Source organism: Pseudorhodoplanes sp., assembly GCF_050250235.1.
Lineage (GTDB): Bacteria > Pseudomonadota > Alphaproteobacteria > Rhizobiales > Xanthobacteraceae > Pseudorhodoplanes.
Genome location: NZ_JBFWPA010000001.1, coordinates 112,679 through 169,726, shown reverse-complemented (window position 1 = coordinate 169,726; position 57,048 = coordinate 112,679). Strand labels below are relative to the sequence as shown.

54 protein-coding genes, 1 tRNA gene and 2 pseudogenes (2 of these 57 only partly in view) are annotated in these 57,048 nt (G+C 61.5%); 10 read left to right on the top strand and 47 right to left on the bottom strand.

What is annotated here, in order from left to right; genetic code table 11:
- Both AB7F49_RS00825 and AB7F49_RS00820 read right to left on the bottom strand, forming a co-directional pair.
- Positions 1–423, bottom strand: partial view of a D-2-hydroxyacid dehydrogenase gene (locus tag AB7F49_RS00825; protein ID WP_428519301.1) — the start only. The gene continues 513 nt to the left of window position 1, outside the view; the window shows 423 of its 936 coding nt (coding positions 1–423); its start codon is at positions 421–423; its stop codon lies beyond the left edge, outside the window.
- Between the two features lie 14 nt (positions 424–437).
- Entirely contained in the window at positions 438–1,616 is a 1,179-nt protein-coding gene (locus AB7F49_RS00820) for a thiolase family protein (protein ID WP_428519299.1), read from the bottom strand.
- A gap of 182 nt (positions 1,617–1,798) precedes the next feature.
- On the opposite strand from AB7F49_RS00820, the gene AB7F49_RS00815 reads away from it, so the two are divergent.
- Positions 1,799–2,500, top strand: coding sequence for a TetR/AcrR family transcriptional regulator (locus AB7F49_RS00815; RefSeq protein WP_428519297.1), 702 nt, complete (start codon positions 1,799–1,801; stop codon positions 2,498–2,500).
- Here AB7F49_RS00815 and AB7F49_RS00810 read toward each other — a convergent pair.
- The 4 genes from AB7F49_RS00810 to AB7F49_RS00795 are packed head-to-tail and all read right to left on the bottom strand — an operon-like array spanning position 2,497 to position 6,664.
- Positions 2,497–3,258, bottom strand: coding sequence for an enoyl-CoA hydratase/isomerase family protein (locus tag AB7F49_RS00810; RefSeq protein WP_428519462.1), 762 nt, complete (start codon positions 3,256–3,258; stop codon positions 2,497–2,499). The genes AB7F49_RS00815 and AB7F49_RS00810 overlap by 4 nt on opposite strands.
- A 19-nt stretch (positions 3,259–3,277) precedes the next feature.
- Positions 3,278–4,831 (bottom strand): AMP-binding protein, encoded by a 1,554-nt coding sequence (locus AB7F49_RS00805; RefSeq protein ID WP_428519295.1) that lies wholly within the window; start codon positions 4,829–4,831, stop codon positions 3,278–3,280.
- A 9-nt stretch (positions 4,832–4,840) separates the two neighbouring features.
- Positions 4,841–5,863, bottom strand: a complete 1,023-nt coding sequence (locus AB7F49_RS00800; protein ID WP_428519293.1) for an NAD(P)H-dependent flavin oxidoreductase — start codon at positions 5,861–5,863, stop codon at positions 4,841–4,843.
- A 12-nt stretch (positions 5,864–5,875) separates the two neighbouring features.
- Positions 5,876–6,664 carry an SDR family NAD(P)-dependent oxidoreductase gene (locus AB7F49_RS00795; RefSeq protein ID WP_428519291.1) on the bottom strand — a complete coding sequence of 263 codons (789 nt, stop codon included), beginning with the start codon at positions 6,662–6,664 and terminating at the stop codon, positions 5,876–5,878.
- A gap of 125 nt (positions 6,665–6,789) precedes the next feature.
- Between AB7F49_RS00795 and AB7F49_RS00790 the strand changes: the two genes are divergently transcribed.
- The gene (locus tag AB7F49_RS00790) at positions 6,790–7,563 is read left to right on the top strand and encodes an enoyl-CoA hydratase/isomerase family protein (RefSeq protein WP_428519289.1); all 774 of its coding nucleotides are present in this window, start codon (positions 6,790–6,792) and stop codon (positions 7,561–7,563) included.
- Positions 7,564–8,518: 955 nt separating this feature from the next.
- On the opposite strand, the gene AB7F49_RS00785 is transcribed toward AB7F49_RS00790, so the two are convergent.
- From AB7F49_RS00785 to AB7F49_RS00690, 20 genes and pseudogenes are all read right to left on the bottom strand, one after another.
- Entirely contained in the window at positions 8,519–9,202 is a 684-nt protein-coding gene (locus tag AB7F49_RS00785; protein ID WP_428519287.1) for an isochorismatase family protein, read from the bottom strand.
- A 45-nt stretch (positions 9,203–9,247) separates the two neighbouring features.
- On the bottom strand, positions 9,248–10,297 hold the full coding sequence (locus AB7F49_RS00780; RefSeq protein WP_428519285.1) for a leucyl aminopeptidase: 1,050 nt from the start codon (positions 10,295–10,297) through the stop codon (positions 9,248–9,250).
- A 145-nt stretch (positions 10,298–10,442) separates the two neighbouring features.
- Positions 10,443–10,952: a (2Fe-2S)-binding protein gene (locus tag AB7F49_RS00775; RefSeq protein WP_428519283.1), complete on the bottom strand. Its 510-nt coding sequence runs from the start codon at positions 10,950–10,952 to the stop codon at positions 10,443–10,445.
- The gene (locus AB7F49_RS00770; protein WP_428519281.1) at positions 10,921–11,823 is read right to left on the bottom strand and encodes an FAD binding domain-containing protein; all 903 of its coding nucleotides are present in this window, start codon (positions 11,821–11,823) and stop codon (positions 10,921–10,923) included. Before AB7F49_RS00770 ends, AB7F49_RS00775 begins: the two co-directional genes overlap by 32 nt.
- On the bottom strand, positions 11,820–14,129 hold the full coding sequence (locus AB7F49_RS00765; protein ID WP_428519279.1) for a xanthine dehydrogenase family protein molybdopterin-binding subunit: 2,310 nt from the start codon (positions 14,127–14,129) through the stop codon (positions 11,820–11,822). Before AB7F49_RS00765 ends, AB7F49_RS00770 begins: the two co-directional genes overlap by 4 nt.
- 33 nt (positions 14,130–14,162) lie before the next feature.
- Complete coding sequence (locus AB7F49_RS00760; protein WP_428519277.1) at positions 14,163–15,002, bottom strand: IclR family transcriptional regulator; 840 nt, start codon at positions 15,000–15,002, stop codon at positions 14,163–14,165.
- A 128-nt stretch (positions 15,003–15,130) separates the two neighbouring features.
- Positions 15,131–16,576 (bottom strand): TRAP transporter large permease, encoded by a 1,446-nt coding sequence (locus tag AB7F49_RS00755; protein ID WP_428519275.1) that lies wholly within the window; start codon positions 16,574–16,576, stop codon positions 15,131–15,133.
- A gap of 4 nt (positions 16,577–16,580) precedes the next feature.
- Positions 16,581–17,264, bottom strand: a complete 684-nt coding sequence (locus tag AB7F49_RS00750; protein ID WP_428519273.1) for a TRAP transporter small permease — start codon at positions 17,262–17,264, stop codon at positions 16,581–16,583.
- 43 nt (positions 17,265–17,307) lie between these two features.
- On the bottom strand, positions 17,308–18,363 hold the full coding sequence (locus AB7F49_RS00745; RefSeq protein WP_428519271.1) for a TRAP transporter substrate-binding protein: 1,056 nt from the start codon (positions 18,361–18,363) through the stop codon (positions 17,308–17,310).
- Positions 18,364–18,648: 285 nt separating this feature from the next.
- A complete protein-coding gene (locus AB7F49_RS00740; protein ID WP_428519269.1) occupies positions 18,649–19,458 on the bottom strand; it encodes an alpha/beta fold hydrolase in 810 nt (269 codons plus the stop codon).
- Between the two features lie 292 nt (positions 19,459–19,750).
- Positions 19,751–20,008, bottom strand: a complete 258-nt coding sequence (locus tag AB7F49_RS00735; RefSeq protein WP_428519267.1) for a hypothetical protein — start codon at positions 20,006–20,008, stop codon at positions 19,751–19,753.
- 85 nt (positions 20,009–20,093) lie between these two features.
- Positions 20,094–21,333 (bottom strand): annotated as a pseudogene (locus tag AB7F49_RS00730) (MFS transporter).
- A 20-nt stretch (positions 21,334–21,353) separates the two neighbouring features.
- Positions 21,354–21,635: pseudogene (locus tag AB7F49_RS00725) on the bottom strand (DUF3734 domain-containing protein); the annotation flags it as partial.
- 47 nt (positions 21,636–21,682) lie between these two features.
- Entirely contained in the window at positions 21,683–22,615 is a 933-nt protein-coding gene (locus tag AB7F49_RS00720; RefSeq protein WP_428519265.1) for a LysR substrate-binding domain-containing protein, read from the bottom strand.
- A gap of 111 nt (positions 22,616–22,726) precedes the next feature.
- On the bottom strand, positions 22,727–24,028 hold the full coding sequence (locus AB7F49_RS00715; protein WP_428519263.1) for a TRAP transporter large permease: 1,302 nt from the start codon (positions 24,026–24,028) through the stop codon (positions 22,727–22,729).
- Positions 24,025–24,393 carry a TRAP transporter small permease gene (locus AB7F49_RS00710; protein ID WP_428519460.1) on the bottom strand — a complete coding sequence of 123 codons (369 nt, stop codon included), beginning with the start codon at positions 24,391–24,393 and terminating at the stop codon, positions 24,025–24,027. Before AB7F49_RS00710 ends, AB7F49_RS00715 begins: the two co-directional genes overlap by 4 nt.
- Positions 24,394–24,570: 177 nt before the next feature.
- Positions 24,571–25,578, bottom strand: a complete 1,008-nt coding sequence (locus AB7F49_RS00705) for a TRAP transporter substrate-binding protein (protein ID WP_428519261.1) — start codon at positions 25,576–25,578, stop codon at positions 24,571–24,573.
- 189 nt (positions 25,579–25,767) lie between these two features.
- The gene (locus tag AB7F49_RS00700; protein WP_428519259.1) at positions 25,768–26,298 is read right to left on the bottom strand and encodes a flavin reductase; all 531 of its coding nucleotides are present in this window, start codon (positions 26,296–26,298) and stop codon (positions 25,768–25,770) included.
- On the bottom strand, positions 26,249–27,883 hold the full coding sequence (locus AB7F49_RS00695; protein ID WP_428519257.1) for a 4-hydroxyphenylacetate 3-hydroxylase N-terminal domain-containing protein: 1,635 nt from the start codon (positions 27,881–27,883) through the stop codon (positions 26,249–26,251). The genes AB7F49_RS00700 and AB7F49_RS00695 overlap by 50 nt, the downstream gene beginning before the upstream one ends.
- A gap of 402 nt (positions 27,884–28,285) precedes the next feature.
- Positions 28,286–28,687 (bottom strand): RidA family protein, encoded by a 402-nt coding sequence (locus AB7F49_RS00690; protein WP_428519255.1) that lies wholly within the window; start codon positions 28,685–28,687, stop codon positions 28,286–28,288.
- A gap of 499 nt (positions 28,688–29,186) precedes the next feature.
- Between AB7F49_RS00690 and AB7F49_RS00685 the strand changes: the two genes are divergently transcribed.
- The 3 genes from AB7F49_RS00685 to AB7F49_RS00675 all read left to right on the top strand — a co-directional run bounded on the left by AB7F49_RS00685 (position 29,187) and on the right by AB7F49_RS00675 (position 31,949).
- Positions 29,187–30,548: an amidohydrolase family protein gene (locus AB7F49_RS00685; RefSeq protein WP_428519253.1), complete on the top strand. Its 1,362-nt coding sequence runs from the start codon at positions 29,187–29,189 to the stop codon at positions 30,546–30,548.
- A 128-nt stretch (positions 30,549–30,676) separates the two neighbouring features.
- Positions 30,677–31,084, top strand: coding sequence for a RidA family protein (locus tag AB7F49_RS00680; RefSeq protein WP_428519251.1), 408 nt, complete (start codon positions 30,677–30,679; stop codon positions 31,082–31,084).
- A complete protein-coding gene (locus tag AB7F49_RS00675) occupies positions 31,047–31,949 on the top strand; it encodes an alpha/beta fold hydrolase (protein WP_428519249.1) in 903 nt (300 codons plus the stop codon). The genes AB7F49_RS00680 and AB7F49_RS00675 overlap by 38 nt, the downstream gene beginning before the upstream one ends.
- A 458-nt stretch (positions 31,950–32,407) precedes the next feature.
- On the opposite strand, the gene AB7F49_RS00670 is transcribed toward AB7F49_RS00675, so the two are convergent.
- From AB7F49_RS00670 to AB7F49_RS00655, 4 genes are all read right to left on the bottom strand, one after another.
- Positions 32,408–32,483 (bottom strand) — tRNA-Lys (locus AB7F49_RS00670).
- A gap of 159 nt (positions 32,484–32,642) precedes the next feature.
- A complete protein-coding gene (locus tag AB7F49_RS00665; protein WP_428519247.1) occupies positions 32,643–32,846 on the bottom strand; it encodes a hypothetical protein in 204 nt (67 codons plus the stop codon).
- A gap of 69 nt (positions 32,847–32,915) precedes the next feature.
- Positions 32,916–34,340: a caspase family protein gene (locus AB7F49_RS00660; protein ID WP_428519245.1), complete on the bottom strand. Its 1,425-nt coding sequence runs from the start codon at positions 34,338–34,340 to the stop codon at positions 32,916–32,918.
- A 201-nt stretch (positions 34,341–34,541) separates the two neighbouring features.
- Positions 34,542–35,030, bottom strand: a complete 489-nt coding sequence (locus tag AB7F49_RS00655; protein WP_428519243.1) for a Spy/CpxP family protein refolding chaperone — start codon at positions 35,028–35,030, stop codon at positions 34,542–34,544.
- A gap of 231 nt (positions 35,031–35,261) precedes the next feature.
- Here AB7F49_RS00655 and AB7F49_RS00650 point away from each other — a divergent pair, with 231 nt between their 5' ends.
- Both AB7F49_RS00650 and AB7F49_RS00645 read left to right on the top strand, forming a co-directional pair.
- The gene (locus tag AB7F49_RS00650; protein WP_428519241.1) at positions 35,262–36,308 is read left to right on the top strand and encodes a TAXI family TRAP transporter solute-binding subunit; all 1,047 of its coding nucleotides are present in this window, start codon (positions 35,262–35,264) and stop codon (positions 36,306–36,308) included.
- 158 nt (positions 36,309–36,466) lie between these two features.
- Entirely contained in the window at positions 36,467–38,479 is a 2,013-nt protein-coding gene (locus tag AB7F49_RS00645; protein WP_428519239.1) for a TRAP transporter permease, read from the top strand.
- A gap of 74 nt (positions 38,480–38,553) precedes the next feature.
- Here the strand turns inward: AB7F49_RS00645 and AB7F49_RS00640 are convergent, their stop codons facing one another.
- The 10 genes from AB7F49_RS00640 to AB7F49_RS00595 all read right to left on the bottom strand — a co-directional run bounded on the left by AB7F49_RS00640 (position 38,554) and on the right by AB7F49_RS00595 (position 48,370).
- The gene (locus AB7F49_RS00640) at positions 38,554–38,967 is read right to left on the bottom strand and encodes a Spy/CpxP family protein refolding chaperone (protein WP_428519237.1); all 414 of its coding nucleotides are present in this window, start codon (positions 38,965–38,967) and stop codon (positions 38,554–38,556) included.
- A 275-nt stretch (positions 38,968–39,242) separates the two neighbouring features.
- Positions 39,243–40,835, bottom strand: coding sequence for a 2-isopropylmalate synthase (locus AB7F49_RS00635; protein ID WP_428519235.1), 1,593 nt, complete (start codon positions 40,833–40,835; stop codon positions 39,243–39,245).
- Positions 40,836–41,207: 372 nt separating this feature from the next.
- Entirely contained in the window at positions 41,208–42,143 is a 936-nt protein-coding gene (locus AB7F49_RS00630) for a polyphosphate kinase 2 family protein (protein ID WP_428519233.1), read from the bottom strand.
- A 40-nt stretch (positions 42,144–42,183) separates the two neighbouring features.
- Entirely contained in the window at positions 42,184–42,900 is a 717-nt protein-coding gene (locus AB7F49_RS00625) for an NUDIX hydrolase (protein ID WP_428519231.1), read from the bottom strand.
- Positions 42,900–43,796, bottom strand: a complete 897-nt coding sequence (locus AB7F49_RS00620) for a PhzF family phenazine biosynthesis protein (protein ID WP_428519229.1) — start codon at positions 43,794–43,796, stop codon at positions 42,900–42,902. The genes AB7F49_RS00625 and AB7F49_RS00620 overlap by 1 nt, the downstream gene beginning before the upstream one ends.
- 206 nt (positions 43,797–44,002) lie before the next feature.
- Positions 44,003–44,851, bottom strand: coding sequence for a pyridoxal kinase PdxY (gene pdxY / locus AB7F49_RS00615; protein WP_428519227.1), 849 nt, complete (start codon positions 44,849–44,851; stop codon positions 44,003–44,005).
- A gap of 202 nt (positions 44,852–45,053) precedes the next feature.
- Positions 45,054–46,070 (bottom strand): ABC transporter substrate-binding protein, encoded by a 1,017-nt coding sequence (locus AB7F49_RS00610; RefSeq protein WP_428519225.1) that lies wholly within the window; start codon positions 46,068–46,070, stop codon positions 45,054–45,056.
- A 103-nt stretch (positions 46,071–46,173) separates the two neighbouring features.
- Complete coding sequence (locus AB7F49_RS00605; protein ID WP_428519223.1) at positions 46,174–46,965, bottom strand: ABC transporter permease; 792 nt, start codon at positions 46,963–46,965, stop codon at positions 46,174–46,176.
- Entirely contained in the window at positions 46,966–47,808 is an 843-nt protein-coding gene (locus AB7F49_RS00600) for an ABC transporter ATP-binding protein (protein WP_428519221.1), read from the bottom strand.
- A 64-nt stretch (positions 47,809–47,872) separates the two neighbouring features.
- Entirely contained in the window at positions 47,873–48,370 is a 498-nt protein-coding gene (locus AB7F49_RS00595) for a DUF2165 family protein (RefSeq protein ID WP_428519219.1), read from the bottom strand.
- 51 nt (positions 48,371–48,421) lie between these two features.
- On the opposite strand from AB7F49_RS00595, the gene AB7F49_RS00590 reads away from it, so the two are divergent.
- From AB7F49_RS00590 to AB7F49_RS00580, 3 genes are read left to right on the top strand one after another with little or no spacing between them, the layout of a single operon-like run.
- Positions 48,422–48,664, top strand: a complete 243-nt coding sequence (locus tag AB7F49_RS00590; RefSeq protein WP_428519217.1) for a hypothetical protein — start codon at positions 48,422–48,424, stop codon at positions 48,662–48,664.
- Positions 48,665–48,673: 9 nt separating this feature from the next.
- Entirely contained in the window at positions 48,674–49,465 is a 792-nt protein-coding gene (locus tag AB7F49_RS00585; RefSeq protein ID WP_428519215.1) for an ATP-binding cassette domain-containing protein, read from the top strand.
- The gene (locus tag AB7F49_RS00580) at positions 49,462–51,015 is read left to right on the top strand and encodes a glycine betaine ABC transporter substrate-binding protein (protein ID WP_428519213.1); all 1,554 of its coding nucleotides are present in this window, start codon (positions 49,462–49,464) and stop codon (positions 51,013–51,015) included. The genes AB7F49_RS00585 and AB7F49_RS00580 overlap by 4 nt, the downstream gene beginning before the upstream one ends.
- A gap of 9 nt (positions 51,016–51,024) precedes the next feature.
- On the opposite strand, the gene AB7F49_RS00575 is transcribed toward AB7F49_RS00580, so the two are convergent.
- The 7 genes from AB7F49_RS00575 to cysW form a co-directional block, all read right to left on the bottom strand.
- Positions 51,025–51,981 carry a tripartite tricarboxylate transporter substrate binding protein gene (locus AB7F49_RS00575; RefSeq protein WP_428519211.1) on the bottom strand — a complete coding sequence of 319 codons (957 nt, stop codon included), beginning with the start codon at positions 51,979–51,981 and terminating at the stop codon, positions 51,025–51,027.
- Positions 51,982–52,064: 83 nt separating this feature from the next.
- Positions 52,065–53,123 carry a guanitoxin biosynthesis MBL fold metallo-hydrolase GntH gene (gntH, locus tag AB7F49_RS00570; protein WP_428519209.1) on the bottom strand — a complete coding sequence of 353 codons (1,059 nt, stop codon included), beginning with the start codon at positions 53,121–53,123 and terminating at the stop codon, positions 52,065–52,067.
- A 20-nt stretch (positions 53,124–53,143) separates the two neighbouring features.
- The gene (locus AB7F49_RS00565; protein WP_428519207.1) at positions 53,144–53,644 is read right to left on the bottom strand and encodes a MarR family winged helix-turn-helix transcriptional regulator; all 501 of its coding nucleotides are present in this window, start codon (positions 53,642–53,644) and stop codon (positions 53,144–53,146) included.
- A 1-nt stretch (position 53,645) separates the two neighbouring features.
- Positions 53,646–54,593: a Bug family tripartite tricarboxylate transporter substrate binding protein gene (locus AB7F49_RS00560; RefSeq protein WP_428519205.1), complete on the bottom strand. Its 948-nt coding sequence runs from the start codon at positions 54,591–54,593 to the stop codon at positions 53,646–53,648.
- Positions 54,594–54,777: 184 nt separating this feature from the next.
- A complete protein-coding gene (gene ilvC / locus AB7F49_RS00555) occupies positions 54,778–55,797 on the bottom strand; it encodes a ketol-acid reductoisomerase (protein WP_428519458.1) in 1,020 nt (339 codons plus the stop codon).
- A gap of 196 nt (positions 55,798–55,993) precedes the next feature.
- The gene (locus tag AB7F49_RS00550) at positions 55,994–57,037 is read right to left on the bottom strand and encodes a sulfate/molybdate ABC transporter ATP-binding protein (RefSeq protein ID WP_428519203.1); all 1,044 of its coding nucleotides are present in this window, start codon (positions 57,035–57,037) and stop codon (positions 55,994–55,996) included.
- A gap of 1 nt (position 57,038) precedes the next feature.
- Positions 57,039–57,048, bottom strand: partial view of a sulfate ABC transporter permease subunit CysW gene (cysW, locus tag AB7F49_RS00545; protein ID WP_428519201.1) — the final stretch only. The gene runs 869 nt beyond the window's last position; the window shows 10 of its 879 coding nt (coding positions 870–879); its start codon lies off the right edge, out of view; the stop codon is at positions 57,039–57,041.

Genomic DNA, 57,048 nt, shown 5'->3' with positions numbered 1-57,048 from the left:
GGCGAGGCTCTGGCCGTTTAGTTCAGGATAGTCGAATGAATTTTTCTCAATCCAGCAGCCCTCAAGCTGCGCGCGCAGCAGAAGGCCCATCCGGCGATTGAAATGCAGCATCATCGCCAGCACATGTTCGGCAATGCTGGGCGACCCCACGCCACGCGCATTGGTGACCACAATTCCACGCTGCAGGGTGTTCTGGAAATCGACGATATCGGTGCCAGCCGCGAATAGCTGGATCCACTTGAGTGACGTTGCGGCCTGAACGAAATCGGGCTTGGGCCAGCCCAGGATGACATTCGCTTCGCTTGTCCTGAACGGCGCCTCGAGTCCCGGTCCCGCGAATCCGATCGCCGGAAATTGCTCACGCAATTGCGACACGAGCGCAGTAGGCAACCGGAACGTCAGACCGACCTTTGGAGCATCCATGTTCAGCGCCGCTCCTAGCTCGACAGGATGGTGACCACGGCCGCGGCCGATTCACGCCCGACTCGGCCGCCGCTATTCTCGGCCAGGCCGACGCGGGCACCTTGCTTCTGACGTTCGCCGGAACGGCCGCGAATCTGGTCGGCGAGCTCGCAGACCTGCGCGAGACCGCTGGCACCGACCGGATGGCCGCGACAGAGCATTCCACCGCTCGGATTGACCGGTACCCGCCCTCCGAGCGCGGTCGATCCCTTGCGGAAGAAGTCCGGCCCTTGGTCCGGGCCGCACAAGCCGAGCATTTCGTAAAGCCAAAGCTCCGCCGGAGTCGTGGCATCATGCAGTTCGACAACATCGACATCCTGCGGGCCGATGCCGGCCTGTTCGTAGGCCTTGATCGCTGCGCGTTCGACGATGCCTTCGGATTCGCGATCGGCGATCCCGGACGTCACCACGCAGGAGCGCACATAGACCTCGCCGTTGCCGCGTCTGCGCGCGAACTCTTCGCTGCATAGCACGACAGCGGCCGCCCCATCGGCATTGGGCGCGCACATCAGCATGGTCAAAGGCTCGCTGATCATGCGGCTGCTGAGAACCTCCTCGCGCGCAGCGGGGCTGCGGATGAAAGCATTGGGATTGGCGACGCCGGCCGCCCGAGTTTTGACCGCGACATTTGCAAAGTCCTCCGGCGTGGCACCCGTTCGGCTTGCATAGGCCCGCACGCGTTCTGCATAGAGATCCATGAAGATCGACGAGGCATGGCTGCCGAGACGCTGGCGCGTCTCGGCAAGCTCGTCCTGATCCACCGCGCTCGACAAGGCGAGCGAGGTCACGGATTTATCCGGGTGCAGGAATTTTTCGGCACCGACCACCAGCACGCAATCGAATTGGCCGGCCAGCACTGCCGACCAGGCGAGGAAGAAAGCCGAAGAACTCGACGCGCAGGCATTCTCGATGTTGAAGACCGGCTGACCGGAGAGCCCGAGCTTGCGCAGGGCGGCCTGGCCGCGAACCATTTCCTGTCCGGTCAGGAGCCCCGCTGCAGCATTCCCGAAATACACCGCGTCGATGTCGCGGACCCCGACGCCCGCGTCGCGCAAAGCGGCGGAGGCCGCCGCGACCGACATCGGCGCAATCGACTGCTCCGGATGTTTCCCGAAGGGAATAAGGCCGGTACCGGCGACCACCACCCTACTCACCGAATGCCTCCCAAAAGCCCGCCGACTTATTGTTACTGTCGAGTAATATCGAGTTACTTTCGAGTACGATAACAACTCCCGCGCGACCCGGCAAGGCCGCCGATTTGCGCGCTGCACAGGCTGGCGCCGGCGCAAAAGACCGGCTATCGGTCATGGAAAGACGGGGACAATCGGGGCGGCGAATGCGATCGGCGGCAAAATCAGTCAGCAAGAATATCGGCGGCAAGGCACACGCCGCCCGCTCGAAGACTCAGGCCTGGAATGCCACGGTCGTCGACCGCGCGGAGGAGGCGCGACGAAAGCGGCGGGCAGTGATCGCGGAGGCGGCCCGCGCCTTCGGGCATCGCGGGTTTCATAACGTGTCGCTCGACGAAGTTGCGATTGCCCTGAATGTCAGCAAGCCGACACTGTACAACTACGTCAAGAGCAAGCATGAGCTGCTCTACGAGTGCTACAATCTTGCGCTCGATTTCGGCGACGAATTGATGCGCGAAGTGCTTGCGAGCGACGGCAGCGGCCTGGACAAGCTCAGTATTTTCATCACCCGATACATCAGGATGCTGACCGAGCAACTCGGGACAGCCGCGGTATTTTATGAATTCTACTCGATGCGGCCGAGCGACCGCGAGAAAATCCAGCGGCGCCGACGCGGCTTCGACAAGATGTTCCGCAATCTCGTTTCCCAAGGAATTGCCGACGGCTCGATCGCACCATGCGATCCGAAGCTCGCCGTGTTCTGGTTCATGGGCGCGATTTCAGGAATTCCGCGCTGGTTCAATCCCGATGGCGAATTGTCCGGCGAGGAGATTGCCAACGCCTTCGTGACGTTCCTCAAGAACGGCGTTGCCGCGCCTGCCGCGAACAATTCCGGAAGGCGCGGCTAGCGCCCCTCGCCTTTTTTCATAAACGCCGCGACTCCATCCTTGAATTGCTCCGATTGAAGACAGAGTTGCTGCGCCTTCGCCTCGGCCACGAGAATTTCGGAGAGCGATTGGCCCTCGCCGCTCAGGATCGCCTTGGTCAGACCGAAAGCTTGCGGCGGATGACGCGCGAGTTTCGTTGCAAGCTCCACTGCCTCCTCCTGAACCCGGGCGTCATCGGTCACGAAATCGGCAAGGCCGATCCGTTCGGACCGCGCGCCGTCGACCCGCTGGTCGATGAACAGAAGCTGGCGCGCCATCGCAAGTCCGACACGGCGTGGCAGATGATGCAGAATGCCTGCATCCGGGATGAGACCGATCCGAAAAAAGGGAAACACGAAGGTCGCGCCGCGGCCCATCACGATGAAATCACAGGCAAGTGCAAATCCCGCGCCCCCGCCCGCCGCCACACCCTGGACCGCCGCGACCAGCGGCTTCGTACAATTGCCAAGCGCGACGATGAAGCGACGGAGACCCTTCATATAATCCGGGATATCGGCCTCGGTCAGTCCGCTGATCCGTTCGATGTCGCCGCCCCCGCTGAAATGTCCACCCGAACCAGTTAGGATGATGGCACGCACCGACGGATCGACCTCGCCTGCCTTCATGGCGTCGAGGATCTGCGCACGCAATTCCGGGGTCACCGCATGCCGCCGCTCCGGCCGGTTCATTACGATCCGCAGAATGTCGGGCCGCGGTCTTTCGATCAGGATCAGGTCCATCTGCAAGCCGTGGGTTTTCCTAAATCTTGCGCTCGTGCCCCTGCCAGAACTTGCCGCGAATCTCACGCTTCAGAACCTTGCCGACCGCGCTTTTCGGTAGATCTGGCCAGATTTCGACCGATTTCGGCGTTTTCACGCTGCCTAGCTGCGCCTTCACCGTCGCCAGCAATTCGTCCGTGTCGAGCGCGGTACCGGGCTTCAGTTGCACGATCGCCTTGAGCGCCTCGCCCCATTTATCGTCCGGCACGCCAATCACCGCGCAATCGAGCACTTCGGCCCGCATCAGGATCACACGCTCGACTTCGGACGGATAGATATTGAAGCCACCGGTGATGATCATGTCCTTCTTGCGGTCGACAAGGTAGACGAAACCATCCTCGTCCTTATAGCCGAGATCGGATGTGTGGTGCCATCCGAACAGCCGCGATTCCCGGGTGGCTTCGGGATCGTTGTAATATTCCATCATCACGATGTTGCTGCGAACCACGATCTCGCCAATCTCGTTCGGTCCGAGCAGGTTGCCGTTGTCGTCCATCACCTCCACCATGGTGTGCATGGTAGGACGACCGCAGCTCTCCAGCCGCTTCGACTTCTTGAGCGAGGAGACTGCCTCGGCATGATCCGCAGCCGACATGAAGGCCATGGACATCGCGGCTTCGGTCTGCCCGTAGAGCTGGCACATGACAGGTCCGAACACCTGCATGGCCTCACGCAGCTTCGAAGTCGACATGGGCGATGCGCCATAGATCAAGTATTTCAACGACGAATAATCGAAATCGCGAACCCTGGGATGGGCCAGGATCATATAGATCAGCGTCGGCGGCAGCAGCGTCGAGACGATCCGGTGCCGCTCGATGCATTCCATAACCGCCAGCGGATCGGGCTTCTTCATCATGAAGACGCTGCCGCCAAAGGCGAGAATAGTATAGCAGACGCCACCACCGGCGTGAGTCATCGGGGACGCACAGAGATAGCGTGGCGGCTCGTCATAGGGCATGTGGGCGGAAATGTTGGAGACGACCGTCTGCAGCGTCAGGTTGCTCTGCACCACGCCGCGCGGCGCACCGGTTGTGCCGCCGGTGCTGGCGATGCGGATCGGGGATAGATAGTTCGTCCCGGATGGGATCGGCGCGTCCGAATGAGGCTCGCACCATTGCAGGAGCGCGGGCGAATGCTCGGTCCGCCGGTCGACGCAGACATGCCCCTTCAGGGACGGCACCGCCGCCGCGATTGCCGGTAGATGCTGCTCGATATCGCTGTGGTAGAATAGCCATTCGGCTTCGTAGCGGTTGAGCAACGCAATGTTGTCGGCGACGGTGTTGCGCGCATTGATCACGATCCAGATGCAGTCGGATCGGTGAATCCCGAGCACCGCAACGAAACCCTCGACATCGTTGGGGCTGTAGACTGCCACTTTCTTTCCGGGCGTGAGGCCGTTCGCTCTGAGCGCATAGGCGATCTTATTGGTGAGCTTCACCGTTTCCCGATAGCTGTAGCCATGTGTGTCGTCGTGCAGGCAAAGTCCGTCTTGCGAGATTGCAGCGCCCCGGTCGAGGAAATCGATGATCTTCATCGCCGCGCCTCAGGCCAAACGCCGTGCGCGAGGGTTGCCGCTCGTCGCCGTCAGGCCTTGCACGCGGTCGCTCGCTGCTTTCGCATCGTCCAGCAGGTCGTCGAAAATCTGCTCGACGGTCTGTTGCTCGCGGACATAAGCCACCGCAGGACCGAGATCGATCAGCCCCTCCCGGAGATCGCCGCTCTCATAGGCATTGCGGGTGAGGGCGCCGCTCATCAGCGGCAGGTAACGCTCGATTTCGGCGATCCGCTCGGCCTCCATGTCGGCGACCATCTTCGCGGTATCGTTGGCGAGTACCCGATGATTGTTCTGGAAGCTTGCCAGCACCAGGCGAGTGTCGCGCTCGTCGAGCCTCAGCAATTGCTGCTTGTATTCCGGATGCGCCCAGATTTCGGCCGCAGCCAGCATGCGCGAACCGAGCAGCACGCCGTCGGCGCCCGCCGCCAGGGCGGCCAAGATCTGACGCCCGGTGCCAATTCCGCCCGCGATCGCGAACGGAATTTTCAGCCGCTCCGAGGCAAGCGGTGCCATCGCGAACGAGCTAGCGATGTCCATGCCCGGATGGCCGCCCCCGTCAATTCCGACCAGCGTGACCGCATCGACGCCGAGCTTCTCAGCACTTAGCGCGAAACGAACCGATGGCGCCTTGTGGATGACGGTGCAGCCTGCCGCTTTCAGCCGCGGGGCGATGATGTCGGGCGAATGGCCTGAGGTCTCGATGATCCGAACGCCTGCGTCGAGCAGCGTATCGACGAAACGCGGCAGCCTGTCGTTGGCTTCCTTGCGGCGGGAGACCGACAGGCAGACACCGAATGGCTTGCCGCTGGTGAGTTCCCGGCAGAGCCGCAATTCTTCGCGAAACTTCATCTGATCCGGGAACGACAGAGCGGTGATGAAACCCATGCCGCCGGCATTGACCACAGCCGCGACATACCGGGCGTCGGCAAGATGCATCAGGCCGCCGCACAGGATCGGATGCGAGATGCCGAGCAATCTGGTCAATCGTGTCGAAAACAGCGGATTGCGCATGAGTGGGGCTGCCTATGGCGCAATGGCGTAACCGCCATTCACCGCATAGGTCTGACCGGTGACCCAGCTTGCGGCATCGGAGGCGAGATAGAGGATCATGGCCGAGGCGTCACGCGGCTCACCGAGCCTTCGGATGACATATCGGCTCAGCTTCTTTTTCACCATGTCCGGATCGGCATTTCGATCCGAAAGGCCTGGCGTCGCTACGCCGGCGAGCGAAACGCAGTTCGCGGTGATCAGATGGCGGCCGAGCCCCTTCGCCAGCGCTCGCATGAAACCCGCGGCGCCCGCCTTCGCACCGGAATACACCGCATAATTCGCCTCACCGACGCGACCTGCTTCCGAGATCACGGTAACAATGCGCCCGTAGCCGTTCGCAATCATGCGCGGCACCACGGCATGGCAACAATTCAGCACGCCGTAGAGATTGGGACCGAGCCAGCGACTCCAATCCTCTGGACCGACTTCCCAGAAATTCGGCAGGTTCTTCTCGATTTGCGAGGTTCCGGCATTGCCGGCGTTGTTGACCAAAATGTCGATGCGGCCGAAACGCTCGATTGCCTTGTCGACCATCGCCGTCACCGCGGCGTAATCGGCGACGTCGGCCTGGACGGCGAACGCGCCGACGCCGCGCTCGCGCAAGAGCGCAGCAACCGCCTCGGCGCGATCGAGATGGAAGTCGTTGACCACGACGGCCTCGATGCCGTGATCGGCAAACAGCAGAGCGGTATCGCGCCCGATTCCCTGCCCTGCGCCGGTAATCAGGGCTACCCGTTCGTTCAGATCGAAGACGCCTGACAAGATCCCTCCCCGCCGCGGAAACTCTGCGTTTCCCGTCGACTGCATTTCAGGATGATCGTAGCGGGCGAATGATATACTGTAAAGTCAGTCCACTGACGTTGCCGTAAAGGCTGACCGGAGGGTGCATGATCGAGATTGAGAGACGAGGCGGCGGGCTTTGGATATTCATGAACCGGCCGGACGTGCTCAACGCACTGCATCCGGCCATGATCGCCGCGATCAATCAGGCGCTTGATGTCGCAGCCGAAGAGAGCGACCTTCGCGCCATCGTATTGTCCGGCCGTGGCCGCGCCTTCTGCGCAGGCGCCGACATGAAATACAACCAGTCTGTCAGCGGCCTGCCCGGCGGAAATACCGCATTCGTGCGCGCGGTGTCCGAACTCACGATCCGGCTTGAGACATTCCCCCTGCCCGTCCTTGCCACGATCAACGGCACCGCCGTTGCGGGTGGTCTGGAACTGGCGCTGGGATGCGACCTGATCATTGCCTCTTCAAGCGCCAAGCTCGGCGACATGCATTCCAATTATTCGCTGTTTCCGGGCGGCGGCGCCTCCGTGCGGCTCACCCGACGCATCGGCGCGCCGCAGGCCAAGCGGCTGATGTTCTGGGGTGAGACCGTTGCGGCATCGCGGGCGCAGGAAATCGGCCTGGTCGACATGGTTCTGGCTGACGAGCAATTACACGATCATGTCGACGATCTTGTCTCGAAGCTCGCTGACAAGAGTCCTCTGGTACTTCGGCGCCTGAAATCGGCGATCAATCGCGCGGGTGACATGGACGCGCGACTGGCGCTGGAATGGGAGCGCGATACCAACGAACTGCACAGCCATTCGCATGACCGTGCCGAAGGACTCCGCGCCTTCGTCGAAAAGCGCAGGCCTAATTTCCTGGGACGCTAATGATCGATTTTCTCCGCTTCTGCTCCAGTCGAGTTTGTCCGACCACATCTTGATCACGTCGGAGATGGCCGTCAGCGACAGCATCCAGAACAGGCGTCCGGTCAGCGCCACATGAGCGTCATACTGACATCGCCCGGCATGCCGTCCAGCCAGTCAGCGACCTGGAACTTGATGTGGTGGCCCGTCGCCTCCACGTACTACTTCCAGAATGCGGCGACGTACCAATCACCACCGCGACATTGTTCGTGTCGGGCAGAACTTGAAGAATATTCCTGACCGCGGCGTACAATCGATCGCAACCGCGACGACAGTGTCATTTGACACTGATCTCGACCCTCGTCGTGCGCATCATTCCGGTGAGCTGTCGGGACGCTCGCCCAGCCGACTCTGACCAGCGATCAACCCACCGACATTCGACTTCGAATCAGCCATGCCCGCGCGCCGGCGCGAACGCGGGGATCTAGCGGCGCACCGGTTGGGACAGGCTAGCTCACTCTGCGGGTGACCATGCCGAATGGCTCTGGCTGAAGCACTTGCATTCCATCGAATGCCCAATCCGGTTCTCGGCTCCTTTCAGGTTGCAGAGCCGAAATCCAATCTCCGCGAGGCTGGCCCGCGAATTCAAAGTCAGGTCTACCGTGTGGAGGAGATTCGGCGGAAACCGGTTCGCATATTCAATTTGATGCTGCGCAGGCCGGCCGATTGGTTTGCGCGCCCCATTGCCGAACCGGGTCTGCGCCCCGAAACGGTCGCAGCGCTCCGGCAACCCTCGACGTAATCGAGCTGGCGACGATGTCCGGTCCGAATGTTGATGCAAGCGATCCGGCTGCGGACGCTCTGTCGTCGGAGATCCTGCGGGCGCGCTGGCGGACGGTGTTTCGGAAGGAGCCGCCGCCTACCCCTACCGCAATCTAACCCGAGCATGATCGAGTGAACGAACGCAACCGATCCACGGTCAACTACAGTTGCTCTTCACCTGGCTGATAACTTCGCTAGTCGGAACTACGTCGGCGTATTTGCTGGCGAGGTCGAACAAGCTAATCGCGTGAGGAACCTGCCCTCTATCGTAAACGGCATCCTCCGGGATCACCACAGGATAATTGAGAGAGCAACCGTCAACTGCCGTAGCTCGCACACAGCCACTTGTCGCACATCCGACGATGACGAGCGAATCTGCGGAGAACGAAACAAGATAGCTCGCCAAAGCTGTTCCAAAAAACGCGCTCGCGTGAATTTTCGGCAAGATCAATTCCTTACCTCGTGGCGCGATCTCGGCGACAAATTCGTAACCTTTCGGAGGCACGTCGAGAATCCCCGGCGCCTTTGCACCGAAACCCTTGTCGTCGTGCTCCCCCTTTGGAGCAACGCAAGGATGCAGGATAGGAAGACCGCACGACCGAAACACCGCAATCAACTCCGCAATCTTCGGAATAGCACGCCAGGCATACTCGCCGCATGCCGTCGGATATTCCTTGATGGCTTCCATTATTGGCCTGCTCACGGAGCCGGCAGTCCGGTACTGGACGTCGATAACCAGCAAGGCGGGTCGCTTGCCAAAACCCGTCCGATGCCCGAATCCGGCGGCCTGATAGACGGCAAGATCGGCCTCTGAAATCAAGCCATCCCATGGGCGCCCCATTAGTCGATCCTCCTTACAAAACCTGACTTTTCTTCTGCCTTGGCCTTACGCCGCTACAAAGCGAAGCTCCGGATGAACCACATGCCCTTCGTGGAGCACCTGGACATCGTCGAGCCAGAGACTGCAGCCCCGCATGGGAAGATCCATGTGGCATGGCGTATCATTGTCGCCGCCGAATTCCGAATTCGGGCCCGTCGAGAACAAGACGTTCCCGTAAAAGGACAAGGCATTCATGACGTGCTCCTTTTCGAGACTTCGCGAAGACGCGAACTGATGCCAGCGAGCACGTTCATTCAGACCGAAGCCGATATGTGCAATGGCATATCCGCGCGGGTCATTGAAGCTCTCGATATAGTTGCGTATCAGCATGGCGTCGAGACCGCTGCCACCGATATCGGTTATGTACCCCTTCTTTATTGTGAAAGTTACCGGCGCTTCGACGTAGCGCTTGAAAGCGCAAATGATATCGCCTTGAGCGAGCACGACGGTGCCGTCTACTTCATGATCATTTCCTTGTGTAAAAACGAATCCTGATGGGAAATGATCCCAACGCCCGGCAATATCGGTATATCCGTATTCAGCAATCGCATCGTATTGAGAAAGACCATATTTCACGTCGGTGCCGTTGGGCGAAGTAATGTGCATCGTCCTGGATCGCAAGATAAGGTCGCGCCCGAACTCGCACCGCCGACGATGGTCTTCGGTCGGACCCATCTGCTTGAGAACGTGAAGCGGTTCCATGACGCGCAGAATGCGGGTACCGGCGGCCTGAATCTCCAGCTGCTCTGACGAGAACAAAAGTCCCATCAAGTCGACGACCATATCTGCGCGCTTGCATGTCTCCAATGCGAGCGCATGCCCTACGAGCGGATGCCTGCCCTGCACTCCTACTGCCAAAGTTCTGTCACGCGGTACGCTGACATGCATGGTATGTGCACCGAGACGCTGTATCGCCACCATCAAAGCATGAACGTGATCCACATGCTCGCCGGCGCAATTGAGCACAACAACCGTTTCTCCGGCTCGAACCTTGCATAGCCGCATCTGCTCCTCGAACACAGCCAGCGCGTCTGCATCTACAACAACCTGAGCCATAAGCTGGAATCTCCTTACGCGTCTCTCATACGTCGACCACGAACGCCCAGAAGCACGCGCGAGCCCTCGTTCGAACGAAACTCAACGTTCCGACACTTCCGCTTGCGGGCCGCCTGCAACCTTGCCGCGGGATGCGCCATATCACCTATCGGCGCGTCCCGGCATCGGATGCGACCTTCCCAGCGGCAGAAATATTTCTTGCCGCCTTCATCACCGCCTCGACGATGCTTACATATCCAGTGCAACGACAAAGATTGGAAGCGATTGCTTCGCGCACTTCCTCCTCGGTCGGACTGGGGTTCTCCTCCAGGAACGCAGTGACCGTCATCAACATGCCCGGCGTGCAAAAGCCACATTGCAGCGCATGCGCATCGGAAAAAGCTTGCTGGAGTGCGTTCAGTCGATCTCCATCGGCCAGCCCCTCAACCGTTCGCACGTCGCATCCATCGAGTTGCACTGCGAAGAGCAAACACGACCGCAGCGCCACGCCATCGACATGAATCGTACAGGCACCACATACGCCATGCTCACAACCAAGATGCGTTCCCGTGTAGCGCAATACATTGCGCAGGAAGTCGCCCGCGGTAACCCGCGGCTCAGCTTCGCCTTCCCGGAACTCGCCGTTAACGCGAAGTCGGATTGCGGCCTTGGCCATTATGTCCCTCGAAGCTATCGGAAAGCTGTGTCAGCGCTCGAACGATCAGTCCCTCGGCCACATCGCGGCGATATTCAGCGGAAGCGTGGATATCATCCGACGGCGAAAGGCCATGCGCTATCGCACGCGCGACTTGATGGAAGCGAACCTCGCCGAACCTGCAGCCCACCATCATCTGGGCGGTCGGACTCGCGTCGATGGGAATGGTATCGACACCGCCGAGTGCCAGCGCGACTTCGTCGACCTCACCAGACACCGAAAGACCAATCTGGATAGCGACGGAAACGAGAGCGAAATCCCCGTGCCGTCGGCTCACTTCCAGAAAGGCGGCCCGAGCACGTTTCCGGATCTTAGGAATCCGAATTTCAACCAGAATTTCGTCCGGCATAAGCGCCGTAGTCAGCAGAGATGTAAAGAAATCATGTGCCGGGACCGATCGGACTCCCCGTTCGCTGCGCAGCACCAGTTCCGCTCCGAGCGCCATCGCGACCGTCGGCCATTCCGCAGCCGGGTCGGCATGCGAAAGGCTTCCTCCTGCGGTACCGCGATTGCGAATCACTGGATGCGCAACGAGACGGATCGCTTGAGCGAGCAAGGGACAATGACGGCCAACCAGCTCCGACCGCTCGACATCGCGATGTCGCGTCAGCGCACCGATCGCCAGAGTTTCACCCTGTTCCCTGATATAGCTCAGACCATCGATACCGTTCAGATCAATCAGCGCAGTCGGCTGCGCCATGCGAAACGCCATCATGGGAATAAGAGTCTGGCCTCCAGCGAGCACCTTTGCGGATTCACCTGACTTCGCCAGAAGTTCAATCGCCTGCTCGATTGATGACGGCTTGAGATAATCGAATGCGGCCGCTTTCATTGTGGTTGTTTCTCCCGAATGAGAGAGCGCAGCCGATCATGCGACAGCGGTAGGGACGTGATCTCGACTCCAAGCGGCTTCAATGCGTCGGAAACGGCGTTTGACAAGACGGCCGCGGCCGGCACGATGCCGGCCTCGCCAGCCCCTTTTGCGCCCAAGGGGTTGGTCGGCGACTTTGACTCCTCTAGAATTTCGACGATTATCTCATCCGGCATCTCGATCGCGGTTGGCACCAGGTAATCGGCAAAGGTTGTCGTCAGCAGCTGTCCTTGCTCGTCGTACACAAGCTCCTCTAGCAATGCACCGCCGATTCCCTGCGCGGCCGCGCCAACGAGTTGGCCCTTCACAATCGTCGGGTTGATGACGGTTCCGACGTCCGAGACGATCACATATTTCAGAATGCGTACCGCTCCAGTGAGGATGTCGACCTCGACGAGCGCGGCGGCGCTGCCGAAGGGAAAAGTGGCATTGGATTGTTCGAACGTGAAAAATGCTTCGATCTCGCCTATATTGCTGTCGGGCGCATGCACCAACTTTGCGATGCCAGCGAAGTCGATTCGCATATCGGGCCTGTCGGTTACCCAAACCTCGCTATCAGCCGCGCTAAGGTCTTCGGCGCTTACGCCAAGACGCAAGGCAGCCACATCCAGCACCTTTTGTCTGAACGCATGGCCGGCGCCCAGCACTGCACTTCCGCCCATGACCGCGGCCCTGCTGGCCCAGGAGCCTACCCCAACGCCCAACAGATCAGTGTCGCCAGGCAAAACCGTCACAGAGTCGTAGGATGCGCCTGTGGCCTCGGCAGCGACCTGCGCCAGCGTCGTTTGCGTACCCTGGCCTATTGTCGCGACGCCGACCCGGACTTGCACGTTTCCTTCTCTGCCGAGTTGAATGTGAGCATGCTCACGCTCACCCATCCCGCTGGGTTCGACAAACGACGCCAGGCCAATACCGAAGTAGCGTCCCTGACTCCGCATCTCGCTCTGCAGCTTTCGAGCACCGTCATAATCCAGCTTTTCCAGCACGCGATCGAGCGCTCGCGCATAGTTGCCACCGTCGAAGATCACCTCGTGGCCGTATTCATGCGTTCCGGTCGCGTAAGGCATGTCTTCCGGCCGGACCATATTGGCTTTGCGCACCTGCACCGGATCAATTCCGAGCTTTCCCGCCACCAGATCGAGCATCCGTTCGCGTACAAACGATGACTCAAACTGTCCGGGCCCGCGGTACGACCCGTGTGGTGTCTTGTTCGTGATCACGCATTCCAGAGATATATCAAACGTCGGAATTCGATACGGACCGGAAAGACCAGTTATCGTGTGCGTGGGCGCAACCATGCCGTTCGGACGGATATACGCACCCATGTCCATGACCGCACGATCTCTAAACGCCAGAATGCGGCCTTGTTTGTCGAAGCCGATATCGACATCGTGCCACTGCTGGCGCGAATGGTTCATCGCCAGAAAATGCTCCTGCCGATCTTCGATCCACCGTACCGGTCGACGCAACTGCAGCACGGCCCAGGGTATGAGGAAATCCTCGGGAAAAAACTCTCCTCTGAATCCGAATGCGCCGCCGACATCGGGCTCAAGGCATCGAATGCGGTCCTCTGGAATTTCCAGCAGCCTGGCAAGAATCGCTCGGGTGCGATGAATGACTTTGGTAGGCCCCCAGACCGTCAATACGTCGGTCGACGGGTCCAGATAGGCAAGCAGCCCACGGGTCTCCATCGGAATTCCAGTATGCCGGTGCGTCGCGAAGGATCTGGACATCCGCGCGGGCGCACTCCGAAGCGCACCATCGATGTCACCGCGCGCCGCCTTAAGCGCTCCCGCCACGTTGCTGCCTGCAGCCTCGTGGACAAAGTTCTGATCCGACCTGCGGCTCTGCCGCGCATCGACCAACGCGTCGAGCGGTTCAATCTCGACGTCGATCAGTTCAAGCGCGTCCTCCGCGGCGTATCGGTCTTCTGCGATAATGATCGCCAGTGGCTCACCGACATAGCGCACCTTGTCCGCGGCGATCGGCCGCTGAAAATAACGCTCAAGTTCAGGCTTCGGCACGAAAGTGGTCGGCATGCTGCCGACCGGACCGATATCGCTCGCACAATAGACCGCGACGACGCCCTTCCCGCTCCTGGCGGCAGACAGATCCAGCCGCTTCACGCGTCCATGAGCCACTGGGCTTCGGAAGATCACTGCCTCGAGCGCATCGGCGACGTAAATGTCCGCCACGAAACGCCCCTCGCCTTTCAGAAGGCGCGTATCTTCCTTTCGAGCAACAGAGCGACCGATATAGGATGTCAAGACGCTTACCTCGACTTCAACGCTTTGTTCTTCTCACGTCCACGCGGCCTTCTCCGCCATGGCAGCGGCTTCCCGGGCAATGAGGGCACCAATCTTGTTTTCTCTCCCCGCAAGCCTCTGAGTCGGCCCGCCAACGCAGAAGAAATAACCTTCTCCGTCCATGCGCAATGCTGCGGCGACTGAAGTGATTTCCGGGCGGTTCTCGCCGATAGCAACGTGCCAACCGACCGACACGCCTTGCTCAACGGCACGATCGAGGTCCTTGACCGCTATCAGAGTACGCGGCGATATCTTGGGACGGCTTAGCTGTCCGATAACTTTTCGGCGCTCGTCCGAAGGCAGCAATCCCAACACCGCTCTTCCCGATGCGCTGCTGTGAATCATCTTTCGCTGACCGGTATGCGCCGCGAAACGGACCGCATGATCCGCCTCCTTGACATCCAGGTAAAGCACCTCTGCACCATCGAGCTTACCGAACATTACGGTCTCTCCCGTGGCGTCACGGAGAGATTGCAGATGCGGCTGCGCGAGAACAAGCACGGAATCTCCACGCAAGATGCCGTCGCCAAGGACGCGCAGGCGTGACGTTGGAAAGTAGCCGTTGCGCTTGCCGAGTGAATAAACGTAACCCTCGCGCCGAAGTGTCTCCATCAAGGCGAAGCAACTCGATTTGGGAAGATCTAGTCGCTCGGCCAAATCGGTTAGAGTTGCCGGCTTGCCGGTCGCAGCGAAGAACTCAAAAATTGCAAGTACGCGCAAAGCGCTTTTCACTCCGGCAACGCCATCAGAGCCAGCGCCGCTCGCCGATGACGGCTTGAGCCGCAAATTGCCTACCACACCCGGCCTCGATTCATATTTCACATATGTGAACATTCGTTCTTGGATGTGACAACTACTACGGAGGCCGGATCAGGTAGTCAAGGCTTGACGACAATCGGATCTCCCAACGCCGACGCAGTGGCGAATTTGGTATCTCGCTCCGAACCGGCGTCTGTACCCGCCTAGTTGAGTGCATGCACCATCCAAAGCGAAAGCGCGGGAAACGCAACCAAGATCACAAGACGGATTACGTCGGCGGCCACGAATGGCATGATGCCCCTGTAGGTCGTCGTGATCGGCACGCCGTCTGCGACCTTGTTGATCACAAACACGTTCATACCTATCGGCGGCGCGATCAAACCAACGCCACAGACCACTAGAACCAGAATGCCAAACCAGATGCCAACGTCATCTCGAGGCATGCCGAAATCCAGCGCCAGAATGATCGGCGCAAACAGCGGCAGGGTCAAAAGCAGCATGGCAAGCTCATCCATGACAGCGCCGAGGACCAGATAGATTGAAAGAATTGCGACCAACACCATGATCGGCGACAGATTTGCTTCGTTGATCGCCTGAGCCACAAGCATTGGCATTCGCGTCAGCGCGAGGAACGATCCGAACATTTCCGCCCCAAGCAGAATGAGAAAGATCATCCCCGTTGTGTGGCCGGTGCGAACTAACGCAATGGCGATGTCTTTCATTCCAAGCTTGCGTTGCAACAGGCCTGTCACCAGCATGGCGGCTGCGCCAACCGCCGCGCCCTCCGTCGGCGTAAACACCCCGCCATAAATGCCCCCCAAGACGATCACTCCTATGCCAAGGACGGGAATGAGAATCGGGGGAACGAAGATTGCGAACAGGGCGAGAATAATGAAGAAGGAAAGCAACCCCACACCGATCAGCGCCAACAACCATGCCGCAACGGCGGCACACACCACGAGTATACCTGCAATCCTTTGGAATCGGTGAGCGGCCTGCACCGGCATTGACGCCGATGACGGCTCGGACGGAATAAGAGACGGGTTCCGACGCACGAGAATTGAGATGGTGATGCAGTAAAAAAGCGTAGCCAGCAAACCGGGGATCAACGCGGCCTGAAACAGCTTGGCGATATTCTGCTCAACGATAATTCCGTATAGAACGAGAATGACCGATGGGGGGATCAGAATCCCCAAGGTTCCTCCCACCGCAATCGTTGCCGTCGCCAGCCCCGCGTCGCATCGCGCCCGCGCCAGTTCCGGGAGCACAGCGCGGCCGAACGTCGCCGTCGTCGCAACCGACGATCCGGAGATCGATCCAAAAGCGGTACATGCCACGATGACCGATATGGGCAGTCCGCCTTTGAATCGCTTCAAGCCCCGCTCGGCTGCTTCGAAGATAAGGCGCGCAATCCCGGACCGCTCCGCAAAGGCACCCATCAGAATGAAGAGCGGGATAACAGACAACGTGTAGTTCGCGAACTGATGATAGACATTGACCTTCATATGATTGAAAAGAACAATGACACTCGTGAGCTCCGCATATCCTGCAGCGCCAACAACGAGCATGGCCAGACCTATCGGCATTCGCAGCGCGATGAGGCCGAACATCGCCGCAAAGGCTACCAAGGCCAGCGTCAGTCCATCCACGTGCTTACGCAGCCCTGTTCCTGGCGAACGCGCTCGCAGCAGAGGCGATCGCACAGAACCCACACAAAGCGGAACAGATGCCGTAGATGGGCCAAATCGGCCAGTCGAACTCCGTCAACGTTTCTCCGAAGCGGCGCACCTCGAGCATTCCGATCCCGAGCCCGACGGCGAACAGCGCAAAAATCACGGCGAGCAGGATATCCCAGGTACCGTCAATGACCCTGTTGACCGGACCAGGCAGCCAGAGCGTGAAGGTATCTACTGCGACATGCTCGTATCGAATTTGCGTGTAAGGCAAAAACGAAAAGATGCTGACAGCCAGGCCCACCCGAACAAACTCGTAATCACCGGGTATCGGCGCATCAAACATTGCTCTACCGGCGATGCTGACAATCACGATGCCTGCGCAGGCGAGCAGAACGACGCCACCGAAGAACGCAATCGCGAGAGACAATTTCTCGATCAGGGGCAGCGATCGAGTGGGCACCCCGCTCGTGCCGAAGCCCTCCTGCTCCATGGATTCCACAGTCAGCATCCTTGGACTGGTGAAGTCGTATTGCCCTTCGATACGAAATAGCGCCATCGCATTGCAGCTCGAACTATGGATCGCGTGAGCGCCAATCGTCGCTGCGCAGTCATACCCTAGGCGTTCATCTTCCCGAACGGTGAACACCCCACCGGCCGCCATCAGGACAATTCCTGATAGCGACCAGCCTTATGGATCCTGAACTTCAGTTAGCGTCGTATTTCGCAACAAGCTTTCGCATAGCGCTGACCAATTCGTCGCCGTCAACGCCACGGGACTTCATTCCGGCAACCCATTTGGGGAGCACACCCGCAGTCGCCTCCATCCAGCGCGCTTTCTCATCGCCGGAAATCAGGAGAAGCTTGTTGCGCCCGGACGCCCCCACGCTCTTGATGAGCTGGGTAGCAGCATCGTCCCACATCTGGCCTGCGCGACGCGCAAAAGTCATGCCCGAATTCCTTTCGAGAATGGCCTTTAGATCGTCAGGCAAACGGTTGAAGCTGTCCTGATTCATGACGAGGCCAAGGCTCACGACATACAGGGTTGGTGAGCCGTCGATGCTGGTGTGGTTTGATACGAGCTCGTTGATGCGAAGAGACGGCACTGGCTCCCACGGAACGACCGCACCATCCAATGTCCGCTGCGCGAGGGCTTCAGGTATCTGCGGAATCGGCATTCCGATCGGGGTAGCCCCCAGGGCAGTAAGCGCTTCACCGGTCAATCGGGACGGAGACCGCAGCCGAAGACCTTTCATGTCCTTCATGCTCGTTACTGGCCGGTTGGAATGAATGACACCCTGGTCGTGCGCCCAGAACGAAAGCAGCTTCACGTCGGCAAAAGTGTTTCCCAGGTGCTTTTCGGCAAATTCCTGGCAGGCTTGCGCATTTACGATCCCCCTCCGCGCCGGGACGAATGGCAGCTCGATGACCTCCGTGGCCGGAAAGCGCCCCGGGGTGGCGCCAGGCACGATCGACACCATATCGACCACGCCCTGGCGAGCTTGGTCGTAGAGCTGAGGGAGCGTACCGCCCAGCTGCATGGCCGGGAAAATGTCGACCTTGAGACGACCGCCGCTATCTGCGCTGAGCTTCTCTGCCCACGGCACATACAACTTGGCATGCAAGTTGGAGGAAGGCGGCAGGTAGTGATGAAGCTTCAACGTGACCGGTGCTTGGGCACGCGCCCGGGAAATCCCAACGAGCGCAGGTGTCGCCACAGATGATGCGGCGAGAGCGATGAACTTACGTCTGGAATACTTCATTTGAGACGACCTCTCCGAACTCTTCATCGCACACATGTTCACATATGCGAACAATTATTCTTCGATATGACCACACTATGATCGCTCATTTTCCGAGTCAATAGTTCCGGCTGGCGATCAAGCATGGCTGGCCGCGCGTCGTTTCTAAAATGACGGTCCGAGTTGACGGCGTGGGGGCTCGTCTGAGGCCTTACTGGATGTGCCGATCGCCCGCGGCTCAGAATATGCACCGCATCACGCGATGCGGCGCGCCATGGAGCTGAAGAAAATCGTCAACCACAGCGGCTATAGCTTGATATCCAGCACTTCGCTGAGCGCCAAAAAGAGGCCATCAAAATCATCGACTTGCACCTGATGGCCAGCATTTGCAACGCGCTGGAACGTTATCTCCGGGTTGAGACCGAGAATCTCCCGCTCATCCTCATCAAGAACAACCCCTCCCTTGCCAGCCGCAATGATCGAGGTCGGAACAGCCATCTGCTGCAGATCGCAATGAATGTCATCCGAATGAAAACCATTATGCGTAACAGTAACGGCCCTCGGGTCACACGTATGCAGCCATTCCGCTCGCAGCCGCTGTAGCCTTTCCGGCCATTGCGCCAGTGGGGACTCGAGCAAAGCCTCCCATCCTTCGCCGCGACGGGCCGCTTCAATGCACTTCAACAATGGCTGCAGTGGTGACGGGTAAGGTCTGCGCCCGGGACCGCTGACCGGCGGGTCGATCAGGATAATGCGCGCGAACTGCGCGTCTTCACGTCGGGCTGCGCGGATCGCAATACGTGCGCCGTTTGAGTGACCAACTACGGTGGCATTTCGCAACTTGAGCGCGTCAGCAAACGCGCAAAGATCTGCCGCACAGGCGTCAAGACCATAGTCGAGGTGCTCCCCGCATTCCGAAAGCCCGCGCCCACGAACATCCAATATGAACGCATCAAGCTCGCGGCCCAAGCGTTCCCCAACATCCGTCCAGAGAATTGCCGGCGATATAATTCCGGGAATTACGATGAGCGGCGCGCCTTCTCCTCCGAAACGCAGATAGTGCTGTCGGATACCGTTCGCGTGGACATGGCCACCATAACTCAATGTCGCGCTCATCCAACTTTCTCAATTGCCAATTGTCGATAACTGATGACACCACCGTTTCGCGCTGATCGCCTCACCCGGCCGCACCTAAACCGAGACAACACGGAATCGTCCATTGGTAAAGCATACCAGCCTCGAGATCACCACAACGCCGTCTGCAAGAAAAATCAGGAACGTTACGAACAAATGTTTGGAGTCCGTGGTGGCTTGCGGGTCGGAAAGGTACCCAATCCTTTCTCCAAAGTCGTTGCAAGAATGTCAGGGCGCCTCGCAGCGAGCGCGGGCGCCCTGATCATGAACAAGCTTAGTTGTCAGAGCCGATCGCTTGCACCCCACCCGAGCGGACGGCACGGGTAAGAACAGAACGCTGACGCACCGGCGTTGCCCGCGCATACGACGAGTGCGCATTGTCGGCGCGGATCGCATTGGCGCCGCCGACGTTGATACTCTGGGTCAGTCCGGACTTCGGCCCGCCGATATAGGTCGTGATGGTCTGTGCCTGGGCGCCGGTGGCAAAGCCGGCGAACGCCGCAGCAAACAGCACGCGCTTGATGGTCAACATGATCCGGTCTCCTTGCAGGTTTTGCGCTCGTGATTGAGCGTCGCAAGGTGGTCTAGAGAGCCGTGCCTCTTGGAGGAAATATCGGTCAGCGATCATCCTCATAGCGGCCGCCTATGCCCTTGACCTCTTTCAGCCATGAACCGAGTACGACGGCCGTCGCCAGCGCGCCGGCTATCCCGATGACGCAAGCCAGCCAGCCCGAGCGGTCGAACAATTGTCCGAGGACGAAGCCGCCGACCAGCCCGCCCAGGAAATAGGACGCGAGGTAGATGCCGCTCGCGGAGCCACGGTCGACACTGGCCGCCTGTCCGAAAAAACCCGTCGCCACCGCCTGCGCAAAGAAGGTGCCGGCACCGACGAGCACCAGTCCGGCGAGGATCCCCGGCAAGCTCGGCAACAGCAGCAGCGGCAATCCGAGCAGCGCCAGCGCCATCGCGCCCCGGAAGATCGGCCGCGCGCCGAAGCGCTGGACCATCGCGCCCGCAAACGGCGTGGTGACGATCGACGGCAGGAACACGAAATAGACGAGCCCCAGTGTCATCATCGATAGCGCATGCGGCTCGCGCACCAGCACGAAATTGACATAAGTGAAGGTGCCGATGAACGCGAACAGGATGCAGAATCCGATCGCGAACGCGGCGCGCAACGGCCCGTTGCGCAGATGCGCGCTCCACGCCGCGAGCGGCGAGCCGACTGCGGCCCGTCGTAGCCGATGACGGACTGGACCGGATCGTGACATAGACCAGCGCCGCCCCGGCAAGATTCAGCGCCGAGAAGAAATAGAAGTTGGCCGCGAGCTCGAGATGATCGGCGACGCCCGCCGACACCAGGCGCCCGACCAGGTTGCTTGCGACATTGCCGGTGATGTAGGCCGCGAATGCTCCGCCCGCAGCCATGGCGCTGTGCTCCTCGCCAAGATAGGCGAGCGTCAGCGTGAACGCCGCCGCCATGCACAGCCCCTGTATGACGCGCAGGATGGCGAAGGTGCTCAGGTCCGGCGCGACCGCCAGCAGCGCAGTGGGGATCGCGAGCACGCACAGGCTCGCGACGATGCCGGCACGCCGGTTGATGCGATTGCTGAAGAACGCGACCGCAAGTCCCGCGATCGCCATGCCGAGCGTGCAGGCATTGACCGCGAGACCCATGGCCGCCGGCGCGACGCCATAAGCCTTTGCGAGCGACGGCAGGAGCGCCTGCGTGGCGAACAGGTCGACCACCGTCAGAAAGGCGATCAGGCCGATGATCAGGTTGCGGCGAAGGCCGCTCAACGCGTTGCCGCCGCGTGCGGCCACTCCTCGATCGAAGCCTTGCGTGATTTCGGTCATCGCTGCACCCGCTCACACCGCTACTCGGCGGCTTCCATGGCCTCGATATGCCCGTCGTGCAGGATCACACCTTCCAGCGGGTCGAACTCCCGCTCCCAGGGCCTGCGCTCCAGAACCGACATCGTGCGCGTGTAGCCGGCCTCCCAGCGCGTGCGGATGCTGGACGGACTGAAGTCTACGTCCTTGGTGTGGTTCTCGTTTTCGATCTGCGGCGCAAGAAGGCGCACGACATGCATGGTGGTCGGGCAACCGTAGGCGGTCAGCGCGCGCACCTGCGGCTGGCTGCGCACCTCGTCCGGCAACAGTCGCACAACCGCCCAGCTGGCGGACGTACTCACGCCCCTAAAGGCTATTCGACGCGCAGAAAGTCAAACAGACGCTCCGTGACGGGCTTTAGAGCGTCGGTTCTTGCAAACGCATGGATTCGCGTCGTCGCGAGGTCCGAATCCTTGAGGACGACGATGTTCACCGCCTCATACCTTTCCCGGGCATAGCCGGCCGCGACGAAGCCAACGCCCTCTTTCATGGCGACGCGAGCAATAACGTTCGGGAAAGCCGTCTCATAGGCGGCGATTTTGAGCTGCGCACCCATCGCCGCGAACTTCGCGACAAGCCGGTCATGGTTTTCGGGATGCTGCTCGCGTGGAACGACGATAAAGGGCTCGTCACGCAGAGCTGCTACCGTAAGGCTCCTGCGGCTAGCAAGCCGGTGCTTGGCGTGTATCGCTACCGCCATGTTCTGGCGACCGACCAATACAGCCCTATAGCCTGCCTGGTCGATAGGAAGCGTTGTGATGATCGCGTCAATATCGCCAACGTCGAGCAGGCTCTTCAACTGGTCGCCACCTATCGCTCGGAACCGCAGTTCGACATCGGGAGCAATCTCCTTGAACTCGGAAATCATTCGCGGGATATCGCTGTAGATGATCGATGAAGACATGCCGATGGTGAGCCGGCCCTTCAGGCCCTGCGCGATTCTGCGGCCCTCGTCCTTCATTCGGTCCATGATTGAGATGATCTGCTGGCAATTGGCCAGCACCGCCTCACCGGCGACGGTCAGGACGACCGATCGCTTCGTACGTTCAATCAGTTTGAATCCAAGAACCTCTTCCAGCTTCAGGATGTGCTGCGAAGCGCCGGGCTGCGTAATATTCAGCGCGCTCGCGGCCTTTCCGAAGTGCTTGAACTTGGCGACGAATACAAAGGTCCTGAGCAGGCGGGAATCTAGCATGGCTAACGTCCCTGGCAGGGGCTGTCGGTCAAGGTTATCAATCACACGCACTGATAACGAGGCGAAATTTATAGGTATGCAGTGCTCCTAATTCGTTCGCATTGCATTCAGGACGCGCATTACCTGCAACCTCCCAAGGCATCTCGATTCCCCGGGCATTCGCTACTTCATGGTCCTCGGCAACCAGAGCGCGATGTCCGGAAAAACCATCAGCAGTCCGAGCAGAACCACCATTGCGGCGAGGAAGGGAAGGATGCCGCGATAGATCGATGCCAACGGGATGTCCGGATTCATTCCGGCAAGGAGGAACACGTTAATCCCGACAGGGGGCGCAATCATGCCGGCCTGGCAAACGATCACAATGATCACGCCAAACCAGATCGGATCGAAGCCGAGCGCTTGGCTCACCGGATAGAAGATCGGCACAGTCAGCAAGATCATGGCCATCTCGTCCATCAGAGCGCCCATGATCAGATACGACACGATGATCGCGCCCATGATGGCGAACGGCGGTGCCTTGAGGTCGGTGATGAATTGCGCCAGTAGCGACGGCATCTGTGTCACGGTCAGAAAGTAGCCGAGGATGATCGCACCGAGGAGGATCGCGAAGATCATGGCGGAAAGCTTTGCCGTCTCGATCAATGACGACACGAAGGCCTCAAGCGACATCCGCCGCCGAAGAACCGCCGCTCCAAAGGCGCCCGCCGCCCCCACGGCCGCTCCCTCGGTAGCGGTGAAGATGCCGACATACATGCCGCCGATGACAATGATGAACAGAACGGCCACATCCGCGATCTTGGCCAATTCCGAAAGCGATGACTTGAGGCCTGCCCGCTCGGCGCGGGGTGCCAGCGATGGCTTCAATGCAACGACGATCTGGATCGTGAGCATGAAGAGGCCGATCATCACGATGCCCGGAACTACGCCGGCCAGGAAAAGCTTCCCGATCGATTGCTCGGTCAGAAAGCCATAGATCAGGAGAATGATGCTCGGCGGAATCAGGATACCGATCGTGCCGCCGGCGGCAATCGATCCCGTCGACAAACGCACGTCATAGCCATACCGCCTCATCTCCGGCAAAGCCGTCGCGGACATCGTAGCGGCGGTTGCAAGGCTCGATCCGCAGATGGCGGCAAAACCGCCGCAAGCTGCTACCGTGGCCATGGCGAGCCCGCCGCGCCGGTGGCCGAGGAAGCTGTTTGCCACCGCAAAAAGATCCCGGCTCAGACCAGCCTGAGAGGCGAACTGACCCATGAGGATAAACAGCGGGATCACCGTCAACGAGTCACTGGCGACGGCTGAGTACGGCGCCAAACCGAGCATCTTTAGCGCGGTGTCGAAATTGGTGATCCAGGTAAAGCCGACAAAGCCAACGACGCCCAAGGCAATGCCGACAGGCACACGCACAATCATCAGGACGATGGTGAGGCCGAGACCGATTGTCCCGATCGCCAGCATGCTCATGCCGTTTGGCCTTCCGTATTGGTGCCATTTATCGCGAGCATGCGCGTCAAATAGACGCTCGCCAGCAGCAGGGCTCCGGCAGCCACAGCGAACTGGAAAGGCGCAACCGGCAGGAGCAGCGCCGGCGTCATGTCACCGATCTTCGCCGCCTTTATCGCCTGGTTGTACATTCCCCACGCGATCAGGCCGTACATCGCAGCGCCGAGCGCCGCCGCAAAGCAATCGAGACCCTTGCGAACCATCGGCGGCCACTTGTCGACAAGGAAATCCGCGAGCACGTCACCGCCGCTGGCGGTGTTGTTCGCTAGTCCTGCAAACACGAACAGCGCCATCATCAGGTCGAGTATTTCGAGCGTTCCGCGAATTGGATGATTGAGACGTAACGCATGAACACGTCAGCAGTCGTTAGGCCACCCATCGCAACGAGCAGGGCCGCGGAAACGTATCCCACCGCCCTGCTGACGCCATTCACCAACGAAGTAGCTCTCTGAAGATAGCTCACCGTCGTTTGCCCTTCTGATCGAGACTCGGAGGGTCACCGATCAGGAGTCGTACCTCTTGATGAGATCACGCAGGTCTTTCAGAACCACATCGCCCGGCAGATTCTTGGCTTTCATGGAGTCAAGCCAGGCCGTTTCAAGCGGACGCGTCTTTTCTTCCCAGCGTGCCCGCTCGGCGTCCGGCAAGACGGAAATCGTGGCACCGACCTTCTTCGCCGCTTCGACGCCGCCCTCGTCATTCTTGTCCCAGGCGGCCCCGGTGAACTCGGCCGCCCACGATCCGCTCAGCTCATTCAGGACATTACGGAGATCGGCGGGCAACGCCGCGTACTTCGTTTCGTTCATCGCGACAATAAAAGGCACGGTGTAGAAATTCACCACGAGATGGTGCTTCAGAACTTCAAAGAGCTTGATGCCCTCAATCGCCTCCCACGGAAACCACACCCCGTCGATGACGCCGCGATCGAGTGCGTTGTAGGTCTCCGGGAATGGCACGACAACCGGCGTGGCGCCAAGCCGCTGGGTTGCGTCCTGCTGCACTCCCGGTGCGGTGCGGATGCGAAGACCGGCCAGGTCCTCCATATTGGTCACGGACTTCTTGGTCGTATGCAGCTGGCCCGGCGGGTGGATGAAGGTCCACAGCACCTTCAGACCGGCCGCAGTGCCTTCCTTCTGCAGGTCCTTCTCCCACAGAGCCCAGAACGCCTGGCTGCCGCCCTTGCCGCTCTTGAACAGAAAGGGAAGCTCGCAGACAGAGGTAAGTGGGAAGCGGCCCGGCGTCAGTGCCGGCACGAAATAACCCATGTCGGCGATGCCGTTCTGGATCAATTGCAGTTGGTCGGCCTGCTTGCCCAGCGTGCCGGGATAGATCGTGATCTTCAGGCGGCCACCGCTCTTCTCCGAGACCATCTTCGCCCAGGGTTCAAGCACTCGCTTGTGATGGCCATGCCCAACACCCACATAGCTGGTGAACTTCAGCTCGACCGGAGCCTGCGCCGATGCGCGGCGGATGGCGGGCGATGCGACGGCGGCCAACAACCCCGAGGCCATCAGCGAACGCGTAAATGTACGTCTCGACGTAGCCATGAAATCCCCTCTCGTCAGATGTTCATAATCCCGACGTGAGAGTTTCCGCTTATGTGCGCGCGGCTTCTAATTATTTGTTTCTGACGACTAATAGTGGAAGCTTATGAGTCCTCCACGAGGCCGTGTCAGCCGCGCTGACGCGGCGACCGACGCTCAGGCGTGCGGTTGCGCCAGGTAGCGGCGATGGAGATAGATCAAGCTCGTCGCTTTATCGCGCAGGTGCACGGCGTCCACGCTGCACATGATCACGCTGTGGCTTCCAGCCTCGATGATGCTTTCAACCTGCCCCTCGAAGCTGACCGCGGTGTCCAGCAAGAGAGGCGGTTTCCCTGGCAGCATCTGCCATTGTCCGTGCCGGAAGCGATCCGCCATGGGTACGTTTCCGAGACCCGCGAAGACATCGGCGATTGGCTGATGATGTGCGTCCAGCGTATTCACGACGATCTCAGTGCCCGCGTTTAGCAGAGAGCGAACACGCCCTGCGCGATGCAGACAAACCAGAAGCGTGGGAGGCGCATCCGAGACCGAGCAAATGGCTGTTGCGGTGACGCCACCCACTACTCTATCGCCCGCCACGGTGACGATGTGTACCGCGGCGGTGATGCGAGACATGCCCTCCCGGAAGGCAAGCGCCTCAGGAGACAGAACGGGCCGTGTTTCCAAAGCTTTGGTCGTTGCGGTCATTGTTCGAGCCTCCAAGCTGAACCCACGTGTCTGTGGTCCAGCCATTCTCGTCGTATTCGGACATACAGGTGTCCACGAGCTCTTCCATTTGCTTCATCACGCCGTTCCTCTCCGAGAGCACCAAGGCCTGCAGGAGGACTTCTTCATGGTTTCCAGCGTAGTTTCGCTCATACAGCTCGTGACGGCCGCTGAATTCCGAACCGACCGCATCCCACAGCAGCTTCATCAGCTTGATGCGCTCACGAGCCGTGACACCGTTCGAGCCGCGCACGTAGCGCGCCAGATAGGGTTCGATCTCCGGATTGGAGAAGTCACGGGCGGACGACGGCAGATAAATCAAGGCAGAAGCGATGATTTTCTGCGTGACTTCGCGGGTCTTTGCGAACGCCGACTGCATGACCTGACGGAAAGTGGCGGCAGCCATGAAATTCGGGAGCACCGCCCCGTCTTTCCACGGGCTCGGCCGACCGACCATCGCCTCGGTGAGACTCCAGAACACATTGCGAAGGCTGATCACTTCGCCAAGCAAAACCTGATTTCCACGGAAGGCGTCGCCGCCCGTGACGCGCAGGGCGCGTGCGATCAAACCGGCCATGAACTCAAGCTTGACCGCGTATCGGGTGCAGGCCTGCAACGCAAAGCCCTGCAGGAAGCCTGATTCGTTGTAAAATCGCCGAACCATGTCGAGGTCGCGGTACACAATAACGTCTTCCCAGCTCACAAAGGCATTATCCAGCACGAAGATCGAGTCGTTTTCGTCGAACCTGCTGGACAGCGGGTAGTCCCAAGGCGCCCCGTGGCCGGCCGCAATGCCTTCATACGATGTGCGGCAAATCAATTTGCAGCCGGGTGAGTTGACCGGCAAGAGGAACATGAGCGCCAGGCTGTCGTCGTCAGCCGCCGTGGTTCCGGACTGCCCAACGAAATTCCACTGGGTAATGGCGGCGCCGGTGGCGACGACCTTGGCGCCCGACACATAGATGCCGGCGTCAGTTTCCTTGACGACCCGGATCACGATATCGCGGATCGTATCCGCCGACCGACCGCGATCTACGGGAGGGTTCACGATTGCATGGTTGATAAAGGGGACAGTTTCCTGAACCTTCTTGTACCAAGCGCGAGCGTTGCCGGCCTGGTTTCCGTAAAACTCGGCGTTCGGCCCGAAGGTGTTGGTCAGGGACGCCTTGAAGTCGGGCGAACGCCCCATCCAGCCGTAAGTCAGACGGGCCCAGACGGCGATCGCATCACGTTGCGCGGCAAGATCTTCACCACTGCGCGCCGCTTTGAAGAAACGATGCGTGAGGCCGCCACTGCCCGTATCGGTCCTGGTCATTAATGCGTTGCTGTATTTCTCGCTGTGCATCGCGTCGTAGAGCCGCGCGATCGAGCGGGCCGAATTCTGAAAGCACGGGTGGCTCGAAACGTCGTCCACCCGCTCTCCGTTGATGAAGACGTTCCGTCCGTCATTCAAGGAGGCCAGATACTCCTTGCCCGTAAAGGGCCTGGACCCAGCCAATTCTGAATTGCGTCCGCCGTCGAGAGGCTTCAGGTGGTCCTTGCCTGCGGCAGACTGTGGGGCGGACATTGATGTACTCCGTTCTTGAAAATGAGCTGTTCTGTCGCCGACTGAAGCCGAACGCGGTGCATGTGCGCGTGAAGCCAGCCAAAAGGCTAAGCCCCGATATCCGGGCACGCCAATTATTTGTTGAACAACTCTAATAAGCGTGAGTCATGACGGAGTGTTTCTTGCCGGCGGTCGCGCTTGTGGGATTCGCGCGGAATGCGCCCGACTCTGGAAATCGCGATCGGCAGCTATGTTCTCGTCACTCGCATGACGGCATTTTGTGTGATTACCCGATCACATCTGCTTCGTCGTCTTTGCGTGGACCATTCCGCCCACCGACACAGCTCTTCGTGCGCCCGTTGCCGCAATCACGCTCCGACCTGGCGCCAAGGCAATGACCTAAGCGCCCTCTTCCCACCTTATTCAAGCGACCACAGCCATCGCCGTTATCTCGATAAGGGCCTTCTCGTGCGCCAGCCGGCTCACTTCGACCATGGTCGAAGCTGGCGGATCGACGGGGAAATGTTTTCGCCGCACGGCGTGGATCTCGTCGAATTTGGACATGTCAGTTACGTAAACGTCGACACGGACCACATCATCCAGAGTCGCACCCGCGGCGGAAAGCGCCAGCTTGAGATTGGCGATCACTTGCTCTGTCTGAGCCGCCATATCGCCCACGCCAACCACGTCACCTGCCGTGTTCTTTGCGAGCAGGCCGGATACGCAGACCAGCTTTCCGGGACTCGCTGCGGTGACTGCAGAAAACACGCCCGACGGCTTTGACAGTCCTTCGACGGGTACAATCTGCTTGGCTCGCTTGGTCATGCACGGCACTCGTGTGATTCGATGTGATTGATGCGGAGCTGACCAGCGCAGCGCGCTGACTTCAGCTCCGGATATTGTTCGGCACAATTGCCCGATGTTGCCAATCATTTGTCCGAGCGGAATGATAATCTCTTGTTATCGCGGCTATCGGCGCGTTGCTTTGGCTTTGACCTGCCTTCCCGAGATCGTTGGGCAAGCCCGCTAACGGATCGAAACACGCACGCTCCAGTGATTGCCTCTGACGACGTTGGGCGGACCTTGCGCTACCACAGCAACCGCTGAAATTGGAGCAAGGGCGCAAAATGCCTCTGCCCGACCTGATAACAGGGTACAATTAATAACTGCCGACAAATTATTGGCGACGAGCGATTTCGCTGTCTACTTTCGGCCGTGACATCATCGGGCTGCGCAAGAGTTTCGTGCGCTCTCCCAGTGCGGAGATCGTCCAAATATTTTGCTTAAGCGTGGCGACCCGACAGTCGCTTGGAAGGAAATCAAAATGACGGACACGACTTACATTCGTTGTGGCAAATTGTTTCCGGGTGTCGGGGACACGGTCCTGGAGAATCAGACGATCGTAGCCGAAGACGGAATCATCACGCGGGTAGCGCCATCGAAAGACATTCCCAAGTCCGCCGATGCGACGGAACAAGATTTTTCGCGGAATTTTGTCATTCCCGGCATGATCGATCTTCATACGCATCTGGCTTATGGCAATGCGAAGACTGAGGAGGATATTGACCTCTACAGCTCTCTCGAATTTCGCGCCGTTCGAGGCGTGTTCTTTGCACATCAGGTTTTATCATCCGGCTTCACGACGATTGGCGCACCCGGTGACTCAGGAATGGTATCGCGCGCGGTCCGTGACGCGATTGACGCCGGGCTGTTTCAAGGACCGAGGATTGCGGCGGCCGGTCCCTATATCACCAGCAGGCAGGGCTTGACCGACTGGTATCCGACCTGGATCGGTGTGCCCACCACATCCATCGGCAGACTGGTTACAAACCGCGATGAGGCGATCGAGGAAATTCGCAAGCAAGTCAAGGAGGGCGTGGACACAGTGAAGATTGCCATGGACGGCATTCTTCGCAGGCCAAATGGAGAGCTGGTTGCTGCGTTTACGCTCGATGAAACAAAGGCGATGGTCGACGAAATACACCGGCTCGGAAAAATCGCGATAACGCACGCGCGCGGACGCGAGGCGACGCTTTATGCCGGCAAGGCGGGTGTCGATCTGATTTTCCACGCATCAGAAATTGATGACGAGGGACTGGAAGCGGTCGTAGCCAACAAGTGCTCAATCTGCCCGACTTTTACGCTGCTGCGAAATTATGTGGACTTCGTGGAGCCCCAGGACCCGGCGTTCCGAGAGCGACGTAACAGCGTCTGGAGGACGGAGTTCGAGTCCGCCGTGGAGAATCTGCAAAAGGTGAAGAAGGCCGGAGTTCCGATGCCCATCGGAACGGACTCCGGATTTGCGCTGACCCCGTTCGGAGAATGGCACGCTCGAGAGCTTGAAATATTCGTCGACTATATGGGCTTCACACCTATCGAGGCGCTGCGAGCCGCAACCTCCGTAGGCGCAAACCTTGTAAGGCCAAGCGACAGAGTCGGCACGCTGGCCTCGGGCTTTCAGGCTGACGTGGTGGCATTGGATGGCGATCCGAGCAAGAACATCTCGATCTTGCTTGACCGGAGCAAAATGAAGTCGGTGCTGAAGGGCGGAAAAGTCACACCACCGGCGAAGCGCGAGTACGATCCCGGGAAGGTCTCCGATTTCACGCAGGTCATATCGAGCGAGCTCTACACGCGCGAGCGGGTTTCCAAGCTCGGCTATCGTGCTCCGAGCATGCACCACTAAAAAGAACGCAAGCCGGCAAACAACTGAAACGGGCGGCGGCTCCGCCGCTTCGATGATGGCCAAACAGGCGTCTGCGCAGCCTTCCCAATCCTTAGGTTACATAGTCGGCACTTGGAGAAATCAGGCAAATGAAAAAGGTTCGCGTTCGGTCAAATGCCGTTGCCGAAGCCCCGCCCGGACTTTGGTCAAACTGCCTGACGGTCGGTCCTATGATCTATATCGCGGGATTGACGTCGCGCGCGCCGGACGGAAAAGCTGTGCTCGGCAGTGACGAATACTCCCAATCGAAGATTATTTTTCAAAAGATCAAGGACTTGGTCGTCAGCGCCGGCGGCAACATGGATGACATCGTCAAGCTCACGATCTTTGTCACCAACATCGCCAATAACTCAGAGGTTTGGCGGGCGCGGAAGGAATTCTTTTCCGGAGACTTTCCAACTTGCAGCCTGGTGGAGGTCAAGGCGTTGGCGCATCCGAGCATCCTGATAGAGATCGAGGGTGTGGCGTACCGCGGTTGCAGCGATGCGGCCGCCTAAGGGCGCATCCAACAGCGTCGATGAGGGTGAGATAATTTCTTACCCGGCGTCGGCGGCAGGGACGATTACAAGGGTTGTCGAGGCCGGCCGCGGCCCAAACGTGGTGCTCTTTGTCCATGGCGTCGGGGCGCGCGCGGACAGATGGCGGCGAAACCTCGCTGTTGTTGCATCCGCCGGCTACCGATGCCTGGCCATCGACCTTCCTGGACACGGCTTCGCGCAGAAGGGAAAAGATTTTGATTACGGCGTATCAGGCTACGCCGACTTCGTTGAAGCGTTCCTGAAAGACCATCAGGTCAGCACGGTGCATCTGGTCGGAACCTCGCTCGGCGCGCATGTCCTTGGCGCCCTTCTGCTGAGGCACCCTGCTATCGCAAGGTCTTTCACTTTGGTCGGTGCAACAGGGCTCATACCAATCGGAGCCGAAGCACGCGAGCGTATTGCGAAACGTATTCGGGACCGGACTCACGACGGCATTAGAGGCAAGCTCAAGGCGGTGATTTGGGACGAAGCCCTTGTCAGGGACTCTCTGGTCGACGAAGAGTGGCAAATAAACAATTCGCCGGGTGCGGAAGAAGCGTTTGGCTGTCTGGCGGAATACTTTCTATCCCGTCTCGACCAGGATGTGATCGGTGAGCAACTCGCCGAGATGCCCAGCAAGCCCCCGATGATGCTCGTTTGGGGTGAAGAGGATCGATCTGTCCCGTTGACGGTCGGCCGAAGCGTTGAAAAGCTCTTGCAAGTCCCGCTGACAACAATCCCGCGGACGGCACATGCGCCGTATTGGGAGGCTCCCGAAGCCTTCAACAAGGTATTGATCCGCTTCCTTGACGCATGTAGCGCGAAAAATCGCGCACGCGCGTGATCAGAACTTGGCGTCTTCCCTACCCTTTCATCTGCGTTCGCAAGATATCTGCGCTTCCACCCTTTGCTGCGGCGATCTTTAGCCACTGCCGACGCGACCATGCACGCCCGGCTCACGAAACACCCCCCGACCATGCATTGATTTCCGACGCAATTGTTTCGCGTCGGCTACTGAGACCGGTTCGCATATTCAGTTGGCCCGCCTCGCTTGATACGAACCCGTCTCTGAAGCCAATTTGAGCTCTGATTTGCCTTGATGGCGTTAGATTCAAACCGGTCTCAGCGTAAAAAAACTGAAACCGCTCGGAAAAGTATTTTCGAGGGTCAGAAACAAAGTGCTGAATCGCGGCAGTTTCTATGAAATATGGCCCAGAAGAGACTCAACTACCTGCAAAACTCGGCCGTGTTCGCGCTGAAAGTGGCGGGACACCAGGAAAATTTGTGATCAAAATCCTAGTGTGGTGGGCGCACAAGGATTCGAACCTTGGACCCGCTGATTAAGAGTCAGCTGCTCTACCAACTGAGCTATGCGCCCGGGCCACTCATCGCCATGAGGCGAAAGCGCGGCCCCTTTAGCAAAGGGCATACGCGGTGTCCAGCAACAGCTGGCAACGCCGTTCGCCAAACCGGTCCAACAGCGCCGTTCCAGTCCGACAGCGCCGTCCCCAAATCGGTCGAACCGGATCGGTCAGTGTCAGGGGCCTTTCAGCGGTGCGCCTTCGTCGGGGTCGCGCTGCTGATGCAATTCCACCGTCTTTCGGTCCCGCAGCCGGTCCGCAGCAGGGCTCCTGCGAACCCGCCAATTCCAAACGCCGTAGCCCAGCGCGATCGCCAGCAGAAGAACTGCCCCGATATCAATCAATATCCACAGCCAGCCGCCGGCTTCGCCCGAGGTCATCGTCGTCTCCTGATCCTGCAGTGACAACGCGCAGGGCGCCGAAGTGATCCGTCGAGACGGTTCCGCCGTCTATTGGATATTCTTCGCCATGAAAATGCTGACGGCGTCGGGATTGGCTTCCAGGAGGGCGTCCACGCGGGTCATCAGCCGGCACAATCTGCGCGACTTGAAATAGGTCAGCGCATTGCAGTTCGGCGAGGTCCGGCAGGCTCTCGCGCAGGCGTCCGCGTCGGCCACCGTACGCGCGGTCTCGTTGCTGAACTGGTAGGCATAGCCATCATGGGTTTGGGGGGCCGCCTGCCCGGTTTTGCCTGCCATCTCCTGCAGAAACCGGCTCAGCGCCCAGCCCTCCAGATTGCCGGACCGGATCCGCCACCACAGGCCGGGCTTGGCCACCACGACAATATTCGACGCGTTCGGCGCCAGCCGGCCGACGATCGGTGCCCCGGCATGGCCTTCCGCACGAACATTGAGGACATCATCCCGCCGCACGTCGACCACCCGATAGCGCGGCGACGCCCCGCCGCCGGCAGTGACCGGCAGGTTTGCCTTCGACGGAACCCTGATTTCCGCTGGAGGCTCGGCGACCGGGCGTTGCGCCACCGGCGCGGTTCCGGCAGGCGTTCCGGCCAGATAGATCGGCCCGCCCTGGGTCTGGTCGTAGAAGGCAGGGGTCTGAAAGTGCGGCCTGCCAGTCTCGGGGTCGGTGTAGGTAGCCGCCAGCTTGACGACCTGCACCCGCGCGGACACCACCGCCTCGCTCAGCGCGACGCCGGGCCTGGCAAGTTCAGGCAGGAACACACGGGTGAAGACGGAAGTCGGAGACGCGTCGGAATCCGACAGCCGGTCCAGTGCCAGCTGATCGGCGCCGGCCGAGTAGATCGAGAACACACCCACCGACGGCTGATGCCGGAACGTTGGCGCAACGCCGATGGCGCGGCGGAAATCCGCATTGGTGCGCGCGAACGGGTTGTTGCGGCACGCATCGATGACAGCGATCACCAGACCATTGAACTGTCCGGTATTCTTGTCGGTCAGCCGTTCGCGGAACTGGCCGACCACGGCAGCCTCGGCGATGGCGCCACGCCGCGCGATCTCGCGCATCCCCGGACCGCCGCGCCCGATGTCGGGAAAATCGCTCGGCAGCAGCAGGTTCGAGCCTTCCGGACTGAGCCCATGGCCCGAGAAGAACAGGAAGACCGTATCGCCCGGCCCGACCGTCTGCGCCAGCGCCTCGATCGTCTCGATCATCTGGCTCAGATCGGGATTGGCGAGCACCTGCGTGGAAAAACCAAGCTTGCGCAGAACAGCGGCGGTTGCCTGCGCATCGTTGACCGCCTTCTGAAGCTGGAATCTCGGCTCGAGCTTGCTGTAGCGGTCGACGCCGACCAGCAGGGCCACCCGCTTCTGCGCAACCGCGTCATCGGCCGCTGTGCACAACAGCGCGAACAGGATGCCTGCGATCACACTTGCAACGCGAACTGACGCACGCAACGGACCCTCCCGCATTGCGACAGACTGCGGCCAACGGCAATTTGTCGCTCAACGGGCGGCTCAGTTCAAGCAGCCGGGCGCCTGGCAGCGTCCGGCGGGCAGCGCAAAAAAAGGCCGCCGGGCGGGGGGTCCCGGCGGCCTCCTGCATGGCGGCGATCGGTGGGGCTGGGGGGCTCAGATGATCGCCGCTTCAGGTCTCCTCTATCGGCGCGGGACGAAGGGGCGTCCCATGGCCTGGCGGGTCAAGGCGCGAAGTCTGCGCTTCTGACCGTCATCAAGACTGCGGTAGAGCGGCTCTGCCGCGTCGGCCAGACGTTCCAGTCCGGCGGCACGCTGGCTCATGAGCGCGGCATTGGCGCGCAGCCGCGCAATCGGGTCGCGCTCGACGCTCTTTTCGCGCCTCGCCTGGCGGTTCGCCCGCCGCTGCGCCGCGGCTTCAGCACGCTGCTTGGCGAGTTCGCGGATCGCACTCTCCACCGAAGGCCAGTTTTTTTCCTGTTCCGGGGTAAGCTTCAGCCCGGTCCGCAGCGCAGCGACCCGGGCATCCAGCAGGGCCTGGCGGTCGTCCGCCGACAGACGTCCCGCGCCACGTGCACCATCCGTCTGCTGTGTCTGCCCTGCCTGCTGGGCGGCCGCCGGCGACGTCACCAGCAATATCGCTCCCAGAGCAAAAAACGCGAGTTTCAGCATGTGAAGGCCTCTGCATCCGCCTTCGATAGCTAAGGCTCGCACCCGCGGTCCTTCAACTTAAATATCGGACAGGTTCCGGATTCACGGCAAGGCTCCACGCGGCCATTTGCCACTTTGGCGCCGCTTTTTGCGCGCGCTCGGCATTTTCATCGGTTAGACTTGCCAAATGACCGGGATAACCGGCGCCCCGCGGGTGACCCGGGAAACCAGAAAACGACAGGGAGAGACGAAATGCAGCATCCAAGGCGCAGTCATTGGCTCGCGTTATCAACGGCGGGCGTGGCGCTCGCGATCGTCGCAACTGCGGCGCCGCTCGCGCAATCGCAGGAACGCAAATCGATCCGCTGGTCCACGTCGAGCGTGGACTCCTACGGGTACAAGGTCGCGGCCGCGATGACGAAGATCGCCGAGGAAGCGCTCGGCGGCGAATACACCATCACCGTCAATCCCTATCCTTCAACCACCGGCGCGATGAAGGCCACAATGGATGGCACCGGCGAGATCGGCTACACCGCCGACGTGGGCATGACCCAGCTCTATGGCGGCGACGGCGGCTTCAAGAACTACACCCCCGGCAAGGGCAAGCTGGTCCACACCTGGTACGCCTATCCGATGGAGTCCTTCATGGCGGTGCCGGCCGACAAGGCCGCGCAATTCAAATGCCTGAAGGATCTGTCTGGCAAGCCGGTCTTCTTCACGCCGGCAGGCTTCATGAACTGGCTGAATTTCCAGCGCATGTACAAGGCGCTGGGCTACGACTTCAAGCACGTGCAGATCGATCCGAAGACTCAGTCCGACGCGCTGAAGGGCGGCACCATCGCCGGCTCGGTGGCCTATACCACCGCAGGGCGTTCGCTCGCGCCGTACTGGAAAGAGACCGACGTCCGCATGGATGTGAAGATCGTCAATCCGTGTCCCGAGGAAATCACCAAGCTCCAGGCCGCCGGTCTCGCCGTCGCCGATGTGGACCCGAAAGTCTTCAGCAAGAGCGTGGGCGTCGATGGCATCAAGGCGGTGCCGATCCTGTTCGGCTACAATATGCGCGCCGATATGCCCGAAGACGTCGTCTACAAGCTCCTGACCGCGTTCTATAACAAGCGCGACGATCTGGCCAAGGCCGACCCCGGCTTTGCTCCGATGGCCAAGGATTTCATCGGCATGCAGGTCAACGGCATCAAGGCGAACCCCGACGTTCCGGTCCATGCCGGGCTGGCCAAGTTCCTGAAGGAACACAAGGCGTGGGACGACAAGTGGAAAATCGCAAAAGCCGGAAGCTGATTGCGGTGCCAATCTGAAGCGGGCGAGGCGAATGCGCGGGCAGGCGCGTTCCCTCGCCCTTTTGTTTCCGTTGCACGCGGCCTTGCGCCGGCAGGCGGGCCGTCGCGATTAGCGGTCGCCGATGACGACCAGAATGCCCGGGGATGGGGACGGCGATGATGTCCGAGGGGATCAGGAGGCATCTCAGCCTCAACAACGTCATTCTGTTCTTCTCGGCGGTGCTGCTGAGCTGGCTGCTGTATTATTTCTACACCGGTGCCGGAGGACCCCAGGAACTGGCATCGAGGCTGATCCCGGTCGCGATCATCCTTCAAGTGCTTTTCATGTACCGGGAGGACTATTTCTACAAATGGCTGCCGCCGCGCGTGAACGATATCATCATCCTTGCCTATATCGGGATCGCGCTGTTCGCGTTCTGGCACTTCTGGTGGGAATTTGAAGAGATCGCGATCTACCGGCAAGGCTCCTATACGCAGCAGGACTTCATCTGCGGCCTGCTGATGTTCCTGCTGGTGATGGAATTGTCGCGGCTCGCCCATCCGGCGCTGTTCTGGATCAATCTCGTCCTCGTATTCTACACGCTTTACGGCTACCTGAGCCCGTTCGACTTCTTCTGGCATCCGGGAACGTCATTCTACCGGATCGTGACGTCGAGCACCGTCGAGATGTCGACCGGCATTTACGGGATATACGGACAGATTGCGCTGACGGTGATCGCCGCCTTCCTGCTGCTGGCCGCGGCCGCGCGTGGATTCGGCGCGCAGAGCGCCATGATCAACGTGATGCGAAGGCTGGCCGGACGGTCCCGGCAGATGGTGCCGCAGACCGCGGTGCTGGGATCTCTGGCGGTCGGAACCATCAGCGGCAGCGGCTCGGCCAATGCGGTGGTGGTCGGAAGCATCACGATTCCGCTGATGAAGCGCTACGGCGTCCCGGGAACATTCGCTGCCGCCGTGGAGACGGCGGCATCGATGGGCGGCCTCCTGATGCCGCCACTGATGGGCATTGGCGCGTTCCTGATGTCGGAATTTCTCGGCGTGCCCTATTGGGATGTGGTCGCCCGCGGATTTGCGCTCGCGGTGGTCTACTACGTCTCACTGGCGCTCGCGGTGTATCTCCTGTGCGCACGGCTCCTGCCCCGCGACGAGATCGTATCGCCGCCGGTGGTCACCTACGATCAGGTCAAGACCTCGATCTTCTTCGTCTCGGTGCTCTTTCTCATTTTCCTGATGGGATATGCGGGCATCGGCGAATTGCTGGCCGCGCTCTATACGGCCGCATTCATGTTTGCGGCGCTGATGCTCAACTTCCTCTACTTCAAATACGTGCTGAAGGATGCCGAGGTCGCAAGCGAAACGCTCCTCGGGAATATCAGGCTCAGCATCGAGACCCATGGCGACATGACGTCCTATCTGACGCTGCTGCTGGCGACGCTCGGCATCATGATCGGGCTGTTCACGGTCACCGGATTCATCAACCGGATGGGCGCAACGCTGCTCGACCTCGGTGCCTGGAACATCGTCGCCATGATCGCGATGGCTTATATCTTCGGCTGGCTGGTCGGCGCCGGACTTCCGCCGACGGCAACCTACATCATCGGCGCCGTCATTATCGTTCAGCCGCTGGCGGCTCTCGGCGTCAACCCGTGGGTCGCGCATTTCTTCGTATTCCTGATTTCGGTCTGGGGCGAACTGTCGCCGCCGACATCGCTGACCGCCGCGATATCGGCGCGCATCGCCGAGGCGTCGTTCATGAGAACGATGTGGGAAGCACTGAAAATCTGCCTGCCGATCACCTTGATGACGTTTGCGATCTTCACCCGCTCGAACATGGTGGTCACGACCGGCTGGCTGCAATTCTCCGACACGGTGCTTGTCATGATCGGCACCTGCGGCTTCGCATTCGCGATGTTCGGCCGGTTCTTCCGCAACCGGCCCGCCGATGTCGGACTGCGACTGACCACGGCGGCCGTTTCCCTGTTCGTGCTGTTCTCTCCAAGCGACGGCTGGGCGATGGCGGCGGCACCGCTCGCGGCAATATTGGTTATCGCCGGCATCGTGCGGCATCACGACATCGCGCCGCCGGCAACGCTTGCAGTATCGGCCGAAGGCAGCGACACAAGCGGCGACCTTGCCACACTCGCCGCCGAGGCAAAGCGCGATATCGGATAACCGCGCGGCGCGCGGAAAGGGCGGCCTTGCACAGGCCGCCCTTCATCCCATCCCCGCAATTGCGTGACGGAAGCCTATTGCAGACGGGCCGCGAGACTTCCGAAGCCCATGGCGCGCGCGAGTGTGATCGCCTCGCGTTTCTGATTCTCATCAAGCGACCTGACAAGCGGCTGCGCAGCGGAGACCAGACGGCGCATGGAGGACGCGCTCATCGCCATTTCCGTCGCGCGCGCTCCTACCCGGCGAAAAAAGCCGGGATTGCCCGACGCGTCCGCGACCTGCTGCCGGTCGCCCTCACCCGCGATCGAGCGGAGCGCCGCTTCCACCCGAGGCCAGTGCCGTTCCTGGGCGGGCGTCAGGCGCAGGGCCGCCTTGAAGCGCGCGATTCCGGCTTCAAGCCGGCCGCCATCGGCCAAAGCCGGGACAGAGGTTGCGACAGACCCGGAAAATGCCAGCACGAACAGACCGGCGAGAAACGCCTTCCACATTGAAAACCCCGCGATTTTTCTGATTGCTGCATTGCGGGGTAGCGCAGCCGGGACAGCCCGGCAACACGGAACAGGTTAACGCCGCATCAAGATATCTTTCAATATCCGACACTTAATGCGGCCTGAATGAGGCGGCCCCTTGCGCCCATGGCTGCGGGCAAGGTGCATGGCGATGGGTCGCGATCGTCAGCTAGCCGTCGCGGGCGGCCCGTCCCAGGGTCGGCGCGCGTCGTGACGGATCGCATCACGCCGCGCCTTCCCCGGGACGCCAAGCCCTACCCCACATCCGTCGAATGGATGCGGCGGCGGTTCCCGCCCACGTTACGGCTCTGCTTGCTGATCAGCTTGTTGAGCGCACCGAGATAGGCCTTGGCCGAGGCGACCAGGGTGTCAGGGTCGGCGCCGCGCGAGGTGACCGAATAATCGCCCTGCGCGAGACGGACCGATACCTCGGCCTGCGCATCGGTGCCTTCGGTGACGGCATGGACCTGGTAGAGTTCCAGCACCGCCTCATGCGGCACCAGCGCCTTGATGGCATTGAAGATCGCGTCCACCGGACCGTTGCCGGTGGCCTGCACCGTCTGCTGGCGGCCGTCGATATCCAGTTCGAGCGTGGCCGATTGCGGACCGCGGGTGCCGGCGATCACGGTCAGCGAGGTCAGCGTGATGCGATCGTGCTCGTGCGCGATCTCCTCGTCGACCAGCGCCTCGATGTCCTCGTCGTAGATGTGTTTCTTGCGGTCGGCCAGCGCCTTGAACCGCACGAAAGCATCTTCGAGCTGGTTGGAGGCGAGCTTGTAGCCCAGTTCCTCCAGCTTGTGCTGGAAGGCATGGCGGCCGGAATGCTTGCCCATGACCAGCGAGGTCTGTTTCACGCCCACGCTTTCCGGCGTCATGATCTCGTAGGTCTGGGTGTTCTTCAGCATGCCGTCCTGGTGGATGCCGCTTTCATGCGCGAACGCATTCCGCCCGACGATGGCCTTGTTGTATTGCACCGGAAAGGAGGTCGCGGCCGACACGAGCTTCGAGGCGCGGGTCAGCATGGTGGCGTCGATGCCGGTCCAGAACGGCAGCACGTCGTTGCGGGTCCGGATCGCCATCACGACCTCTTCCAGCGCGGCGTTGCCCGCCCGCTCGCCGATGCCGTTGATGGTGCATTCGACCTGCCGCGCCCCGCCGGTGACGCCGGCCAGCGAATTCGCCACCGCCATGCCGAGGTCGTCGTGGCAATGCACCGAGAACACGGCCCTGTCGGCGTTCGGCACGCGCTCGCGCACCATGCGGAACAGCGCGGCGTATTCCTCCGGCGTGGTATAGCCCACGGTATCGGGGATGTTGATCGTGGTGGCGCCGGCATTGATCGCGGCCTCGACGCAGCGGCACAGGAAATCGTGCTCGGTGCGGGTGCCGTCCTCGGCCGACCATTCGACATCGTCGGTGTGGCTGCGCGCGCGCGTCACCTGCGCGATCACCATCTCGTAGACCTCGTGCGGCTCCTTCTGGAGCTTCCACTTCATGTGGACCGGCGAGGTCGAGAGGAACGTGTGGATGCGCTTGCGTGTCGCCGGCCTGATCGCTTCGGCGCAGCGGTCGATGTCCTTGGGTGCGGCGCGGGACAGCCCGCAGATCACCGCGTTCTTCGAGCGCCGCGCGATTTCCTGCACCGCGGCGAAATCGCCTTCCGATGCGATCGGGAAGCCGGCCTCGATGATGTCGACGCCCATCTCGTCCAGCAGCTCGGCGACTTCGAGCTTCTCGTCATGGGTCATGGTAGCGCCCGGGCATTGCTCGCCGTCGCGCAGGGTGGTGTCGAAGATGACGACGCGGTCCTTGTCGGAGCGTGTCTCGGCTGTGGTGGCCGTGGTCATGGATGATGGTCCTTGTCTCGTGCTGCGCCGCTCTTGGGACGTTCTTGGGGCGCTCTGTCAGGGTTTCGGTCTCAAGACCCCTGAGCGCCCAGGCGACAAAGCCCAGCCGGCCCTCAGGGGCGCGTAAGAAGCAGGAGACCGCCGAGAATGAGGGCAGCACCGGGCCGGGCGCCTTGCGCCCCCAGTTTCGTCGCGCGATGAAAGTCCTGCGCGGACATGCCGAAAACCCTCGAAAACAGACCGTTAGAGTGCCGGACCCACGGTTAATGTGGTGCTAACCGGTGGCTTTGGCAGGGACCTTTTAGCGGAGGGAGGGGTGTCTCCGCAAGCGGCCGAGCGCCCGACGCGCCGCCACTGCGCTCACCGGGCCCGCTACCGATCCTTGCCGGTCTTGCCATTGTCCTTCTTGCCGTTTTTCCTTTTGTCCGGCAGTTCCGCCGCCAGCAGCACCCGCGCCTTTTTCAGCTCGTCCCGGGTGGCGTCGTCGACCTGCGGATAATGCAGATTGAGGCTTTCGAGCCCCTCGACCATCGCCGACGCCACCACGAGCCGGGTGAACCATTTCTTGTCCGCCGGCACCACGAACCACGGCGCATGCGGGCGGCTGGTTTCGCGGATCGTCTCTTCGTAATAGCGCATGTAGTCGTCCCAGAGCTTTCGCTCCGCGACGTCGCCCAGATTGAATTTCCAGTTCTTGCCGGGTTCGTCGATTCGGTCGATGAAGCGCTTGGCCTGCTCGTCCTTCGAGACATGCAGGAAGAATTTCAGGATCAGCGTGCCGTTGCGCGCCTGATATTTTTCGAAGGCGCGGATGTCCTCGTATCGCTGCTTCCAGATGTCCCTCGTCACCAGTTGCGGCGGGATTTTCTGTTTCGCCAGAATTTCGGGATGCGCCCGCACCACCAGCACTTCCTCGTAATAGGAACGGTTGAATATGCCGATACGCCCGCGCTCCGGCGTGGCGATCGTGGTGCGCCACAGGTAATCGTGATCCAGTTCATGCGAGGTCGGCGCCTTGAACGAATAGACCTGGCAGCCCTGCGGATTGACGCCCGACATCACATGCTCGATGGCGGAGTCCTTGCCGGCGGCATCCATCGCCTGGAACATCGCCAGCACCGCCCAGCGGTCCTGCGCGTAAAGCATTTCCTGCAGGTCGGAAAGCTTGTCGATACCTTCCTGCAGCATCTGCCGTGCCTCACCCTTGTCGATCGCAAGACCCGCGGTATCGCCGGGATCGACGTCCGAGAGCCGGAATTTGTCGGGATCATCGACGCGAAATTTCTGGGCAAGGGCTTCGATCTTCATGGTACCAGTTCACGACGAAGCGAATGCTTTGGCAAGCATCTCAGTCTGCTGCGCTGCGCAAGACGGTCCTCAGGAACACCTCGATGAAGCCCGGCATCATCGGATGGATGTCGGAGGTGGCGCATGCCAGATAGGCATCCGCAAGTTCGGGCTCGGTCTCGCGCGCAAGATTTGCACTTATGCGCTCGCGAAGCTGTGCTCCGGTCTCCCGCGACTGCATTGGCTTCAGCAGCGCGATCATCGGTCCGGCCGGAACGCAATGCCATCCCGCGTCGATATCCAAGGCCACGATGTCAAGTCCGGTCTCTTCGCACACCTCGCGGCGGACGCTCGCCTCCAGATCGACTTCCGCCCCCACGACATCGCTCAGGTCCGGTGTCCCGCCCGGAAAATAGATCCTGCCCGGATTCATGGTGCCGGCGCTCATCACACCAAGTACGTAGACACCGTCCGACCCCCGCAGCGCACCGAGCGCGAAGCAATTCGTCACCTCCCCTCCGGGAAAGCCGAAATCGCGCCAGGCCATGAAACTTGCGAAGTCGGTTTCGAAATACCGCCCGCGCAGGGTGCTGCCCTCGATTTCGTGCTGGTGCATCAGCAGCACGCGCCCGTTCCACAGGCCGGGCCTGTCGCGGCGCGCGGCCTCGAAATGATCGTCGATGTCGGCGCGGCGTTCCCGTGCGAAAGCCCAGTCGAAAGGCCCGACGCTGAGATCGAGGCTTTCGATGCGAAGCACGTCTCTCAATGCCTCTTGCATCACGCCTCGATATGCCCATCGCTGACGATGATCGCCCCGCCGCCGATGGTCGCGCGCGTGAGCGTCCCGGCCTCGACCACCATGCCAAGCTCGATCTGGCTCGGCCGCTCCATCTCGTAGCCCTGTTCGATCACGAAACGATGCTCGCCATCGGCCGGCCGCATGGTCTCGGCGATCACGCCGGCGAACGCGGCTGCGGCGGCACCTGTTGCCGGATCCTCGGGCACGCCCAGCGCCGGCGCAAACATGCGGGCATGGAAATGGTGTCCGGATTCGACCGTCTCTCCGCAATAGAGATAGACGATGCCGGGAGCATCGCCGCCGAAGACCTTCGAAAAGTGCGCAGCGTCGGGACGCGCGCGCCTGATCGCCGCCAGGCTCATGACCGGCACGAAGTGGACCGCGACGCCTGCCGACCATGCGGAAGGCAGCCCAAAACCGATATCGGTGGCCTTCAGCCCCAGGGCGGCGGCCGCCTCCTCGATCGCCGGCGCTCCCGAGACCCGTTCCGGCAGGCGCGGCAGCACAAAACTGGCGTGGCCCCGCTCCTTGCCCTGCGCCTCCACCTTGCAATGGACGGGGCCGACGGTTTCTTCCAGCACCAGGTCGTGGGCACCCAGATTGTAGCCGCTCATGCAGCCGAGCAGCACCGCCGTGCCGATGGTCGGATGACCGGCGAAGGGCAGTTCAGCCTTCGGTGTGAAAATCCGGAGCATTGCCCGATGCCGCTGGTCTGCCGGCTGCATCACGAACACGGTTTCGGCGAGGTTGAACTCACGGGCGATTTTCTGCATCCCGGCGGGTTCAAGGCCATCGGATTCCAGAACCACCGCAAGCGGATTGCCGGCGAAGCGATCTTGTGTGAACACGTCGAGGGTGACGAAGCGACGTCGCATGGCGTGATTCCGGCGGTGTTCGGACTTCCTGCCCTGGAACGGGAAGGGTTGGAGTTGGGTCTCTTACAACAATGACCCCCACCCGGCCACCGCGGTTGCGCAGCCGATGGACCACTAGCAAGTACTGGATTCTGGTGGAGCCTGGGATTTGACATTCGCTTTGCGGACTCGCGGTTTGGTGGGTAGCGAATGTCAAATCCGCTCCACTAGAGCCGCTCCGCCTCGAACAATTTCGACGGCGCAACGAACTCGTCCTGCGCCTCGACCATCAGCATCTCGCGCGCGCCGCGCTCGGCCGTCAGCCTGAGCACTCCGAACAGAGAGGAGCCCGCCTTCGCCATGGCCTCGGCGCAGGACCCGCTCCGCAGAACATGGGCGAAGAACAGGGCCGCGATCGCGTCGCCCGCGCCGTTCGGACTGATCGGCAGAAGCGGGGTGCGCAGACGGAAGCGGCCGTCATGCCCGGAGACGATCATGTCGATCGCATCATCGGGCGTCTCGTCGATCTGCACGGATGTCACGAGCACCGTTGCGACGCCCAGCGCATGCAGCCAGTCGATGGCGGCCAGCATGCCCGTCATCATGCCGGTGTCGAGCGCGGTGAGAACCCCAAGTTCGAACTGGTTCGGGCAGACGACGTCGGCCGCCGCCAGCGCACGGGTCCGAATGAAATCGGGAATACCCTCGCGCACATAGACGCCGGCATCGGCATCTCCGATCACCGGATCGCAGCAATATTTGGCGCCGGGACTGGCGAGCTTCACACGCGCGACCGCATCGAGGATCGCCTCCCCGATTTGCGCGGATCCCATATAGCCCGAGATGATGCCGTCACAATTCGACATCACGCCGCGCGCCTCGATGCCGCTCACCACGTCGCGGATATGCGCCGCGCTGAAGACCTCGCCGGTCCAGCCGCCATAGCCGGTGTGGTTCGAGAACTGTACCGTGTTGACGGGCCACACCTCCACGCCGATCCGCTGCAGCGGAAACACCGCGGCGGCATTGCCGACATGGCCATAGGCGACATGCGACTGGATGGAGAGGAGATTCATCCTGGCAACCTTCCCCTTCCCCTGAAAGGGGGAGGTCGACCACGAAGACAGGTTTACGCAGTCTGCGCAAGCTTCACTGCGAGCATCGCGAAGGCGGTCGGGTGGGCGTCAACCTCGTCCACCATAGGACCCCCGCCCCTCCCCTCCCCCTTCTGATGGCAGAAGGGAGACGGAGGGACGATGGAAGCGGGCGAAAGACGCGCTACTTTGCCTTGAGCGCCGCATCGACGAACTTGTTGGTATAGGTCTTCGACAGATCGATCTTCGCTTTCGCCACCGCCTCCGACGACTGGCTGAACACGTCCAGCACGGCCTTGGCGCCTTTGGGATCCATCTTGCCGGTCTCCGAGTACATCGGAATCGTATTCTTCAAGGCCTGAAGATAGAGCCCCTTGTCGGCGCCGATCAGTTCCGGCGGCATCTTCGCCATGATCTCTTCGGGGGTGTGCGTATGAATCCACTTCAGGGTGTTGACGATGGCGGTCGTCAGGCCCTGCGCGGCTTTCGCGTTCTTGTCGATCCAGTCGGCCCTGGTGTAGAGCGCGCCGCCCGGATATTCCCCGCCGAACACATCGAGCGTGTCCTTCTCCGAGCGCGTGTCCGAGAGCAGCCGCAAATCCTTGTTGCGGCCCTGCAATTGCGTCACCGCCGGATCCAGCATCACCGCGGCATCGACCGAACCCTGCTCCATCGCGGCGACCGCCGTCGCACCAAGCCCGATGCCGATGATCCCGACTGACGCCGCGTCGACGCCGTTCTTCTTCATCAGGTAGTTCAGGAAATAATGGGTCGACGAGCCGGGCGCCGAGACGCCGACCTTCTTGCCCGCAAGATCCTTGATCGAGGTGATGGTGCCGGTCTGCTTCGGCGACACCACAAGCACAAGGCCCGGATAACGGTCATAGACCACGAAGGCCTGCAGGTTCTGGCCCTTGGCCGCGAGATTGACGCAATGGTCGAAATAGCCCGACACTACGTCGGCCGATCCGCCGAGCACCGCGGTCAGCGCCTGCGAGCCGCCCTTGAAGTCGACCATCTCGACATTCACGCCGGCCTTCTCGTATTCGCCAAGCTGCTTGGCGAGCACCGTCGGCAGGTAGCACAGGCAACTCGCCCCACCGATCGCGATGGTCACCTTGGATTGCGCAAGCGCCGCACCCGACATGAGCGCGAGCGCAAAGAGCGACGAAACCAGCCGCCCGACGATCCGAGCCGTCATGAAATTCCTCCCGTTTTGCGATGGCGGCCTGTCCCGGCCGCATTGGATGATGGACGATAAAACACCGCATCGTGCCTGCAAAGTCCGCTCGGAGGGGGCGGCATCACGTCCGCGTATCGGCCGCTGCGGGGCGCCACACCAGCAGACGCCGCTCAACCAGGGTCACGATCCCGTCGATCACGATCACGAAGGCCGCCAGCACGAACATCCCGGCAAAGACCCCGGCAATGTCGAAAGTTCCCTCCGCCTGCAGGATCAGATAGCCGAGCCCGGCCGCGGACCCGAGATATTCGCCCACCACGGCGCCGACCACGGCAAAGCCGACCGAGGTATGCAGCGAGGAGAACATCCAGGACAAGGCGGAAGGCCAATAGACGTGCCGCATCAATTGCCGCTCGTTCATCCCCAGCATGCGCGCATTGGCCAGCACCGTCGGGCTGACCTCGCGCACGCCCTGATAGACATTGAAGAACACGATGAAGAACACCAGCGTGACGCCCAGCGCCACTTTCGACCAGATGCCGAGGCCGAACCAGAGCGTGAAGATCGGCGCCAGCACGATGCGCGGCAGCGCGTTGAACATCTTCACATAGGGGTCGAAGATCGCGGCGATAAGCGGCTGGCGTGCGAACCAGAACCCGACCAGGATGCCGCCGACCGATCCGATGACGAAGGCGAGCGAGGCTTCGGTCAGCGTGATCCAGAGATGGCGCCAGATCGTGCCTTCGTAAAACCATGTGAAAATGCGCTCGCCCACATCCCTCGGGGTGGAAAAGAAGAACGGCGGCACCAGCGGCTTGCCGTCTGACATCGGCACCGTGGTGAGCAGATGCCAGGCCAGCAGCGTGACGACGAGCACGAGAATCTGAAAGCCGACAAGCGTGAGCCGGTTCATTTACCCGCCCTCCGTCTGCGCATAGCCCTTGAGCACCTCGTCCTTCAGCACGTTCCAGATTTCCCGGTGCAGCTCATGGAAGCTCTTTTCGAGCTTCACCTCGGAAATGTCGCGCGGGCGGGCGAGCGGCACCCGCCAGTCACCGATGATGCGCGCCGCCGGCCCTGCCGACATGATCACCACGCGGTCGGAAAGCGCGATCGCCTCCTCCAGATCGTGGGTGACGAACATCACCGCCTTGCGGTCGGCGCTCCATAGATCGAGCAGCAGGTTGCCCATGATCTGGCGCGTCTGCGCGTCCAGCGGACCGAACGGCTCGTCCATCAGCAGGATTTTCGGATCGCGGATCAGCACCTGGGCGAGGCCGACGCGCTTTCGCTGGCCGCCCGAGAGCATATGCGGATAGCGTCCGGCAAAACCGGCAAGCCCGACGCGCTTCAGCCAATCCTGCGCCCGCGCGCGCGCCTCGCCGGACGCCATTCCCGCGGTCTCCAGCCCGATCGCGACATTCTGCAGGGACGTTTTCCAGGGAAACAGCGAGTCGGCCTGGAACAGGTAGCCGGACTGCCGGTTCAGGTCGGTCAGCCGCTCCCCGAAAATGTCCGCGGCACCGGACGAGGGCGTGAGCAGACCCGCGGCCACATTCAGCAGCGTTGATTTGCCGCAGCCGGTCGGCCCGACGATGGCGACGAATTCCCCGTCCGCAACCGACAGGGTTGCATCGCTCACGGCGGTGAAGGTCACGCCCTTGCCCAGCCGGAACGTGATGGTCACATCGCGCAACGCAACCGCGGGGGCCGTGTGCTTCGCCCCCGGCAAAGCCTCGGCTGCCGAACCCCCCATCACCGCTCCGCTCCCGCCCATCTTTTGCGGGAGACATTACCCGCGGAATGGACGCACGCAAGCATCAGGCGAGTTCGTCGTCCTTCTGATTGACGAAAATCAGGACCGCGAGCAGCGTCATGTAAAATCGGAAGGCCGGTTCCTGCCCGTTCCAGGTCCGGGATTGCCACATCGCAAAATACTCCCCCGCGACCACCATAAAGCCGAAGAACCACACCATGAAGCCCGCCGCGACGCCGGCCACCAGCCAGACCTTGGCGCGCTGAAACCGCGCAGCCGGCGCCGCCACCGCACGCAGCATGGCGACGGCCGCCATCAGGAGCAGCAAGAAAACCACGCCTTCGGCCGCGATGATCGCGGCATAGGCGAGCGTCCAGAGCCGCGGATCGGTCACGGCGCGGCCCATCAGCCGGTTGCCGGGAAATGTGGTATCCATGCTGAGGACGTGCTTCACGAACTCGTAGTTGGTTCCGTAATCGACGATATTGTCGTAGGTGACGATGAATGCGAAGGCGGCCAGCGCCGCCGTCATCGCGACCTTTGCAAGCCGGACGATCAGCATGATGCTTCTCCCTTCCTCCTGCGCTTATGCGCCTGTCCCGGATTCGTCTCAATGATGGATCGCAGGCTGTTCATCCGAATCGAACTGACGGCGAGCGCGAAAGCGCGGGCCGAGCAGGCCGGGCTTGACGTCAATGCGGCAACGCAATTGCTCGACGCCGGCATCCGGATCGGCGACCGTATATCCTTCGGTGGCGACGAGGCGGACGACTTCGTGGTGCTGCGGCGCCGCTATCTGATCGGAAGCGGGCCGGCCATTCTGGTGCTGGTTCTCGACCATCCCGCCCGCAATTGACGGGTGCCGATGCCGGCCACCCCCATCATCGCGTTCGACAATGTGTGCAAGGTCTACGGCGAGGGCGCCCGCCCCGCGCTCGACGGTGTGACGCTCGACATTGCGCAGGGCACCTTCGTCGCCGTCGTCGGCCAGTCCGGATCGGGCAAATCGACGCTGCTCGGCATGATCAACCGGCTGATCGATCCGAGCGCGGGCGTCGTGCGCTTCGAGGGCACGGATGTCCGCAGTCTCGATCCGATCCTGCTGCGGCGGCACATCGGCTACGTGTTCCAGGATGTCGGGTTGTTCCCGCACATGACACTGGCCGAAAACATCGCGATCACGCCGCGGCTACTGGGCTGGGACGCACAGCGGCGCAGCGAACGTGCCGATATATTGCTCGAACGCGTGCAATTGCCGCCCGCCGACTACCGCGACCGATTTCCGGCCGAATTGTCCGGCGGCCAGCGCCAGCGCGCAGGCGTTGCCCGCGCGCTTGCCGCCGAGCCGCGCGTGATCCTGATGGATGAGCCGTTCGGTGCGCTCGATTTGCGAACCCGCGACGCGCTCAGCCGCGATTACCGCACGCTGCATGACACGCTCTCCCTCACCACCGTGATGATCACCCATGACGTGATCGAGGCGGTTCTGCTCGCCGACCGCATCGCGGTGATCCACGAGGGCCGGATCGCGGCTTACGGCACCCCGCGCGACCTGATGGACGGCACGCAGAGTGCCGACGTGCGCGCGCTCATGGACATGCCGCGCCGCCAGGCCGAACGGCTGACCGCGCTGATGCGCCATGGCGGCGACGCATGATGTTCAGCGATCCCGCCTTCGCCGATGCGTGGTCGCGCCTGCCGGATTATCTCGGCCAGCATGTGCTGGTGAGCCTGACGGCACTTGCGCTCGGCCTCGCCATCAGCCTGCCGCTGTCGCTCTACGGGGTGCGCCGCCCGCGTCTGCGCGCTGCGATGCTGGCCGTTGCCAGCATCGTGCAGACCATTCCCGGTCTGGCGCTGCTGGCGCTGTTCTATCCGCTGCTGCTCGGCATCGCCGCGCTGACCGCCGAATATCTCGGATTCGAATTTTCCGCGCTGGGATTCCTGCCGTCCGTGCTGGCGCTCGCGCTCTATTCGATGCTGCCGGTGATCCGAAACACCATCACCGGCATTGATGGCGTCGATCCCGCGCTTCGCCGCGCAGCCCAGGGCGTCGGCATGACCCCGCGGCAATCCCTGTTCATGGTGGAATTGCCGCTCGCGACGCCGGTCATCATGGCGGGCATTCGCACCGCCGCGGTCTGGGTGATCGGCACCGCCACCCTGGCAACGCCGATCGGTCAGACCAGCCTCGGCAATTACATCTTCAGCGGCCTGCAGACGCAGAACTGGGTGTTCGTGCTGTTCGGCTGCGCCGCAGCGGCCTTGCTCGCGCTCGCCGTCGATCTGCTGCTGTCGCTGATGGAGCGCGGCGCGGCCCGGCGCCGCCGCGCGCCCGTGGTTGCCGGCCTGGCCGGCCTCGCGCTGATCGTGGCGCTTGCCCTGGTACCCTCTCTCACGGCCCGCAAGACCGATTACGTCATCGGCGCCAAGACCTTCTCCGAGCAATACATCCTGGCGTCCCTGATCGCACAGCGGATGGAGGCGAACGGGCTTGCCGCGCGCCGGCGCGAGGGGCTCGGCTCCAGCATCATCTTCGATGCGCTGGCCGCCGGCGAGATCGACGCCTATGTCGACTATACCGGCACCATCTGGGCGAACATCATGAAGCGGACCGACATCAGGCCGCGCAAGGAGACGCTCGCCGAGGTCGCCGCCTGGCTGAAGCGCGAGCGCGGCATCACGCTTGCCGGTGCGCTCGGCTTCGAGAATGCCTATGCGCTGGCGATGAAGCGCGACGAAGCCGAACGCCTCGGCATCAGGACCATCGCCGATCTCGCCACCCATGCACCGCAGCTGACCATCGCCGGCGACTACGAATTCTTCAGCCGGCCGGAATGGGCAGCGATCCGCGATGCCTATGGGCTTGCGTTCAAGGCAGAACGCGCCATGCAGGCGGAATTCATGTATCCGGCTGCAGGCAACGAGGTCGACGTGATCTCGGCCTATACCAGCGACGGCCGCATCGCGCAGTACGACCTTGTCGTGCTCGAAGACCCGAAAGGCGTGATCCCGCCCTATGACGCGGTGGTGCTGGTGTCACCGCAACGCTCGGGCGACACGGCGCTGCTGGGAGCCCTCAGGCCGCTCAACAATGCGATCGATGTGACGCTGATGCGCGCAGCGAATTTGCGTGCGAACGATGGCAAATCGCCGGAGCAGGTCGCGCGGTGGATGATGGAGCGTATCGCGCGACCGGCTCGATAGACGTCGCGCTCAATTCTTCGGCAAATCGATGTTGCGGACGAGATCGCCGATGGTCTGGGAATGCTGCGCCATCCGATCGCCGAATACCTGACCGTCAAGATAACGGATGTCCCGGCGCGCCTTCGTCATCGTGTTTGCGAAGTTCTCCGACTTCACGGCGGTGGCGCAGGCTGCGCGCAGTTTCGACAACGCCTCCTGCGGAAGGCCACTCGGTGCGAACAGGCCGAAGGGCGTCGGGAAACTTGATCCGAGGCCGAGTTCGCCGGTCGACGGCACATCCGGCAGGATCGGAAGGCGTTCGGCGCCGAGCACCGCGAGCGCACGAATATTGGCCGGCAGCGTGGTGTCGCCGGACATCACGGCATCGACATGCTTGCCGATGAGGGCCGTGCGCGCGGGAGCATCGCCGCGGAACGGCACGGCGGTCATCGCGACCCCGGCGCGCCCCGCCAGTTCGACCATCTGCAAATGCGGAATGCTGCCGGGACCGGGATGCCCATAGGTCAGCTTTCCCGGGTTCTGCTTGGCTGCATCCAGCAGCGACTTGAGCGACTGGTGCGGTCCTTCCGCGGACACGATCACCACACTGAAGCTCTCGGTCACCTGGCAGAGATAGTCGAACGACGACACTTTGTAGCGGAGGTCCTTGCGCAGATGCGGCTGACCGGTGATCGTCCCCATCGCGGAGAAGCCGATCACATATCCGTCGGCGGGAGCGGCGGCAACGGCGCCGGTCCCGATCGTTCCCGCCGCGCCGTCCTTGTTGACGACGACGATCGACTGGCCCAGCGCCTTCGACATTCCCTCGGCAAGTGCGCGCGCCGTCACGTCGGTGATGGCACCGGGCGGATACGGCACGACGAGCTCGATGTTCCGCGACGGGAAATTCTGCGCGGCGGACGGCTCAGGATGAATGGCGATGATGGCGATGGCTGTCGCAATGAGGCGCGAGAGTGACCCAACCATGTTCTGAGGCTCCGGCGAGAGGAGCCATCAGTCCACTCAATCGTGTTTCGAAATGCAAGCGAATTTGCTGGCGGCACCCGGCACTACCCTTTTGGAAACATGACCTTCTCCGAGAGCCATTGCGACATTTTGAGCTTGTCGCCGCGCGGCAATTTCCTGAATCCTTCGTCGTGAAATTCCTTGTTCGGCCAGGTCGTGCCGGCCGTTACGGCCATGCGCCATTTCACCTGCTCCTTCGTCACGTTGAACACCATGAAGTCGCGCGCGAACACGAGGGGGCCGTCATAGGCCCTGCGCACCGCTTCGAGGTGTCCCGGCAGCGTCTCGTCGTCGTTGTAGAAGTGGTAGCCGACCGCAAGCCGCGGCTTGCACAGCGCCAGCACGCGCCCTGCCTCCTCCGGATCGGAATGCGCGATGGTGCAGACCCCGCGCGCGGTGCGCTCATCGTAGCCCGCGCGCTCCATCATCACCTGCCAGCGGTCAAACGTCTCGTGGATCAGGATATCGGCGCCCTGCCCGTTCTCGACCATGAACCAGGACGGTGTGGTGTCTCCGGAATAGACCAGCGTCAGGCCGTTCCATTCCAGCCGCAGCGATACCGGGCCGTCATAGATGTGCACCGCGGGAAAGGCCGTGATCTTCACGCCGTTCCTGTCGTAGATCACGTTGACCGTATCGTAGGGAAATTCATGCACGTCCACTTCGGAGCCGACCAGCGGAAGCAGCCCGTGACGGGTATCGGCATCCCAGCGCAGCGACTCGATCTGGTGCCGCACGAAATGCTTCATGCCGTGTTCCGGGATTTTTCCAGCCGGACCGTAAGCCTGCAGCGGGTGCATACGCCCGCCCGACCAGCCGCCCTGGCGGATCTGCATGAAATCGCCGACATGGTCGGTGTGCAGGTGGGTGGCGATCACCGCGGTGATGGCGTTGTAGGGAATTTCCAGCGAAACGAAATTCTTCTGCGTGCCGAAGCCGAAATCGATCAGGAACTTGTCGCCGTTGCCGAGTTCGACCAGCCAGCTGGTATTGACCTGGTCCCGGCGCAGATAGGGCCGGCCGGTGCCGACCGCGACGATGCGCATCTCGTCGGGCGCCAGCGGCTCGGTATTGGGGAAATAATGGTCGCGGTACTCACGCATAGGCCAGGTTCTCCAAAAGGTCAGGCGGCCGATATCCTTGCCCCGGGCAGGGCCGTCGCCGGTTCGTATGAGTCCGACAGCTTCAGAAGCAGCCCCAGGAATTGTTGCTTCTCCGCCGCCGTCAGCATCCCCACCAGCCGGTCGCGCTCCCCGGCGATGACCGTGAATGCCTCCTGATACAGCGAGTGCCCGAATTTCGTGAGCACAAGCTCGGTGACGCGCGCCTCGCCTGCGGGTTTGCGCCGCACCATCACACCCGCGCGCACGAAGCGGTCGATCATGCGGCTGAGCGTAGATGGATCGGTCGCGATATAGCCGGCGATATCGGCGGGACGGTTGAGCGGCGTATTGGCCAGGGTCGCAAGCAGCCGCCAGTCATGGATCGACAGGCGCTTGCTGCGGAACGCCTTTTCGAGCCGGCCGTTGAAGCGGCGCATGAGCGAGTTGATCAGAAACGGCTCGAAGCGCTCGAGGTCGAGCGCTTCGCCGCCGTCGCGCAGGCGAGCGGGTTTGCGGCTCATGTCAGTTTTTCGGCCGGCCGATCTTGTTGATGAGGCTGCCGATGGAGTCGGAATCGCGTTTCACCCGCGCGGCAAAGGCATCGCCATCGAGATAGCGCATATTCTGTCGCGCCTTCTTCATGGTCTCGGTCATCGCATCCGACTTCATTGCGGTCGCGCAGGCGGCGCGAAGCCTTGCCAGCACCTCCGGCGGCAGCCCCTTGGGAGCGAACAACCCGTTCGGCGTGCCGAAGCCGGTGCCGAGGCCGAGTTCTTTGGTGGTCGGCATATCGGGAAATTGTGTGAGACGCTCATCGCCGAACACCGCCACCGGCTGCACGTTCTTGCCTGCGACCGTCGCGTCCGCCGACAGCAGCACATCGATGTGGTTGCCAAGCAGCGCGTTGAAGCCAAGCGCGTCGCCGCGGAACGGCACCGCGTTCAGCTTGACGCCGTGATCAGTGGCGAGTTGCAGCATGAGCAGGTTCGGCACCGTGCCCGGCCCCGGATGGCCATAATTCAGTTTGTCCGGATTGGCCCGTGCATAGGCGACGAGGTCCTTGAACGTCTTGTGCGGACTTTCCTTCGAGACCGAAGCAACCACGAATACGTCGGTGACCTGGCAGATATAGTCGAACGCGGATGCGTCGTAGCGCAGCTTGTCGCGCAGATGCGGCTGCGCGGTGACGACACCCATGGCCGAGAAACCCAGCGTGTAGCCGTCGGGCTGTGCCGAAGCCACCGCAGTCGTGCCGATGGTGCCCGCGGCGCCGTCCTTGTTGGCGACCACGACCGGCTGCCCCAGCACCTTCGACAGCGCTTCGGCGAGCGGACGCGAGGCGATATCGCTGTTGGCGCCGGCCGGAAACGGCACCACGATCTCGACCGTTCGCGTCGGGTAGGATTGGGCGACCGCGCAGACCGGCGCGAACGCAACCAGCGCGATCAGCGGCATCAGCAATTTTCGCATGGCAAACCCCTCCGTGAGCAGCCGCCGATCATGGTCGGGCGTCCGCGGCTCATCGCAGCGAATTGCAAATGCAATTGCAAGTGAAAAGATGCGCCGGTCTGCATCGCTTTGCGGCAGCCCAGATGCGAAGGGCCGGCGCTTTCGCACCGGCCCACGCCAACCCGTCAGCGCGAAACGCCGCGGATCAGTTCCGCGCCTTGTCGACCAGCGCGCGCTGCTTGATCCACGGCATCATCTCGCGCAGCTTCTCGCCCACCTTCTCGATGTCATGCTGCGCAAGCTTGGCGCGCGTCGCCTTGAACGAGGTCTGGTTGACCTTGTTCTCCAGCATCCAGTCGCGGGTGAACTTGCCGGACTGGATGTCGTCGAGCACGCGCTTCATCTCGGCCTTGGTCTCGGCCGTGATGATGCGGGGGCCGGTGACATACTCGCCGTATTCCGCGGTGTTGGAGATCGAGTAGTTCATGTTGGCGATGCCGCCCTCGTAGATCAGGTCGACGATCAGCTTCACTTCGTGCAGGCATTCGAAATACGCCATCTCCGGCGCGTAGCCCGCCTCCACCAGCGTCTCGTAGCCGGCCTTGATCAGTTCGACCAGGCCGCCGCACAGAACGGTCTGCTCGCCGAACAGGTCGGTCTCGCATTCTTCCTTGAAGGTGGTCTCGATGATGCCGGCACGGCCGCCGCCGATCGCCGAGGCATAGCTGAGGCCGAGGTCATGGGCGTTGCCGGAGGCGTCCTTGTGGATCGCGATCAGGCAGGGCACGCCGGCGCCGCGCTGATATTCCGAGCGCACGGTGTGGCCGGGGCCCTTCGGCGCCACCATCAGCACATCGATGTCGGGGCGCGGCTCGATCAGGTTGAAATGCACGTTGAGGCCGTGCGCGAACAACAGCGCCGCGCCTTCCTTCATGTTGGAGGCAAGGCTGTCGCGATAGATGTCGGCCTGCAATTCGTCGGGCGTCAGCATCATCATGACGTCGGCCCATTTCGCCGCGTCGGCGACTTCCATGACCTTGAGCTTCTCGCCTTCCGCCTTCTTGACGCCGGCCGACGATTTGCGGAGTGCGACCGCTACATCCTTCACCCCCGAATCCCGGAGATTGAGGGCATGGGCATGGCCCTGGCTGCCATAGCCGATGACGGCGACCTTCTTGCCCTTGATCAGGTTCAGGTCGGCATCCCGGTCGTAATAAACGCGCATCATCAACCCCTGAAATGGCGGCTCCCGGCCGCATTCTTTAAGACGCGCCGGAGGCGGTTCCGGCACGGTTCGCAGGGGGTTCTAGGGGGCCGGGGCGTCGGGGACAAGCCCTCGCGGGTCATTCCGGGCCGCTTGCGCAGCAAGCGAATCCGAAATCCATTCCGGGTTCGGCCCTTCGGCCGCCACCGAAAGAGGGCTACCGCGCGTCCGCGAAAATCCGGTAGCGCTGGGGGTTGAGCCCGATGGTCTCGCCGACCGCGAGCGGCCGGTGGCGCGGGGTGTCGATCTCGACCAGGGTCTCCGGGCCCGACAGCAGCACCTCGACCCGGCGTGCGGCGCCGAGTCCATGGACCCGCTTCACCACGCCGGTCAGGGCCGCGCTCGACGGCGATACCACCTCGATCTCGTAGGGCCGCACGAACAGGCGAGCGCTGCCATTGCCGGCGCCCTGTGGATCGATCGCGGTCGGACGGCCCTGCAAATGCACCTTGCGGTCCGAAACCGTGACCGGGACCACCACGGACTCGCCGATGAATTCATGGACGAAGGCGGTGGCCGGCGCGTCATGGACCTCGGCGGGCGCTCCCACCTGCTCGATCCGGCCCTTGTCCATCACAACGATGCGGTCGGCGACTTCCAGCGCCTCCTCCTGGTCGTGGGTGACAAAAACGGACGTGACATGGATGTCTTCGTGCAAGGTCCGCAGCCAGCGCCGCAATTCCTTGCGCACCTTGGCGTCGAGCGCCCCGAACGGCTCGTCGAGCAGCAGCACGCGGGGCTCGATCGCAAGCGCGCGGGCGAGCGCGATGCGCTGGCGCTGGCCGCCGGAGAGCTGCGAGGGGTAGCGCTCGGCGAGCCACTTCAACTGCACAAGCTCGAGCAGTTCGTGCACTTTCTCCCGAATCCTCTCTTCCGGGAGCCGCTGCGCGCGCGGACGCACGCGTAGTCCGAAAGCTATATTCTCGAACACGCTCATGTGCCGGAACAGCGCGTAATGCTGGAACACGAAGCCGACATGCCGCTCGGCGACGCTGCGCGACAGTGCGTCGGTGCCGTCGAACATCACGCGGCCGTCGTCCGGCCATTCCAGGCCCGCGATGATGCGAAGCAGCGTGGTCTTGCCCGAACCCGAGGGGCCAAGCAGCGCAACCAGTTCCCCGGAACGCACGTCGAGGCCGACATTGTCGAGTGCGGTAAAGTCGCCGAACCGCTTCGTGACATCGCGAATTTCGATTCTCATGTCATCGCTCC

Coding starts and splice junctions, on each gene's coding strand:
- AB7F49_RS00690 (WP_428519255.1), bottom strand. CDS start 28,687: ATGACCAAGCGAGCCAAGCAGATTGTACCCGTCGAAGGACTGTCAAAG.
- AB7F49_RS00760 (WP_428519277.1), bottom strand. CDS start 15,002: ATGTTCACATATGTGAAATATGAATCGAGGCCGGGTGTGGTAGGCAAT.
- AB7F49_RS00750 (WP_428519273.1), bottom strand. CDS start 17,264: ATGGCGGCCGGTGGGGTGTTCACCGTTCGGGAAGATGAACGCCTAGGG.
- AB7F49_RS00630 (WP_428519233.1), bottom strand. CDS start 42,143: ATGAAGATCGAAGCCCTTGCCCAGAAATTTCGCGTCGATGATCCCGAC.
- AB7F49_RS00700 (WP_428519259.1), bottom strand. CDS start 26,298: ATGACCGCAACGACCAAAGCTTTGGAAACACGGCCCGTTCTGTCTCCT.
- ilvC (WP_428519458.1), bottom strand. CDS start 55,797: ATGCGCGTTTATTACGACCGGGATGCCGACCTGAACCTGATCAAGGGC.
- AB7F49_RS00585 (WP_428519215.1), top strand. CDS start 48,674: ATGCCGGCCACCCCCATCATCGCGTTCGACAATGTGTGCAAGGTCTAC.
- AB7F49_RS00650 (WP_428519241.1), top strand. CDS start 35,262: ATGCAGCATCCAAGGCGCAGTCATTGGCTCGCGTTATCAACGGCGGGC.
- AB7F49_RS00735 (WP_428519267.1), bottom strand. CDS start 20,008: ATGTTGACCATCAAGCGCGTGCTGTTTGCTGCGGCGTTCGCCGGCTTT.
- AB7F49_RS00595 (WP_428519219.1), bottom strand. CDS start 48,370: ATGCTGATCGTCCGGCTTGCAAAGGTCGCGATGACGGCGGCGCTGGCC.
- AB7F49_RS00685 (WP_428519253.1), top strand. CDS start 29,187: ATGACGGACACGACTTACATTCGTTGTGGCAAATTGTTTCCGGGTGTC.
- AB7F49_RS00745 (WP_428519271.1), bottom strand. CDS start 18,363: ATGAAGTATTCCAGACGTAAGTTCATCGCTCTCGCCGCATCATCTGTG.
- AB7F49_RS00600 (WP_428519221.1), bottom strand. CDS start 47,808: ATGGGGGGTTCGGCAGCCGAGGCTTTGCCGGGGGCGAAGCACACGGCC.
- AB7F49_RS00550 (WP_428519203.1), bottom strand. CDS start 57,037: ATGAGAATCGAAATTCGCGATGTCACGAAGCGGTTCGGCGACTTTACC.
- AB7F49_RS00655 (WP_428519243.1), bottom strand. CDS start 35,030: ATGCTGAAACTCGCGTTTTTTGCTCTGGGAGCGATATTGCTGGTGACG.
- AB7F49_RS00785 (WP_428519287.1), bottom strand. CDS start 9,202: ATGGGGCGCCCATGGGATGGCTTGATTTCAGAGGCCGATCTTGCCGTC.
- AB7F49_RS00640 (WP_428519237.1), bottom strand. CDS start 38,967: ATGTGGAAGGCGTTTCTCGCCGGTCTGTTCGTGCTGGCATTTTCCGGG.
- AB7F49_RS00695 (WP_428519257.1), bottom strand. CDS start 27,883: ATGTCCGCCCCACAGTCTGCCGCAGGCAAGGACCACCTGAAGCCTCTC.
- AB7F49_RS00815 (WP_428519297.1), top strand. CDS start 1,799: ATGCGATCGGCGGCAAAATCAGTCAGCAAGAATATCGGCGGCAAGGCA.
- AB7F49_RS00590 (WP_428519217.1), top strand. CDS start 48,422: ATGATGGATCGCAGGCTGTTCATCCGAATCGAACTGACGGCGAGCGCG.
- AB7F49_RS00575 (WP_428519211.1), bottom strand. CDS start 51,981: ATGGTTGGGTCACTCTCGCGCCTCATTGCGACAGCCATCGCCATCATC.
- AB7F49_RS00610 (WP_428519225.1), bottom strand. CDS start 46,070: ATGACGGCTCGGATCGTCGGGCGGCTGGTTTCGTCGCTCTTTGCGCTC.
- AB7F49_RS00775 (WP_428519283.1), bottom strand. CDS start 10,952: ATGGCCAAGGCCGCAATCCGACTTCGCGTTAACGGCGAGTTCCGGGAA.
- AB7F49_RS00705 (WP_428519261.1), bottom strand. CDS start 25,578: ATGGCCTCGGGGTTGTTGGCCGCCGTCGCATCGCCCGCCATCCGCCGC.
- AB7F49_RS00565 (WP_428519207.1), bottom strand. CDS start 53,644: ATGAGCCGCAAACCCGCTCGCCTGCGCGACGGCGGCGAAGCGCTCGAC.
- AB7F49_RS00580 (WP_428519213.1), top strand. CDS start 49,462: ATGATGTTCAGCGATCCCGCCTTCGCCGATGCGTGGTCGCGCCTGCCG.
- AB7F49_RS00560 (WP_428519205.1), bottom strand. CDS start 54,593: ATGCGAAAATTGCTGATGCCGCTGATCGCGCTGGTTGCGTTCGCGCCG.
- AB7F49_RS00635 (WP_428519235.1), bottom strand. CDS start 40,835: ATGACCACGGCCACCACAGCCGAGACACGCTCCGACAAGGACCGCGTC.
- AB7F49_RS00790 (WP_428519289.1), top strand. CDS start 6,790: ATGATCGAGATTGAGAGACGAGGCGGCGGGCTTTGGATATTCATGAAC.
- AB7F49_RS00645 (WP_428519239.1), top strand. CDS start 36,467: ATGTCCGAGGGGATCAGGAGGCATCTCAGCCTCAACAACGTCATTCTG.
- AB7F49_RS00810 (WP_428519462.1), bottom strand. CDS start 3,258: ATGGACCTGATCCTGATCGAAAGACCGCGGCCCGACATTCTGCGGATC.
- gntH (WP_428519209.1), bottom strand. CDS start 53,123: ATGCGTGAGTACCGCGACCATTATTTCCCCAATACCGAGCCGCTGGCG.
- AB7F49_RS00805 (WP_428519295.1), bottom strand. CDS start 4,831: ATGAAGATCATCGATTTCCTCGACCGGGGCGCTGCAATCTCGCAAGAC.
- AB7F49_RS00625 (WP_428519231.1), bottom strand. CDS start 42,900: ATGCAAGAGGCATTGAGAGACGTGCTTCGCATCGAAAGCCTCGATCTC.
- AB7F49_RS00715 (WP_428519263.1), bottom strand. CDS start 24,028: ATGAGCATGCTGGCGATCGGGACAATCGGTCTCGGCCTCACCATCGTC.
- AB7F49_RS00620 (WP_428519229.1), bottom strand. CDS start 43,796: ATGCGACGTCGCTTCGTCACCCTCGACGTGTTCACACAAGATCGCTTC.
- AB7F49_RS00740 (WP_428519269.1), bottom strand. CDS start 19,458: ATGAGCGCGACATTGAGTTATGGTGGCCATGTCCACGCGAACGGTATC.
- AB7F49_RS00800 (WP_428519293.1), bottom strand. CDS start 5,863: ATGCGCAATCCGCTGTTTTCGACACGATTGACCAGATTGCTCGGCATC.
- pdxY (WP_428519227.1), bottom strand. CDS start 44,851: ATGAATCTCCTCTCCATCCAGTCGCATGTCGCCTATGGCCATGTCGGC.
- AB7F49_RS00770 (WP_428519281.1), bottom strand. CDS start 11,823: ATGAAAGCGGCCGCATTCGATTATCTCAAGCCGTCATCAATCGAGCAG.
- AB7F49_RS00780 (WP_428519285.1), bottom strand. CDS start 10,297: ATGGCTCAGGTTGTTGTAGATGCAGACGCGCTGGCTGTGTTCGAGGAG.
- AB7F49_RS00605 (WP_428519223.1), bottom strand. CDS start 46,965: ATGAACCGGCTCACGCTTGTCGGCTTTCAGATTCTCGTGCTCGTCGTC.
- AB7F49_RS00665 (WP_428519247.1), bottom strand. CDS start 32,846: ATGACCTCGGGCGAAGCCGGCGGCTGGCTGTGGATATTGATTGATATC.
- AB7F49_RS00680 (WP_428519251.1), top strand. CDS start 30,677: ATGAAAAAGGTTCGCGTTCGGTCAAATGCCGTTGCCGAAGCCCCGCCC.